The organism is Pseudomonas putida NBRC 14164 (assembly GCF_000412675.1).
GTDB classification, from domain to species: domain Bacteria; phylum Pseudomonadota; class Gammaproteobacteria; order Pseudomonadales; family Pseudomonadaceae; genus Aquipseudomonas; species Aquipseudomonas putida.
Genome location: NC_021505.1, coordinates 6,103,731 through 6,156,701, shown reverse-complemented (window position 1 = coordinate 6,156,701; position 52,971 = coordinate 6,103,731). Strand labels below are relative to the sequence as shown.

Here is a 52,971-nt window from a genome sequence, read left to right as displayed (position 1 = left end):
TTTATATGTCTCTTCTTTTTTTTCATGTTGTCCCCGATTCGTGTGTCCGATCAAGCATCCCCTCGAGGATGGACGAGCAAGCACCGTCCATCACACGCCCTATAGGGAAAGGCTGGTTGGAAATTGACCTATGGGCTTGCTTTCTCTAGAATCGCCGGTCTCTTAAAAAGGGGGCCATCCCGGCCCGTCGTCGACAAACCAGGTAACACGCCATGAAACGTACTTTCCAACCAAGCACCATCAAGCGCGCCCGCACCCACGGTTTCCGTGCCCGTATGGCTACCAAAAACGGCCGCGCCGTTCTGTCGCGTCGTCGTGCCAAAGGCCGTAAGCGTCTGGCCATTTGATTTTTCGGCACAGGTGGTGAGTCAGGACTTCAGTCGGGAAAAGCGACTGCTTACACCCCGACACTTCAAAGCGGTCTTCGACTCCCCAACCGGCAAGGTTCCAGGGAAAAACCTGCTGATCCTTGCTCGCGAGAACGGTCTCGATCACCCTCGTCTCGGCCTGGTGATCGGCAAGAAGAGCGTCAAGCTCGCCGTTCAACGCAACCGCCTCAAGCGCTTGATGCGCGATTCCTTTCGCCTGAACCAGCAGTTGCTTGCCGGGTTGGACATCGTGATCGTCGCGCGCAAGGGATTGGGTGAGATAGAAAACCCGGAATTGCACCAACACTTTGGCAAACTCTGGAAACGTCTGGCGCGCAGCCGGCCAACTCCAGCAGTCACCGCCAATTCCGCAGGGGTAGACAGTCAAGATGCGTAAACTGGCACTCGTTCCGATCCAGTTTTACCGTTACGCCATTAGTCCTCTGATGGCCAACCACTGTCGTTTTTTCCCCAGTTGCTCCTGTTACGCTTATGAAGCCATCGAAAACCATGGCGTCTGGCGTGGTGGGTGGCTGGCCGTTCGTCGCCTGGGGCGTTGTCATCCGTGGAATGACGGCGGTTTCGACCCCGTTCCACCCGCTCCTTCCTCCCGAACTTCTTCGATAGCCGAGTAATCATGGATATTAAACGCACGATCCTGATCGCCGCGCTGGCAGTCGTGTCCTACGTCATGGTCCTGAAGTGGAACGATGACTACGGCCAGGCTGCCCTGCCGACTCAGAATACTGCTGCCAGCACTGTTGCGCCGGGCTTGCCCGATGGCGTGCCGGCCGGTAACAACGGCGCCAGCGCCGATGTACCGAGCGCCAACGCCGAATCGAGCCCTGCCGAACTGGCACCGGTCGCACTCAGCAAGGACCTGATCCGAGTCAAGACCGACGTTCTGGAACTGGCTATCGATCCGGTCGGTGGTGACATCGTCCAGTTGAACCTGCCGAAGTACCCACGCCGTCAGGACCACCCGAACATTCCGTTCCAGTTGTTCGACAACGGTGGTGAGCGTGTTTACCTGGCACAAAGCGGTCTGACCGGTGCCAACGGCCCGGATGCCCGCGCCAGCGGCCGCCCGCTGTATGCCGCCGAGCAGAAGAGCTACCAGCTGGCCGACGGCCAGGAACAACTGGTGGTCGACCTGAAGTTCAGCGACAACGGTGTCAACTACATCAAGCGCTTCAGCTTCAAGCGCGGTGAGTACGACCTGAATGTCAGCTACCTGATCGACAACCAGAGCGACCAGGCCTGGAGCGGCAACATGTTTGCCCAGCTCAAGCGTGACGCCAGCGGCGATCCGTCCTCGAGCACTGCCACTGGCACCGCCACCTACCTGGGCGCAGCCCTGTGGACAGCTTCCGAGCCTTACAAAAAGGTCTCGATGAAGGACATCGACAAAGGTAGTTTGAAAGAAAATGTGTCCGGCGGCTGGGTTGCATGGCTGCAGCACTACTTCGTGACCGCCTGGATTCCGGCCAAGTCGGACAACAACGTTGTCCAGACCCGCAAGGACAGCCAAGGCAACTACATCATCGGCTACACCGGCCCGGCCCTCAGCGTCCCTGCTGGTGGCAAGGTCGAAACCAGCGCCATGCTGTACGCCGGCCCGAAGATCCAGTCCAAGCTGAAAGAGTTGTCCCCAGGCCTGGAACTGACCGTCGACTACGGCTTCCTGTGGTTCATTGCCCAGCCGATCTTCTGGCTGCTGCAACATATCCACAGCCTGCTGGGTAACTGGGGCTGGTCGATCATCGTGCTGACCATGCTGATCAAAGGCCTGTTCTTCCCGCTGTCGGCTGCCAGCTACCGCTCCATGGCACGTATGCGTGCTGTTGCGCCCAAGCTCGCCGCGCTGAAGGAACGCTTCGGTGACGATCGCCAGAAGATGTCCCAGGCGATGATGGAGCTGTACAAGAAAGAGAAGATCAACCCGCTGGGCGGCTGCCTGCCGATCCTGGTGCAGATGCCGGTATTCCTGGCCCTGTACTGGGTACTGCTGGAAAGCGTAGAAATGCGCCAGGCTCCATGGATGCTGTGGATTACCGACCTGTCGATCAAGGATCCGTTCTTCATCCTGCCGATCATCATGGGCGCAACCATGTTCATCCAGCAGCGCCTGAACCCTACGCCGCCGGATCCGATGCAGGCCAAGGTGATGAAAATGATGCCGATCATCTTCACCTTCTTCTTCCTGTGGTTCCCGGCTGGTCTGGTTCTGTACTGGGTTGTGAACAACTGCCTGTCGATTTCGCAGCAGTGGTACATCACTCGCCGTATCGAAGCAGCCACCAAAAAAGCTGCTGCTTGACGGGCTAGTACGCTAGCCTGTGAATAAAAAACGCCCCCTAGTGGGGCGTTTTTGCTATCTGTCGTTTTTGTCGTAGAGGCTTTCGAGCATGAACACTGTGCGTGAAACCATCGCCGCCATCGCTACCGCCCAAGGCCGCGGTGGTGTGGGTATTGTCAGGTTGTCCGGCCCTTTGGCCAGCAAGGCCGGGCAGTTGATCACCGGTCGTACGCTGACCCCTCGCCATGCCCATTACGGCCCGTTCCGCGACGATGAAGGGCTGGTGCTTGACGAGGGGATTGCGTTGTTCTTCCCTGGGCCGAACTCGTTCACCGGCGAAGATGTGCTCGAACTCCAGGGCCACGGTGGCCCAGTGGTCCTGGACATGCTGCTGCAGCGCTGTGTACAAGTTGGCTGTCGCCTGGCCCGCCCGGGTGAATTCAGCGAACGCGCGTTCCTCAACGACAAGCTCGACCTGGCCCAGGCCGAAGCCATTGCCGACCTGATCGAGGCCAGCTCCAGCCAGGCGGCACGTAACGCCCTGCGCTCGCTGCAGGGGGAGTTCTCCAAGCGTGTGCACAGCCTGACCGAGGCGCTGATCGCCCTGCGCATCTACGTCGAGGCAGCAATCGACTTCCCCGAAGAGGAGATCGACTTCCTCGCCGATGGCCACGTACTGTCGATGCTCGATGCAGTGCGCGGCGAGTTATCCACCGTGCAACGTGAGGCCGGGCAGGGTGCCTTGCTGCGTGACGGCATGACGGTGGTAATCGCCGGGCGGCCGAACGCCGGCAAGTCGAGCCTGCTAAATCAACTGGCTGGTCGGGAAGCCGCCATTGTCACCGATATCGCCGGCACCACCCGGGACATCCTGCGCGAACATATCCACATCGACGGTATGCCGCTGCATGTGGTCGATACCGCCGGTTTGCGTGATACCGATGACCATGTGGAAAAGATCGGCGTGGAACGCGCCCTGAAGGCCATTGGCGAGGCCGATCGTGTGTTGCTGGTGGTCGACTCCACAGCGCCCGAGGCCAGCGATCCGTTCGCTTTATGGCCCGAGTTTCTCGATCAGCGGCCCGACCCTGCCAAGGTCACGCTGATTCGCAACAAGGCCGACCTGAGTGGCGAGCGGGTGGCGCTGGAACAGTGCGATGACGGCCATGTGACCATCACCCTCAGTGCCAAGGGCGACGACTCTGGGCTGCAACTGCTGCGCGACCATCTGAAGGCCTGCATGGGTTACGAACAGACGGCGGAGAGTGGTTTCAGTGCCCGCCGGCGGCACCTGGATGCCTTGCGCCAAGCCAGCGAGCACCTGGAGCACGGCCGTGCACAGTTGACCTTGGCGGGCGCAGGAGAGCTGCTGGCAGAGGACTTGCGCCAGGCACAGCATGCCTTGGGGGAAATTACCGGGGCGTTCAGCTCGGATGACCTGCTGGGGCGCATTTTCTCCAGCTTCTGCATCGGCAAGTAATCCACAGCCAGGCAAGGCCAAGCGCCGCTCCTTAGGGAGCGGCTTTTTTTTGCCTCAAATTCGTTGCAGGAGATGACCACAGCGAGGTCAACAGCGCACCTGTGGGCGCGGGCAAGCCCGCGAAGACGCCAGTACAACCGCTAGATCTCTATGGCTGGGCCGACGCTTTTGCGGAAAACCGGCTGTCGCCTTGTCCGCGTCGCTCGCGATCTTGAGTATTTTTTCATCCACAAGCTGAAAACTGCGCTCAGGAGCCCTGTGGAAAACCCATCTTCAGCTCAGTTGATAAGCAGGCTTTTTTCCTGAGGAGAAATCCGCCTGTGGGTAAATAGGCATTTCATCCACAGGCTAAATGACGTTATCCATAGCCCTCATGGCACTCCAGACACAGGGTTTAATTTCTCTCTACACATCGCAATTCATGGCCTACAGAGCTTTATCCACAGATATCGTTGTGCATAAGAATAAACATAAAAACAAAGCTTTTATAAATTTCTTCTTGTTGATTTCTGTTGTCTGCCACTCATCCACAGACTGGTCAAAATTTGCGCAGACGGTTTCTTTAAAGGGGGTGAAGTCCCTATACTTGTCGGCTTACCTTCTCTATTCGCAAAAACAGGCACGAGGTGCGTGGTGGATTTCCCTTCCCGTTTTGAAGTGATCGTCATCGGCGGCGGCCATGCCGGTACCGAGGCTGCGCTTGCGTCTGCACGCATGGGTGTGAAAACCCTGCTGCTGACCCATAACGTGGAAACCCTCGGTCACATGAGCTGCAACCCCGCCATCGGCGGTATTGGCAAAAGCCATCTGGTCAAAGAGATCGATGCCCTCGGCGGCGCCATGGCGCTGGCCACCGACAAGAGCGGCATCCAGTTCCGCGTTCTGAACAACCGCAAGGGCCCGGCGGTACGCGCCACCCGTGCGCAGGCCGACCGCGCCATCTACAAGGCGGTGGTGCGTGAAATCCTGGAAAACCAGCCGAACCTGTGGATATTCCAGCAGTCCTGCGACGACCTGATCGTCGAGCAGGACCAGGTCAAGGGCGTAGTTACCCAGATGGGTTTGCGTTTCTTCGCCGAATCGGTGGTACTGACCACTGGTACTTTCCTCGGCGGGCTTATCCACATTGGTCTGCAAAACCATTCCGGTGGCCGTGCCGGTGATCCACCCTCGATCGCCCTGGCCCACCGCATGCGTGAACTGCCACTGCGCGTCGGCCGCTTGAAAACCGGGACTCCGCCACGCATCGATGGGCGCTCTGTGGATTTCTCGGTGATGACCGAGCAGCCAGGTGATACGCCGATCCCGGTCATGTCCTTCATGGGCAATGCCGAAATGCACCCACGGCAGGTGAGCTGCTGGATTACCCATACCAATGCGCGTACCCACGAGATCATCGCCTCGAACCTCGATCGTTCGCCGATGTACTCGGGTGTGATCGAAGGCGTCGGTCCGCGCTACTGCCCATCGATCGAAGACAAGATTCACCGGTTCGCCGACAAGGAAAGCCACCAGGTGTTCATCGAGCCGGAAGGCCTGAACACCCATGAGCTGTACCCCAACGGTATTTCCACATCGCTGCCGTTCGACGTGCAGCTGGAGCTGGTGCGTTCGATCCGCGGCATGGAAAACGCCCACATCGTCCGCCCGGGCTACGCCATCGAGTACGACTACTTCGACCCGCGTGACCTCAAGTACAGCCTCGAGACCAAAGTCATCGGTGGCCTGTTCTTCGCCGGGCAGATCAACGGCACCACCGGTTACGAAGAAGCCGGTGCCCAGGGCCTGCTGGCCGGGACCAACGCCGCATTGCGCGCACAGGGCCGCGAAAGCTGGTGCCCGCGCCGCGACGAAGCCTACATCGGCGTACTGGTCGACGACCTGATCACCCTGGGTACCCAGGAGCCGTACCGCATGTTCACCTCACGTGCCGAGTACCGCCTGATCCTGCGCGAAGACAACGCCGACCTGCGCCTGACCGAGAAAGGCCGTGAACTGGGCCTTATCGACGATCAGCGCTGGGCCGCCTTCTGCGCCAAGCGTGACGGCATCGAGCGTGAGGAACAGCGCCTGAAGTCGACCTGGGTTCGGCCGAACACCGAACAAGGCCAAGCCATTGTGGATAAGTTCGGCACGCCGCTCAGCCACGAGTACAGCCTGCTGAACCTGTTGGCGCGCCCGGAAATCGACTACGCCGGGCTGATCGAGGCGACCGGCGGTGACGCAATCGATCCACAGGTCGCCGAGCAGGTCGAGATCCGCACCAAGTACGCGGGCTACATCGACCGCCAGCAGGATGAAATCGCTCGCCTGCGCGCCAGCGAAGACACCCGCCTGCCTGTGGATATCGACTACACGACGATTTCCGGCCTTTCCAAGGAGATTCAGGGCAAGCTTGGCCAGACCCGCCCGGAAACCCTGGGCCAGGCTTCGCGCATCCCGGGCGTGACCCCGGCGGCGATTTCCCTGTTGCTGATTTACTTGAAAAAACGCGGCGCTGGCCGCGAATTGGAGCAAAGCGCTTGAGTTCCCTGGTCACCCCGCAACACGCTGAAGAGTTGTCCACAGGCGCGCGCCAGCTCGGTGTCGAGCTGAGCGCCGAGCAGCACGAGAAACTGCTTGGCTACCTGGCCCTGTTGATCAAATGGAACAAAGCCTACAACCTCACGGCCGTGCGCGACCCGGACGAGATGGTGTCGCGCCATCTGCTCGACAGCCTGAGCGTCATGGCGTTTATCCACAGCGAGCGTGACAACTGGCTGGATGTCGGCAGCGGCGGTGGCATGCCGGGTATTCCGTTGGCTATCCTGCATCCGCACAAGCGCGTGACGGTGCTGGACTCCAACGGCAAGAAGACCCGCTTCCTGACCCAGGTGAAAATGGAGCTCAAACTGGACAACCTCACGGTTATCCACAGCCGGGTCGAAGCCTTCCAGCCGGCGCAGCCGTTCGACGGAATCATCTCCCGCGCTTTCAGCAGCATGGAGAACTTCACCAACTGGACCCGCCATCTGGGCGACACCGGGACGCAATGGCTTGCAATGAAGGGGCTGCATCCTGCCGATGAACTGGTAGCATTGCCCGCAGACTTCACAGTGGAAAGCGAACAGGCCCTGACCGTTCCAGGTTGCCAGGGCCAGCGCCATCTGCTGATACTGCGCCGCAAGGCATGACTGGGAACACGCGCATCAATGGCTAAGGTATTCGCAATCGCGAACCAGAAAGGTGGTGTAGGCAAGACCACCACCTGTATCAATCTCGCCGCCTCGCTGGCCGCGACCAAGCGTCGTGTGCTGCTGATCGACCTCGATCCGCAGGGCAACGCCACCATGGGCAGCGGTGTGGACAAGCACGAGCTCGAGCACTCGGTCTACGACCTGCTGATCGGGGAATGCGACCTGGCCCAGGCCATGCATTACTCCGAGCATGGTGGGTTCCAGTTGCTGCCGGCCAACCGCGACCTGACGGCCGCCGAGGTGGTGCTGCTGGAAATGCAGGTCAAGGAGAGCCGTCTGCGCAACGCACTGGCGCCTATCCGTGAGAACTACGACTACATCCTCATCGACTGCCCGCCGTCGCTGTCGATGCTCACGCTCAACGCCCTGGTCGCTTCCGATGGCGTGATCATCCCCATGCAGTGCGAGTACTACGCACTGGAAGGCCTCAGCGACCTTGTGGATAACATCAAGCGCATCGCCGCCCGGTTGAATCCGGAGCTGAAGATCGAGGGCTTGCTGCGGACCATGTACGATCCTCGCCTGAGCCTGAACAACGATGTTTCGGCGCAGCTGAAGGAACACTTTGGCCCGCAGCTGTACGACACGGTCATTCCGCGCAATATTCGCCTGGCCGAGGCCCCCAGCTTCGGCATGCCGGCCCTGGCCTACGACAAGCAATCGCGCGGCGCGCTGGCTTATCTGGCTCTGGCCGGGGAACTGGTTCGCCGCCAGCGCCGTCCATCACGCACTGCACAAACAACTTAAGGAATCCGTATGGCCGTCAAGAAACGGGGTCTCGGACGTGGGTTGGATGCACTGCTCAGTGGTCCTTCCGTCAGCGCGCTCGAAGAGCAGGCTGTGAAGATCGACCAGAAAGAACTGCAACACCTGCCGGTCGAGCTGATCCAGCGTGGCAAGTACCAGCCGCGTCGGGACATGGACCCGGAGGCGCTGGAAGAGCTCGCGCATTCGATTCGCAGCCATGGCGTCATGCAACCGATCGTGGTCCGCCCGATTGGCGACAACCGCTTCGAGATCATCGCCGGTGAGCGCCGCTGGCGCGCGACCCAGCAGGCCGGCCTGGACACGATCCCGGCCATGGTCCGCGAAGTGCCCGATGAAGCCGCCATTGCCATGGCGCTGATCGAGAACATCCAGCGCGAAGATCTCAACCCGCTGGAAGAGGCCATGGCCCTGCAGCGTCTGCAGCAGGAATTCGAGCTCACCCAGCAACAGGTGGCCGACGCCGTGGGCAAGTCGCGGGTCACCGTGGCCAACCTGCTGCGCCTGATCACCTTGCCGGAGGCGATCAAGACCATGCTCGCCCACGGTGACCTGGAGATGGGCCATGCACGCGCATTGCTCGGCCTGGACGAAAACCGTCAGGAGGAGGGGGCGCGTCATGTTGTCGCACGTGGTCTCACCGTGCGCCAAACCGAGGCACTGGTTCGTCAGTGGCTCAGTGACAAGCCTGATCCGGTCGAACCGAGCAAACCTGATCCGGATATCGCACGCCTTGAACAGCGGCTCGCAGAGCGCCTGGGGTCGGCCGTCCAGATCCGTCATGGGAACAAGGGCAAGGGCCAGTTGGTTATTCGTTACAACTCGCTTGACGAGTTGCAAGGCGTGCTTGCTCACATCCGCTGAAACAATTCCTGTTGTAGCGCGCAGTCGGAAATCACTACGAAGAGTTGAATAGGGGTTAATCCACCCCTATACTCTGCGCGCATTTTGTCGGCACAAATTATGCCAAGTCATAGCTGACTTGTTGGTCGACTTCCGAGGAGCAGTTGTGATGGAAATCCGCACGCCAAACCGCCTGCCTTTCCATCGCTGGGCGGTTTTTCCGGTACTGCTGGCTCAATTCGTCGTACTGCTGCTGGCAACCCTGGTGTTGTGGCAGTGGAAAGGGGCGGTCAGTGGATATTCAGGCCTTTGCGGAGGTTTGATTGCGTGGCTGCCCAATGTGTATTTCGCCTGGAAGGCTTTTCGCTTCAGCGGAGCTCGGGCAGCACAAGCCATCGTCAAGTCGTTCTACGCTGGCGAGGCAGGCAAGATGATTTTGACGGCAGTGCTTTTTGCACTGACCTTCGCAGGAGTGAAGCCACTGGCGCCGTTAGCAGTATTCGGCGTCTTCGTGTTGACCCTTTTGGTCAGCTGGTTCGCGCCCCTGCTGATGAATAAAAGACTTTCGAGACCTTAGGGCGTTTGAGGCAACCATGGCAGCAGAAACCGCTTCGGGCTATATCCAGCACCACTTGCAGAACCTGACCTACGGTCAACTACCAGACGGCAGCTGGGGCTTTGCCCATTCGGCTGCAGAAGCCAAGGCAATGGGCTTCTGGGCGTTCCACCTGGACACCCTGGGTTGGTCCGTCGCGCTGGGTCTGATCTTCCTGTTCATTTTCCGCATGGCGGCAAAGAAGGCGACTTCCGGCCAGCCTGGCGGTCTGCAGAACTTCGTGGAAGTGATGGTCGATTTCGTCAACGGCAGCGTGAAGGACTCCTTCCACGGCCGTAGCCCGGTAATCGCACCGCTGGCACTGACCATCTTCGTCTGGGTATTCCTGATGAACGCCGTCGACCTGGTACCGGTCGACTGGATTCCTCAGCTGGCCATCCTGATTTCCGGTGATCCGCACATTCCGTTCCGCGCCGTTTCGACCACCGACCCGAACGCGACCCTGGCCATGGCCTTCAGCGTGTTCGCCCTGATCATCTTCTACAGCATCAAGGTCAAGGGCCTGGGCGGCTTCATCGGTGAGCTGACCCTGCACCCGTTCGGCAGCAAGAACATCTTCGTGCAGATCCTGCTGATTCCGGTCAACTTCCTGCTCGAATTCGTCACCCTGATCGCCAAACCGATCTCGCTGGCACTGCGTCTGTTCGGCAACATGTATGCCGGCGAACTGGTGTTCATCCTGATCGCGGTCATGTTCGGCTCCGGCCTGCTGTGGCTCAGCGGCCTGGGTGTGGTGCTGCAATGGGCGTGGGCTGTGTTCCACATCCTGATCATCACCCTGCAAGCTTTCATCTTCATGATGCTGACCATCGTCTACCTGTCGATGGCGCACGAAGATAACCATTAAGACCGCCTGGCGTGTCTGATAGCCTTCCTCGCCTGTTCGGGGGGAGGGCTTAAAAAGTCCGCAAGGGCAGCTGTACTCACGATTTGTTTTACCGCTTCAAACTAAAAACCTAACCAATACGACGTAAAAGTCGGGAGGAAAGATGGAAACTGTAGTTGGTCTGACCGCTATCGCTGTTGCTCTGCTGATCGGCCTGGGTGCTCTGGGTACCGCCATTGGTTTCGGCCTGCTGGGCGGCAAATTCCTGGAAGGCGCTGCTCGTCAGCCAGAAATGGTTCCGATGCTGCAGGTCAAAATGTTCATCGTTGCCGGTCTGCTCGACGCCGTAACCATGATCGGTGTTGGTATCGCTCTGTTCTTCACCTTCGCGAATCCGTTCGTTGGTCAGATCGCCGGCTAATCACTCGTCACCACGAGTTGATGGCTGTATGAATTAAGACCGAGCGAGGTGTTGGCGTGAACATTAATGCAACCCTGATTGGCCAATCCGTTGCTTTCCTGATTTTTGTACTCTTCTGCATGAAGTATGTATGGCCTCCGGTCATCACTGCTCTGCAAGAGCGCCAAAAGAAGATTGCCGACGGTTTGGACGCTGCCAACCGCGCAGCTCGCGACCTGGAGCTGGCCCAAGAGAAAGCGGGTCAGCAACTGCGTGAAGCTAAAGCACAGGCAGCCGAAATCATTGAGCAAAGCAAGAAACGCGCTGCTCAGCTTGTCGAGGAAGCCCGTGAACAGGCCCGCGTCGAAGCTGACCGTGTGAAGGCTCAGGCTCTGGCCGAGATCGAACAGGAACTGAACAGCGCTAAAGACGCCCTGCGTGCCCAAGTGGGTGCTCTGGCCGTTGGCGGTGCTGAAAAGATCCTTGGCGCCACAATCGATCAAAACGCGCATGCGGAGCTGGTTAACAAACTGGCCGCTGAAATTTAAGCGAGGGCGATCATGGCAGAACTGACCACGTTGGCCCGACCTTACGCTAAGGCTGCCTTTGAGCATGCCCAGGCCCATCAGCAACTGGCCAATTGGTCAGCCATGCTCGGCCTGGCTGCTGCGGTGTCGCAAGACGACACCATGCAGCGCCTGCTCAAGGCCCCGCGACTGACGAGCGCAGAAAAGGCCGCCACGTTCATTGACGTGTGCGGTGACAAGTTCAATGCACAGGCACAGAATTTCATTCATGTTGCCGCGGAAAACGACCGTCTCCTGCTTCTGCCGGAGATTGCCGCTCTGTTTGACCTGTACAAGGCCGAGCAAGAGAAATCCGTGGACGTGGAAGTCACCAGTGCCTTCGCGTTGAACCAAGAACAGCAAGACAAACTCGCCAAGGTTCTCAGTGCACGGTTAGGCCAGGAAGTGCGCCTGCACGCGTCGGAGGATGCCAGCCTGATTGGCGGCGTCGTCATCCGCGCTGGTGACCTGGTAATCGATGGCTCTGTTCGCGGCAAAATCGCGAAACTGGCCGAAGCATTGAAATCTTGAGTTTGAAGGGGCAGCAGAGCAATGCAGCAACTCAATCCTTCCGAAATTAGTGAAATCATCAAGGGCCGCATCGACAACCTCGATGTGAGCTCCCAAGCCCGTAACGAAGGTACCGTTGTTTCGGTTTCCGACGGTATCGTGCGGATCCACGGTCTGGCCGACGTCATGTACGGCGAAATGATCGAGTTCCCGGGCGGCGTCTACGGCATGGCCCTGAACCTGGAGCAAGACTCCGTAGGTGCAGTGATCCTGGGTGCCTACGACACCCTCGCCGAAGGCATGAGCGCCAAGTGCACCGGCCGCATCCTGGAAGTTCCGGTTGGTAAGGAACTGCTGGGTCGCGTCGTCGACGCACTGGGCAACCCGATCGACGGCAAAGGTCCTCTGGGCAACACCCAGACCGACGCGGTCGAGAAAGTAGCTCCAGGCGTGATCTGGCGTAAGTCGGTAGACCAGCCTGTACAGACTGGCTACAAATCCGTCGACGCCATGATCCCTGTCGGCCGTGGCCAGCGTGAGCTGATCATTGGCGACCGTCAGATCGGCAAGACCGCCATGGCCATCGACGCCATCATCAACCAGAAAGACTCCGGTATTTTCTGTGTTTATGTAGCTGTCGGCCAGAAGCGTTCCACCGTTGCCAACATCGTTCGCAAGCTGGAAGAAAACGGCGCCCTGGCCAACACCATCGTGGTTGTTGCCAGTGCTTCGGAATCCGCCGCACTGCAATTCCTGGCGCCATACGCCGGTTGCACCATGGGCGAGTTCTTCCGTGACCGCGGTGAAGACGCTCTGATCGTTTACGATGACCTGTCCAAGCAGGCCGTTGCCTACCGTCAGATCTCCCTGCTGCTGCGCCGTCCACCAGGACGTGAAGCGTACCCAGGCGACGTGTTCTATCTCCACTCCCGTCTGCTGGAGCGTGCATCGCGCGTTTCGGAAGAGTACGTCGAGAAGTTCACCAACGGTGCTGTCACTGGCAAAACCGGTTCCCTGACCGCTCTGCCGATCATCGAAACCCAGGCTGGCGACGTTTCCGCGTTCGTTCCGACCAACGTGATTTCCATCACCGACGGTCAGATCTTCCTGGAATCGGCCATGTTCAACTCGGGCATCCGCCCTGCAGTGAACGCCGGTGTTTCGGTATCCCGCGTAGGTGGTGCCGCTCAGACCAAGATCATCAAGAAGCTGTCCGGTGGTATTCGTACCGCGCTGGCTCAGTACCGTGAACTGGCTGCATTCGCCCAGTTCGCGTCCGATCTGGACGAAGCGACCCGCAAGCAGCTGGAGCATGGTCAGCGCGTTACCGAGCTGATGAAGCAGAAACAGTACGCGCCAATGTCCATCGCGGACATGGCACTGTCGCTGTACGCCGCTGAGCGTGGCTTCCTGACCGACGTAGAAGTCTCCAAGATCGGCAGCTTCGAGCAAGCACTGATCGCCTTCTTCAACCGTGATCACGCTGAACTGATGGCGAAGATCAACGTGAAGGGTGACTTCAACGACGAAATCGACGCAGGCCTGAAAGCCGGTATCGAGAAGTTCAAGGCCACCCAGACCTGGTAAGCCGCAGCGGGGGCCCTGGCCCCCGCTTGCTAACCTGATAGGTGATACATGGCAGGCGCAAAAGAGATTCGCAGTAAGATTGCGAGCATCAAAAGCACGCAAAAAATTACCAGCGCCATGGAGAAAGTGGCGGTCAGCAAGATGCGCAGGGCACAAATGCGCATGGCTGCTAGCCGTCCTTACGCGGAGCGTATCCGCCAGGTGATCGGTCATCTGGCCAACGCCAACCCGGAATACCGCCACCCGTTCATGATCGAGCGCCCTGTAAAGCGCGCCGGTTATATCGTGGTGAGCAGTGACCGTGGTCTGTGCGGTGGCTTGAATACCAACCTGTTCAAGGCCTTGGTCAAGGACATGAGCGCAAACCGCGAACAGGGCGTTGAAATCGACCTGTGCGTGATCGGCAGCAAGGGTGCGACTTTCTTCCGCATCTTTGGCGGCAACGTCGTAGCAGCGATCAGCCACTTGGGCGAAGAGCCATCGATCAACGATCTGATCGGCTCCGTCAAAGTGATGCTGGACGCCTACCTGGACGGCCGTATCGATCGCCTCTCCGTGGTTTCGAACAAGTTCATCAACACCATGACCCAGAAGCCAACGGTCGAGCAATTGGTACCGTTGGTGGCAACCCCGGATCAGGATCTCAAGCATCACTGGGATTACCTGTACGAACCCGACGCAAAAGAGCTGCTGGACGGCTTGATGGTGCGTTACGTGGAGTCGCAGGTATACCAGGCGGTGGTCGAGAACAACGCTGCTGAACAAGCGGCCCGGATGATCGCCATGAAGAACGCCACAGACAACGCCGGTGATTTGATCAAAGAGCTTCAGTTGATCTACAACAAGGCGCGTCAGGCTGCGATCACCCAGGAGATCTCGGAAATCGTCGGCGGCGCTGCCGCGGTTTAACGGTTCAAAAATTCAGAGGATCCAGCTATGAGTAGCGGACGTATCGTTCAAATCATCGGCGCCGTCATCGACGTGGAATTCCCACGTGATGTCGTGCCGAGTGTATACAACGCGCTGAAAGTACAAGGCGCGGAAACCACCCTGGAAGTTCAGCAGCAGCTGGGCGACGGCGTGGTTCGTACCATTGCGATGGGCTCCACCGAAGGCCTGAAGCGCGGTCTGGAAGTCGTTGACTCCGGCGCTGCCATTTCCGTTCCTGTTGGTAAGGCCACCCTGGGCCGTATCATGGACGTACTGGGCAACCCGATCGACGAAGCCGGCCCGATCGGTGAAGAAGAGCGTCGCGGTATCCACCAGCCAGCGCCTTCGTTCGCTGACCAGGCAGGCGGCAACGACCTGCTGGAAACCGGCATCAAGGTTATCGACCTGGTTTGCCCGTTCGCCAAGGGTGGTAAAGTTGGTCTGTTCGGTGGTGCCGGTGTCGGCAAGACCGTAAACATGATGGAACTGATCCGTAACATCGCCATGGAACACAGCGGTTACTCCGTGTTCGCTGGTGTGGGTGAGCGTACTCGTGAGGGTAACGACTTCTACCACGAGATGAAGGACTCCAACGTTCTCGACAAAGTAGCACTGGTCTACGGTCAGATGAACGAGCCACCAGGAAACCGTCTGCGCGTAGCGCTGACCGGCCTGACCATGGCTGAGAAGTTCCGTGACGAAGGTAACGACGTTCTGCTGTTCGTCGACAACATCTATCGTTACACCCTGGCCGGTACCGAAGTATCCGCACTGCTGGGCCGTATGCCTTCGGCAGTAGGTTACCAGCCGACCCTGGCTGAAGAGATGGGCGTTCTGCAAGAGCGCATCACCTCCACCAAGGAAGGTTCGATCACCTCCGTTCAGGCCGTATACGTACCTGCGGACGACTTGACCGACCCGTCGCCAGCGACCACCTTCGCCCACTTGGACGCCACCGTCGTTCTGTCCCGTGACATCGCCTCCCTGGGTATCTACCCAGCGGTCGATCCACTGGACTCGACTTCGCGCCAGCTGGACCCGAACGTGATCGGCAACGAGCACTACGACACCGCTCGTGGCGTTCAGTATGTTCTGCAGCGCTACAAAGAGCTGAAGGACATCATTGCGATCCTGGGTATGGACGAACTGTCCGAGACCGACAAGCAACTGGTAGCCCGCGCTCGTAAGATCCAGCGCTTCCTGTCGCAGCCGTTCTTCGTGGCCGAAGTCTTCACCGGTTCGCCAGGCAAGTACGTTTCCCTGAAAGACACCATCGCTGGCTTCAGCGGCATCCTCAAAGGTGACTACGACCACCTGCCAGAACAAGCGTTCTACATGGTCGGCAGCATCGACGAAGCGATCGAGAAAGCCAAGAAACTGTAATTCCTGCGCCCCGCAAGGGGCGCTATCAGGTTGAGGCAAGCAGATGGCTATGACAGTCCATTGCGATATCGTCAGCGCGGAAGGAGAAATTTTCTCCGGTCTGGTCGAGATGGTGGTTGCGCACGGTAACCTGGGTGATCTTGGTATCGCTCCAGGCCACGCGCCGCTGATCACCAATCTGAAGCCAGGTCCGATTACGCTGACCAAGCAGGGTGGCGCCCAAGAGGTGTTCTACATCTCTGGTGGTTTCCTCGAGGTTCAGCCGAACATGGTCAAGGTGCTTGCCGATACCGTGCAACGTGCTGCAGACCTGGATGAAGCGCAAGCTCAGGAAGCCCTCAAGGCTGCCGAGAACGCCCTGAATCTGAAAGGCGCGGACTTCGACTACAGTGCCGCCGCCGCACGTCTGGCCGAGGCCGCAGCCCAGCTGCGTACCGTCCAGCAAATGCGCAAAGGCAAGTAATCGGCCTCGGCTGATAACTTCTGTTGCGATTGAGTAAAAGGGTAGCCTCGGCTACCCTTTTTCTTTTTCTGATTTTTCTCCCCCCGGTCTTTCACTGACCGCCCAGGATTGGTAGCCAGTAATGTCACTCGATATCGTTATTCTCGCCGCCGGCCAAGGCACCCGCATGCGCTCGGCTATGCCCAAGGTGCTGCACCCGGTAGCCGGCAACTCCATGCTCGGCCATGTTATCCACAGCGCGCGCCAGCTGCAGCCGCAAGGTATCCACGTGGTTATTGGTCATGGTGCCGAGCTGGTTCGCGAGCGCCTGGCCGCTGACGACCTGAACTTCGTCATGCAGGAAAAACAGTTGGGTACCGGCCATGCGGTAGCCCAGGCATTGCCGGCCGTGACCGCCGACACCGTGCTGGTGCTGTACGGCGATGTACCGTTGATCGAAGTGGAGACCCTGCAACGCCTGTTGGCCAAGGCCAATGAACAGCAGCTGGGCCTGCTTACGGTATCGCTCGACGACCCGACCGGCTACGGTCGCATCGTGCGTGACGAGCAAGGCCGGGTGACTGCCATCGTTGAGCACAAGGACGCCAACGACGCGCAGAAAGCGATCAAGGAAGGCAACACCGGTATTCTGGCGCTGCCAGCCGCGCGCCTGGCCGACTGGATGGGCCGCCTCTCGAACAACAACGCCCAAGGCGAGTACTACCTGACCGACGTCATCGCCATGGCAGTGGCCGACGGCCTGGTGGTGGCCACTGAACAGCCACACGACCCGATGGAAGTGCAGGGCGCCAACGATCGTCGTCAGCTGTCCGAGCTGGAGCGTCATTACCAGCTGCGTGAAGGCCGCCGCCTGATGGCCCAGGGTGTGACCCTGCGGGACCCGGCGCGCTTCGATGTACGGGGTGAAGTGACCGTTGGTCGTGATGTGCTGATCGACATCAACGTGATTCTCGAAGGCAAAGTGGTCATCGAGGACGATGTGCAAATCGGCCCTAACTGCGTCATCAAGAACACCACCCTGCGCAAAGGCGCGGTGGTCAAGGCCAACAGCCACCTTGAAGGCGCCGTGATGGGCGAGGGCAGCGATGCCGGCCCGTTCGCCCGCTTGCGCCCTGGCAGCGTGCTGGACGCCAAGGCCCATGTGGGTAACTTCGTCGAACTGAAAAACGCCCACCTGGGTGAAGGCGCCAAGGCCGGTCACCTGACTTACCTGGGCGATGCTGAAATCGGTGCACGCACCAATATTGGCGCTGGCACCATCACCTGCAACTACGATGGCGCCAACAAGTTCAAGACAGTGATGGGCGAGGACGTGTTCATCGGCTCGAACAACTCGCTGGTGGCGCCTGTGGAAATCAAGGCCGGCGCGACCACCGCAGCCGGTTCGACTATCACCCAGACCGTGGAAGCCGCCGACCTGGCTGTGGGTCGTGCGCGCCAGCGCAATATCTCGGGCTGGAAGCGGCCGGAGAAAATCAAGAAGAGCTGAGTTATTCACAGCTGTTCAATCGAAAGCCGACTTATGTGAATAAGTCGGCTTTTTTATTGGCCGATCGGCAATCCGGTGTGGGAGCGCAAAATCTGACGAAACTATCCACAGGGCAGCAACTGCTTGACGAAACGAGCGTCTTAGGTTTTGATTGCAACCATTATCTTTCGAAACGAAACTTAAGCGCGAATGTCGAAACGAAATACGCCCCAGCGGCGGCACAATATCCTGGCTTTGCTCAGCGAGCAGGGTGAAGTGAGCGTGGACGCCTTGGCCAAGCGTTTCGAAACGTCGGAAGTGACCATTCGCAAAGACCTCGCTGCCCTCGAAACCAACGGCCTGTTGCTGCGGCGCTATGGCGGTGCGGTACCGGTGCCGCAAGAACTGCTCGGTGAGCCGGCCCAGCCTGTGTCTTCCTACAAGAAGGCCATTGCGCGTGCCGCCGTCGGGCGTATCCGCGAACATGCGCGCATCATCATCGACAGCGGCAGCACCACGGCAGCCATGATCCCCGAACTGGGGCGCCAGCCCGGCCTGGTGGTGATGACCAATTCGCTGAACGTGGCCCGAGCCATTTGCGACCTCGAACACGAGCCGGTGCTGCTGATGACCGGTGGCACCTGGGACCCCCATTCCGAGTCGTTCCAGGGCCAGGTGGCCGAGCAGGTATTACGCTCTTACGATTTTGATCAGCTGTTCATCGGCGCCGACGGCATCGACCTGGGCCGGGGTACCACCACCTTCAACGAGCTGCTCGGGCTTAGCCGCGTCATGGCCGAAGTCGCCCGTGAAGTGATCGTGATGGTCGAGTCGGACAAGGTGGGGCGCAAGATCCCCAACCTTGAGCTGCCCTGGGGCAGCGTGCACACCCTTATTACAGACGAACGCCTGCCCGCAGCGGCACGCGAACAAATTCAAGCCCGCGGCATCAACCTGATCTGCGCCGCGATCAGCCAGGAGCAATAAAACATGTGTGGAATCGTTGGTGCCGTCGCCGAGCGCAATATCACAGCCATTCTGATCGAAGGTCTCAAGCGTCTTGAGTACCGCGGGTACGACAGCGCCGGTCTTGCCGTGCTCACCCAGAGCGGTGAACTGCAGCGCCGCCGCCGCATCGGCAAGGTCAGCGAGCTTGACGCTGCTGTAGCAGCCGACCCACTGGCCGGCCAGCTGGGCATCGCCCACACCCGTTGGGCTACCCACGGTGCGCCAACCGAAGGCAACGCCCACCCGCACTTCTCGGGCGATGAAGTGGCTGTGGTGCACAACGGCATCATCGAAAACCACGAAGAGCTTCGTGAAGAGCTGAAAGGCCTGGGCTACGTCTTCAATTCGCAGACCGACACCGAAGTCATCGTCCACCTGATCCACCACACCCTGAAGAGCACCCCGGACCTGGCCGATGCCCTGAAAGCCGCTGTGAAGCGCCTGCATGGCGCCTACGGCCTGGCACTGATCAGTGCCAAGCAGCCTGACCGCCTGTTGGCTGCACGCAGCGGCAGCCCGCTGGTCATCGGCCTGGGTCTGGGTGAAAACTTCCTGGCGTCCGACCAGTTGGCCCTGCGCCAGGTCACCGACCGCTTCATGTACCTGGAAGAAGGCGACATCGCTGAAATCCGCCGTGACCAGGTCACCATCTGGGATCAGCAAGGCAATAAGGTCCAGCGCGAAACCGTGCAGTACCATGAAGGTGCCGAAGCTGCCGACAAGGGCAACTATCGCCACTTCATGCTCAAGGAAATCCACGAGCAGCCAAGCGTTGTTCAGCGCACCCTGGAAGGCCGCCTTGGCAAGGATAACGTGCTGGTCCAGGCTTTCGGCCCGAAGGCTGCCGACCTGTTCGCCAAAGTGCGCAACGTGCAAATCGTTGCCTGTGGTACCAGCTACCACGCCGGTATGGTCGCCCGTTACTGGCTCGAAAGCCTGGCTGGCATCCCGTGCCAGGTGGAAGTGGCTAGTGAATTCCGTTACCGCAAGGTGGTGGTGCAGCCGGATACCCTGTTCGTCTCCATCTCGCAGTCTGGCGAAACCGCCGACACCCTGGCCGCGCTGCGTAACGCCAAGGAGCTGGGCTTCCTCGGCAGCCTGGCAATCTGCAACGTGGGCATCAGCTCGCTTGTGCGTGAATCTGACCTGACCCTGCTGACCTTGGCCGGCCCGGAAATCGGTGTGGCCTCGACCAAAGCCTTCACCACTCAGTTGGTGTCGCTGATGCTGCTGACCCTGGCTCTGGGCCAGGTTCGCGGTACCCTGGAAGAGGGCGTCGAAGCCGAGCTGGTTGAAGAGCTGCGTCGCCTGCCGACCCGCCTGGGTGAAGCCCTGGCCATGGACGCTACTGTCGAGAAAATCGCCGAGCTGTTCGCCGACAAGCACCACACCCTGTTCCTCGGCCGTGGTGCACAGTACCCGGTGGCGATGGAAGGCGCGCTCAAGCTCAAGGAAATCTCCTACATCCACGCCGAAGCCTACCCAGCCGGCGAGCTGAAGCACGGCCCGCTGGCACTGGTGGATAACGACATGCCGGTGGTTACCGTTGCCCCGAACAACGAGCTGCTGGAGAAGCTGAAATCCAACCTGCAGGAAGTGCGTGCCCGTGGTGGCGAGTTGGTAGTGTTCGCCGACGAGCACGCTGGCATGACCAATGGTGAAGGCACTCACGTGATCAAGGTTCCGCACATCGCCGATGCGCTGGCGCCGATCCTGTACACCATTCCACTGCAGCTGCTGTCGTACTATGTGGCCGTGCTCAAAGGCACCGACGTGGACCAGCCGCGTAACCTGGCCAAGTCGGTTACTGTCGAATAACCAACGCTGATTGTCCGATTCGAAAAAGCCCTCCACAAGGAGGGCTTTTTGCTTTCTGATGCCTACTAAACAGCGCACCCAGACATGTGATTCGGCTGCATCAACCTGGCGGCTCCGCTCAGATCTGCATCGCCATGCCGTCCACATTCATCGCTGCCTGGCGCAAGGCCTCGGAGCGGGTCGGGTGGGGGTGGCAGGTCAGGGCGATGTCTTCTGCCGAGGCCGAGAACTCCATGGCCACGCAGAACTCACCGATCATCTCGCTGACGCTTGGGCCCACCAGGTGCACACCCAGCACTTCATCGGTTTGGGCATCGGCGATGACTTTGGCGAAGCCTTCGGTCTCGTGGTTGATCTTGGCGCGGCTGTTGGCGGTGAAGGGGAACTTGCCTACTTTATAAGCACGCCCTTCGGCTTTGAGCTGCTCTTCGGTCTTGCCCACGGTGGCCAGCTCCGGGCGGGTGTAGATCACGCCAGGGATGAGGTTGTAGTTGACCTCGTGGGGCTTGCCGGCAATGCGCTCGATGCAGGCGACCGCTTCGTCTTCGGCCTTGTGCGCCAGCATCGGGCCGGAAGTGACGTCACCAATCACCCACACACCGGGCACTGAGGTGCGGTGGTGGTCGTTGCCGAGCATGCCGCGCTTGTCGGTTTCCAGGCCCACGCTTTCAAGGTTCAGCCCCTTGGTATAAGGGCGGCGGCCGATAGCCACCAGCACGTAATCGGCCTGCAGCGATTCTGCGGTGCCGCCGGCAGCGGGCTCCAGCGTCAGGCTCACGCCATCGGCACTTGCAGTGGCTTGGGTCACTTTGCTACCCAGCTTGAACACCATGCCTTGCTTGGCGAGTGCCTTTTGCAGGGTCTTGGCAGTTTCCGTGTCGGTACCTGGGCAGATGCGATCGAGGTATTCGATAACGGTGACCTGGCTGCCCAGGCGGCGCCAGACGGAACCCAGCTCAAGGCCGATCACGCCGGCACCGATGACGACCAGGTGCTTGGGCACTTGCGGCAGCGACAGCGCGCCGGTCGAGTCGATGATGCGCTGGTTGTCGATGGTCACACCCGGCAGAGGGGTAGGCTCGGAGCCGGTGGCGATGACCACGTCCTTGGCTTGCAGCGCCGTTTCGCTGCCATCTTCAGCCTTGACCACAACCTTGCCGACGCCGTCCAGGCGCCCCCAACCCTTGATCCAGTCGACCTTGTTCTTGCGGAACAGGTATTCGATTCCCTTGGTCAGGCCGGTCACGCTCTCGTCCTTCTGTTTCATCATCTGGGCGAGGTTGAGGGTGGGCTTGACTTCGATACCGAGGTGGGCGAACTCTTCACCGCTGGCGGCCTCGTACAGCTCGGACGCATGCAACAGTGCCTTGGAGGGCATGCAGCCCACGTTCAAACAAGTGCCGCCCAAGGTTGAGCGGCCTTCCACGCAGGCAACGCTCAGGCCCAGTTGGCCAGCGCGGATGGCTGCGTTGTAGCCGCCAGGGCCACCGCCGATGATCACCACGTCATAGGATTTCATGGGTTCAACTCCAGGATGTAGAAGCGCGAGAGGGGCACAAGGTTAAGCTGAGATGCGAGAATTGTATACAATCTGCTGTGTGGATAAGATCAGTTGGTTCTAGACCTTGGTCTCGTTTAGAGGAAACCTTCCACCAATGAACTACTCTGATCCGGCGACGTTCGAAATATCAGGCGTCGTGGTCAAACACGGATAGGAGGGTTGTTCATGCTCGCGCAACTTCCACCTGCACTGCAGAGCCTGCATCTGCCGCTGCGGCTGAAATTGTGGGACGGTAACCAGTTCGATCTGGGGCCTAGCCCGCAGGTCACCATCCTGGTCAAAGAGCCACAGTTGATCAGCCAGTTGACGCACCCAAGCCTGGAGCAGTTGGGCACCGCGTTCGTCGAAGGCAAGCTGGAGCTCGAAGGCGATATCGGTGAAGCCATCCGGGTATGCGATGAGCTGAGCGAGGCGCTGTTACCTGATTTCGAAGAGGCTTCGCCGGCGCGGCTTGCCCATGACAAAAGCACTGACGCCGAAGCCATCTCCTACCACTATGATGTTTCCAACGCGTTCTACCGGCTGTGGCTGGACCAGGACATGGCCTATTCGTGCGCTTACTTCCGCGAGCCTGATAACACGCTCGATCAGGCGCAGCAGGACAAGTTCGATCACCTGTGTCGCAAGTTGCGCCTGAATGCCGGCGACTACCTGCTGGACGTTGGCTGTGGTTGGGGTGGCCTTGCGCGCTTCGCTGCACGGGAATATGACGCCAAGGTATTCGGCATCACCTTGAGCAAGGAGCAGCTCAAGCTTGGCCGGCAGAGGGTCAAGGCCGAAGGCTTGGCCGACAAGGTCGACCTGCAGATTCTCGACTACCGTGACCTGCCTCAGGATGGCCGCTTCGACAAGGTTGTCAGCGTTGGCATGTTCGAGCATGTCGGGCATGCCAACCTGGCGCTGTATTGCCAGAAACTGTTCGGCGCCGTGAGGGAAGGGGGGCTGGTGATGAACCACGGTATCACCGCCAAGCACATCGATGGACGCCCGGTCGGGCGTGGTGCAGGTGAGTTCATCGACCGCTACGTGTTCCCCCATGGGGAGCTACCTCACCTGTCGATGATCAGCGCCAACATCTGTGAAGCGGGGCTGGAGGTGGTAGACGTGGAAAGCCTGCGCCTGCACTACGCCAAGACCTTGCATCACTGGAGCGCCAACCTTGAGAACCAGTTGCACAAGGCCGCAGCGCTGGTGCCGGAAAAGACCCTGCGTATCTGGCGCCTGTATCTCGCAGGGTGCGCGTATGCCTTTGAGAAGGGCTGGATCAACCTGCACCAGATCTTGGCAGTGAAGCCATACGCCGACGGGCACCATGACCTGCCCTGGACGCGCGAAGACCTGTATCGCTAAGCATGTAGATGCGGATTTTGTGGGAGCGGCCTTGTGTCGCGAAAGGGCCGCTCCCACACTCAGACTGCTTAGCTTAAAGGATTGGCGAAATCAGCCGTGCGATCCTCATGCCCAATTGCTGCAGTCGATGCGTGTCTAGGCTGTCCTCCGCAGTAATTTCCCGCGATTGTTCAAAGTCGTTGATCAGCATGTGCTCGACCTGGTCTGCGAAGCTGCGGTCGACTGTCAGCAGGGTAATCTCGAAATTCAGACGGAAAGAGCGGTTGTCCAGGTTGGCGCTACCGATCGCGCTGACATCATCATCCACCAGCACCACCTTCTGATGTAGGAAGCCCGGCTGATAGCGGAACATGCGTACACCTGCGCGCACCGCTTCGAAGGCGAACAGGCTGGAGGCGGCATAGACCACCCGGTGGTCTGGCCGCGACGGGATCAGCACTCGCACATCGACCCCACGCAGGACTGCCAGGCGCAAGGCGGCGAACACTGCCTCGTCAGGGATGAAGTAAGGGCTGGTGATCCACACCCGTCGGGTAGCTGAATGAATTGCTTCGAGGAAGAACAGCGAGCAGGTTTCCTGCGGGTCGGCCGGGCCGCTGGCCAAGGCCTGGCATAGCACCCCGTTATCTGGGTAGGTATCTGGCAGGATCAGCGGCGGCAGCTGGCGCGTGGCCCAGTACCAATCCTCGGCGAACGACTCCTGCAGGCAGGCCAGCACCGGCCCGCCGATCTGTACATGGGTGTCGCGCCAGGGGGAAAGTTTCGGGTGCTCACCGAGGTATTCGTCACCTACGTTGTGCCCACCAATGAAACCCAGCAGGCCGTCCACTACCACGATCTTGCGATGGTTGCGGAAGTTCACCTGGAAGCGGTTGAACCATCCGCGGCGAGTGGCGAAGGCATGAATCTGTACACCACCGTCGCGCAGCTGCTGGCTGTATCTGGCTGGCAAGGCATGGCTGCCAACGCGGTCATACAGCACGAACACCTGCACTCCTTCGGCAGCCTTGCGTAGCAGCAGCTGCTGTAATGCCTTGCCGAGGGTGTCGTCATGGATGATGAAGAACTGCACCAGCACCACGTCGCGGGCTTTGTCGATGGCGGCGAAGATGGCATCGAACGTGGCTTTGCCATCGATCAGCAACTTCACCTGGTTGTTCGCCAGGCAGGGCATGCGCCCCAGTTTTGGCATTGCGCGCAGGGCTGCATAGCTTTCTGATTCACGGGCGGTCAGGGCTTCTTCCACCCAGGGCCGCCAGTTGAGATTGGCCATGGCCACGTGCATTTCCTGGTTGGCCTGGCGCCTGGCCTTGATGTAGGCATAGAACGAGCGGGCGCCGAAGACCAGGTAGGGGATCAAGGTAAGGTAGGGGATGAAGAACAAGGGCATGGCCCAGGCGATTGCACCTTGGGCGGTACGCACGGTGAAGATTGCGTGCAGTGCGGCGACGATACCCAGTAGGTGAATCAGTCCGAGTAGGTAACCAAAAAAGTAGGGGCTGTGGTAGTCCATATGCATCCTGCTTGCCGAGTACACTTGAGCTAACAGAACACGTTCCCGGTCCGCCTTGCAACCTGAAGGTGGATTTGGCGTCCAAGGTTCAGCCCGGCCCGATTGGCCGGTTTTTTCAGGAGCGATCGTCCATGAAGATTCGTCTGCCACTGTTGGCGTTGGCCCTGGCTGCGAGCAGCCCGCTGGTGCATGCGCAGGTGCTGCAACCAGGTTTGTGGGAGCTGACCACCAGCAACATGCAGGTCGATGGCAAGCCGCTACCCGACATGCAGTTCATGCTCGGTCAGTTGAAAAACCTGCCGCCAGAGCAGCGCGCGATGATGGAAGGGGTGTTGGCCAAACAAGGGGTGACGGTTGGTGGCAACGGCGTGCGTTCGTGCCTGACGCCAGAGCAGGTGGCAACCAACGACATCCCACTGCAGGACCCGAAGTCGGGCTGCACGCAGAAGATCACCGACCGTACCGGCAATGTGTGGAAGTTCCAGTTCAGCTGCCCCAAGGCACAGGGCACTGGCCAGGCCACCTTCCTCAGTGACCGGGAATTCACCACGCAGGTCAGTGGTACCTTCAACGCTTCGGGTGTGCAGCAGCAAGGCAGCATGAACACCCGTGCGGTGTGGCTGGGCAATGACTGTGGCACGGTCAAACCGCGCAGCTGACGTCCCATTGCCATTGGCTGGTGGCGACGGCGTCGTGGGCATGCAGGCTTTCTGCATGCTCCACGCGCAGCTTGAAGGCCGTGCTCCATTGCAATTGCCGTAGCGCCTTGTGCAGGCGTCGTGCGGCGTCTTCACAGAACATCAGGTTCTGCCCGTTGGCCAAGGCGAAGGCTTGCTCGTCCGCACGCTTCACCGCGGTTTGCACAGCGGTCCCCAAGCTTGCCTCAATGCAATCGATCAATTCGGTGATGGGTAATACGTGCTCATTGCTGCGCAGCCTTACTTGAATGTGGGCGGTACTTCGTTGGCTGTGCGGCGTCGCCACAATACCTTCGGCGCTGCCAAGCCACTGCATTACTGCGGACTTTTCGACTTGGTCTTCGCTGAAGTCGTCCAGGAACTGCTGTTGGATCAGCTGGCGTGCAAGCGCAGCTGAGCATGGACAGGTAGAGGAATAGGGTACGGAAACAGATAGTTCCACGTGGAACACTTCGTTTTCTATCCGTGCATCGACCGAAACGGCGTAGCTTTTCCAGCCTGCCAAGGGGCTGATCAAGGCCGGCCTTTTCAGCAGATGCTCAAACCGCAGCCGCAGGTAGGCTGCCGAAGAAAGGCCTTCATGGCTGCTCAGGAAACCGGCCAGTAGCTGTCTGATTGCGAGTGGAGTGAGGGGCTGGTGCTCCAGTGTCTCAAGGGCAAGGTAAAGTCGCGACATATGGATACCGCGTGAACTGCCGTCTACCAGGCTTACCCCTGCATCGATTTTGGCGGCTGCGGTGCGCCCTTCGAATTGCACAGGCAAGGCAATCCCGCACATGCCCACCCAGTCCAAAGGCAAGGTGTACTCCAGGGTTTGTGCTGCGATGTCGGGGAGCTTGAGCTGGGTCATCTGGCTTTCCAAACAAAAAGAGGCATCAGTGGCAACCGCCGATCAGGCTGCAATGCAGCTTGAAGCGCTGCCCACAGGAGCTGGATACGCGGTTCAGGGTCGTCCAGCCAACGCGACGGCTATAACCCACCCAGGCTTCGCCATCGCTGGCCAGGCCGGTAAAAAAGGTCAACGTGCCATAGCGGCTGTTGGTTTGTGCCCACAGGCGCCGGCTGCTGAAGTCGTAGCCGCGCAGGTAGAAGGTATTGCCTTCGCTGCGCACGCTGTAATAGCTGCCTTTGCCGTCCTGGCAGGCAAGCAGTGTCGCGCTGCGTGTACACATCGCCAACGGGCTGTTCTTTGGCATGGCGGTCAGTGAAGTAGGCATGGCGAGCAACAGCAACACCATGGCGCGCAGCAGAATCATTTTCATCCCCGGTGAATACTCGTCCGTCGAGAACGGCTTGGCGAAATTGTATTGTTACTTTATAACATTGTGCAATGCATCGTTTCGAATGCGCTCGCCTGAAGAGGTTTCGCCATGTCCAATCGTCTCCCTGTCACCGTGCTGTCTGGCTTCCTTGGTGCCGGCAAGAGCACACTGCTCAACCATGTGCTGCGTAACCGCGACAACCTGCGGGTCGCGGTCATCGTCAACGACATGAGTGAAATCAACATCGACGCCAGCGAGGTGCAGCGCAACGTCAGCCTCAACCGCGCTGAAGAGAAACTGGTCGAGATGAGCAACGGCTGCATCTGCTGCACACTGCGGGAAGACCTGCTCGAAGAGGTTGCACGGCTGGCCGAAGAAGGCCGCTTCGATTATTTGCTCATCGAGTCCACGGGTATCTCGGAGCCGCTGCCGGTTGCCGAGACGTTCACGTTTCGCGACGAGCAGGGCCGCAGCCTTTCCGACATGGCCCGGTTGGACACCATGGTCACTGTGGTCGATGGCCTGAATTTTTTACGCGATTACCAGGCAGCAGAAAGCCTGGCCAGCCGTGGTGAAACTTTGGGCGAAGAGGACGAGCGGTCGATCAGTGATCTGCTGATTGAGCAGGTGGAGTTCGCCGATGTGCTGTTGTTGAGCAAGATCGACCTGATCGGCCAGCACGAGCGTGAAGAACTCATGGCCATCTTGCGTAGCCTCAACGCCCGGGCACAGATCGTGCCCATGGTCATGGGCCAGGTGCCGCTGGCGCGCATCCTGGACACTGGCCTGTTCGACTTCGACCAGGCTGCTCAAGCGCCTGGCTGGTTGCAAGAATTGCGCGGCGAGCATGTGCCAGAGACTGAAGAGTACGGCATCGCGGCCAAGACCTGGCAGGGGCGGCGGCCACTTCATCCACAACGCTTTTTCGATTTTATCCACAAGCCTTGGAGCAATGGTCGGCTGCTGCGTTCTAAGGGTTTTTTCTGGTTGGCCAGCAAGTACCAGGAAGCCGGTAGCTGGTCCCAGGCAGGTGGCATGATGCGTCATGGCCTGGCGGGCCGTTGGTGGCGTTTCGTGCCGCGCGAGCAGTGGCCCCAGGATGTGGATAACACTGCCGATATCTTGAAACACTGGCACGCCGAAACCGGTGACTGCCGGCAGGAATTGGTGTTCATTGGTCAGAATATCGACTTCAAAAAGTTATCCACAGAGCTTGAGGCCTGCTTGTTGACGGATGAAGAAATGGAGTTGGGGCCTATGGGCTGGTTGCGTCTGCCCGATCCATTTGGCCCTTGGCACGAGGAGGCGGCAGCATGAACCAGGCGCTCAAGCCTGTGGGTATCTTTCAGGTGTCTGGCGAAACGCCGCTGGTGCTGACCGACGTGCTGCAGGACGGCGTGAACCTGGCGGTATGGCGCCGGCGCTTGCCGCCACAGCTGGAGGATTTCGCCGAGCTGGTAGTCAGCCTTGGGCAACCCCTGGCAGAACAGTGGGTAATCGATGTGGACGAACAGCAGATGCCGGTTTTGTCGGATTTGCTACGCGAAGCGGCGGACTACCACGGCTACGAAGCATTCGTGGCCGATGTAGCCTGGCTGGTGGAGGCATATACCTGCCTGGTTGGCGCGCGGCGGGTCGGTTTGCGCCTGCGGGTGCTGACCGGGCCCATGTGCCCGCGCTTTCATGTGGATAACGTGCCGTTGCGATTGCTGACCACCTATGCGGGCCCGGGTAGCGAGTGGTTGCGAGAGCAGGAGAGCCGGCGCGGGGAGTTACACACAGCTCAAGTGCCTGTGGATAACATTCAGAAACTGCACGTCGGTGAAGTGGCTGTACTCAAGGGCGAGAGGTGGCAGGGCAACGAAGGTGCAGGGCTTGTGCACCGCTCGCCCTCGGGCCAGCAAGGGCGCCTGCTGCTCAGCCTTGACTGGCTAGCCTGACGGCGCATAGTGAGCCATCACCCCGCCTGAAGCCATCCCATGCTGCAGAACATTCCCACCCATGTGATTGCTGGCCCACTGGGGGCCGGCAAGACCACCCTGATCCGCCATCTGCTTGCCCAGCGCCCGGGCAACGAACGCTGGGCGGTATTGATCAACGAATTCGGCCTGGTTGGCCTGGATGCGGCCTTGCTCAGCCGTGACGAAGATGGCATCGCCATCGGCGAGGTTGCAGGCGGCTGCCTGTGTTGCGTCAACGGCATGCCGTTTCAGGTGGGCCTGGGCCGGTTGTTGCGCAAATCCCGGCCTGACCGGCTGTTTATCGAGCCGTCAGGGCTGGGCCACCCCCTGCAGCTGCTTGCTCAGCTGAAACAGGCTCCGTGGGCTGGAGTGCTGACAATTCAGCCGTTGTTGATGGTTGTCGATGCGCAATCCATGGTCCGAAACGAGCCGCTTCCAGACGCCCAACAGCAGGCTTTCAACGCGTCTGAAAACGTGGTTTTCAACAAGTCAGAGGCTGTGGATGAAAATTCTAAGTTGTTGATAACTAATAAATTTAAAGACAAGAATGTGGTGTGGTCGGTACAGGGCCAGGTGCCGCTATCAAGCCTTCTTGGCGCGCTGGTAGAGATTGTCGACAGCCCATTTGAGGAAAACCAGATTGTCGACAATCTTGGGGGGCCCCCAACAATATTGTGGACAGACCCCAGCCAGCCGATCTGTCTTGCCCAGGAGGGGGAGGGAGGTTGGAGCATTGGCTGGCGCTGGCATCCCGCACAGCAGTTTTATCCACAGCGGCTACTGGCGTTCTTGCGGACCTTGCCATGGCGGCGTGCGAAAGGGGTTATCCACAGCGTGGAAGGTTGGCAGTCATTCAATGGGCTCAAGGGTGACATGCCGATGTGGCAGCCCAGTGAATGGCGAAGGGATAGCCGTATCGAGCTGATTTTTGATCAGCCGCAATCGCAACCCATGCTGCAAGCTGGGTTGAGCGAATGCCGCGTCAGCTGATCAATTGCGCCAGCGATTGTGCTCTTGGCGCCACTGCTGCATCTCGATGACATTGTCGGTGCGTGGCGGGGTCTTGATTTCGAACGGGTAGGGCGCCAGCTCGATCTGCACGCTGTGCGCGCCAAACTGGGTCACGGTACCGGGGTGGCGTTGCTCGCCGGTAACGGTGAATTCGAAGGCATAGACGCGTGCCAGGCGCTTGCGGCCATTGGCATCACAGACAAAGGCGATGCGCTTGAGTGCGACGGCATCGTCTAGCAGCTCGAGATCGAGCTTGGCGCAGTGCTGTTTGACCCGTTCAAGGGCTTTTTCGCGCAACCCATGGTTGTGCCACAACCAGCCGCCTGCCGTGGCTAACAGCATCAGGACGAAGACATTCTCCAGGGTCAACATTTGCATATGCTCCAAACAGGTAGATCCAGCTTAACTGCGTCCCTGGCCTGTCGTACAGGTGGCAATCGAGTTCATACTGCGCTGCGCACAATCCTTGAAACAGCTTTGGAAACCCCCGCATGAAACGTACCCCGCACCTGCTCGCCATCCAGTCCCATGTGGTGTTCGGCCACGCCGGCAACAGCGCCGCGGTGTTTCCCATGCAGCGTATCGGGGTCAATGTCTGGCCACTCAATACCGTGCAGTTCTCCAATCACACACAGTATGGCCAGTGGGCGGGTGAAGTGCTTGCCCCGGCGCAAATTCCTGCATTGGTGGAAGGTATTTCCAACATTGGCGAACTGGGTCACTGCGATGCGGTGCTTTCTGGCTACCTTGGCAGTGCCGAGCAGGGGCGGGCTATTCTGGCGGGTGTCGAGCGGATCAGGGCGGTAAACCCCAAGGCTTTGTACTTGTGTGACCCGGTCATGGGGCACCCGGAGAAGGGCTGCATCGTGCCACAGGAAGTCAGCGAGTTCCTGCTCGACGAGGCGGCGGCGCGGGCCGACATCCTGTGCCCCAACCAGCTGGAGCTGGACAGCTTCTGTGGGCGCCGCGCGCAGTCTCTGGAGGATTGCGTGGGCATGGCGCGCAGCCTGTTGCAGCGGGGGCCGCAGGTGGTACTGGTCAAACACCTGGTTTACCCCGGGCGGGCCGAAGACCAGTTCGAAATGCTGCTGGTGACCGCCGAACACAGCTGGCACCTGCGCCGCCCGCTGCTGGCGTTCCCGCGTCAGCCGGTGGGGGTGGGTGACCTGACCTCAGGCTTGTTCCTGGCCCGTGTGCTGCTCGGCGACAGCTGGGTGCAGGCGTTCGAATTCACCGCTGCAGCCGTGCATGAGGTGTTGCTGGAAACCCAGGCCTGCGCCAGCTACGAACTGCAGCTGGTACGGGCCCAGGACCGCATCGCCCACCCGCGGGTGCGCTTTGAGGCGCAGTTGCTGGCGTTTTAGATCGCGTCGGTTTTCAGGTCCTGGTAGCGCTTCTCCAGCTCTTGGCGGATCTGGCGGCGCTGCTGGCCTTGCAGGAAGCGGCGTTTTTCTTCGCTGCTGTGCGGCTGGCGCGGCGGCACCGGCACCGGGCGGCGGTTGTCATCGACTGCGACCATGGTAAAGAAGCAGCTATTGGAATGGCGCACCGAGCGCTCGCGAATGTTCTCGGTCACCACTTTGATGCCGACTTCCATCGAGGTATTGCCGGTGTAGTTGACCGACGCAAGGAAGGTCACCAGTTCACCCACGTGCACGGGCTCGCGGAAGATCACCTGGTCGACCGACAGGGTCACCACATAGCTGCCGGCATAGCGGCTGGCGCACGCGTAGGCCACTTCGTCGAGGTACTTGAGCAGGGTGCCGCCATGTACGTTGCCAGAAAAGTTGGCCATGTCCGGGGTCATCAGGACGGTCATGCTCAGCTGGGCGTTTCCAGGTTCCATAGTGTGCTCACGGTGAGGTTGCGCTGAATCGGGCGAATGGAGGGCGTTATCTGCTGACACTTCTGTTCCCCTCTTTTGAATTTGCCGTACGAATACGGGACGTTGCCTGACGCGCCATCGTCACGCTGATCATGCCATCAGCGGCGCTTTTCCAGCCGATCTGTTTCTGCATATTGCACCGGCTATGTGCGGCGAGGCGCGATGTTAACCTGAGTACGCCCAGCACCATGGGCTTTCCTGCACTCAATACAGTATGTACTTGCTGCTCGCTCAGGTTTGCCTTGGCAGAGGAGCGGTCTGCCCAGGCATCCATAAAAAGACGAGAAAAGGAGTATCACGCCATGCATGCCATCAGCTTCATCCAGGACCTGGCAGTCATCATGATGGTCGCTGGCGTGGTCACCATAGTTTTTCACCGCCTCAAGCAGCCGGTGGTGCTGGGCTACATTGTCGCCGGCTTCATCATCGGCCCGCACACCCCGCCATTCGGCCTGATCCATGACGAAGAGACCATCAAGATCCTTGCCGAACTGGGGGTGATCTTCCTGATGTTCTGCCTGGGGCTCGAATTCAGCCTGCGCAAGCTGTTCAAGGTGGGCGCCACGGCATTCATCGCGGCGTTCCTGGAAATCGTGCTGATGATCTGGATCGGTTTCGAGATCGGCCGCTGGTTCGGCTGGAGCACCATGGATTCACTGTTCCTCGGCGCGATCCTGGCCATTTCCTCGACCACCATCATCGTCAAGGCACTGAACGACCTGAAGATGAAGAACGAGCGCTTCGCCCAGCTGATCTTCGGCGTACTGATCGTGGAGGACATCCTCGGCATCGGCATTATCGCCCTGCTGTCCGGCATCGCTGTCAGCGGCTCGGTCAGCTCGGGGGAAGTGTTCTCCACCGTAGGAAAATTGTCGCTGTTCATGATCGTTGCCTTGGTCATCGGCATTCTGCTGGTGCCGCGGCTGCTGGCCTATGTGGCCAAGTTCGAAAGCAACGAAATGCTGCTGATTACCGTGCTTGGCCTGTGCTTCGGCTTCTGCCTGTTGGTGGTCAAGCTGGAGTACAGCATGGTGCTGGGCGCCTTCCTGATTGGCGCGATCATGGCCGAATCGCGTCAGTTGCTGAAGATCGAACGCCTGATCGAGCCGGTACGTGACCTGTTCAGCGCCATCTTCTTCGTCGCCATCGGCCTGATGATCGACCCTCAGGTACTCGTCGATTACGCCTGGCCGATCGTGGTCATTACCTTGGCGGTGGTACTGGGCAAGATGCTCTCCTGTGGCATGGGGGCGTTCATTGCCGGTAATGACGGGCGCACGTCGCTGAGGGTGGGCATGGGCCTTTCGCAGATTGGCGAGTTTTCCTTCATCATCGCGGCGCTGGGCATGACGCTGCAGGTGACCAGCGACTTCCTATACCCGGTGGCGGTCGCAGTATCGGCCATCACCACGCTGTTGACGCCTTACCTGATCCGTGCGGCCGACCCGCTGTCGCAAAAGCTTGGCAATGTGGTGCCCAGCCGCCTGGCGCGGGTGCTTTCGTTGTATGGCGAGTGGTTGCGCAACATCCAGCCGCAGGGCGAGAGCGCCATGCTGGCCGCAATGATCCGGCGCATCCTGTTGCAGGTGGGAGTGAACCTGGCGCTGGTGATCGCCATCTTCTTCAGTGGTGGTTACTTTGCGGGGCGTATCGGCAACTGGCTCAGTGAGTGGGTCAGCGATGTCAGCCAGCAGAAGGCGATGATCTGGGGGGCGGCGTTGTTGCTGTCGCTGCCATTCCTGATCGCTGCCTATCGCAAGCTCAAGGCGCTGTCGATGCTGCTGGCAGAAATGGGCGTGAAGCCGGAAATGGCCGGGCGGCATACCCAGCGTGTACGCCGCGTGATCGCCGAAGTTATTCCGCTGTTGTCACTGCTGGTGATTTTCCTGCTGCTGTCGGCATTGTCGGCGAGCATTCTGCCCACCAGCGAGTTGTTGTTGGTCATTGCCGTGGTGGCCGCAGTGGTGGTGGCCTTGTTGTGGCGCTGGTTCATCCGCGTGCACACGCGCATGCAGATTGCCTTGCTGGAGACGCTGGAAAACAGTCGCGAGAATACGCACTGAAGGGAGCAATGGTCCCTGCGCAAGATTTCATCGTCGTCCGAGGGGATGGAGCGGTAGCAATGTCGCCAGGCGCAGAAAGCCTGGCGATTCTAGCTACATTGATGGCACTGGGCCATAAATTTTCCTGTGCCTGTACCGGCCTCTTCGCGGGCTTGCCCGCTCCCACAGGTATCGCACAGGCGCTGCAGAGATTGAGATCAGCTCTCCAGCCACACATCCCGCGCCCAGTGCCACACCGACTCCCAGCTCTCTTCACCGGCGATTTCCTCTTCCGCATCCCACAGCACCACGGTGCCGTCTTCTTCGACGCAGTAGTAGTTGTCGCCGTCCTGGCACAGCGGAATCAGGTCGCGCGGCACGCCGGCATCCCAGGCGTTGGCGGCGACGTCGGGCAGGTAGGTGTGCGATTGTGGGTCGGTGACAGTCACCGGCTCCAGCGAGCCATACACCACGTCGCTGACGGTCAGTAGAAACTCTTTGAACACGAACGGTATGTTGATGAACAGCTCTTCTTCGATTTCGACCAACTGGTCCTCGTCGGGAAGCTCCAGGGGCACCGGCACTGGCTGATTGGCTTCACGGAGTTGTTCGATCACTTCTTCCACGGTTCACTTCCTCTGACCTAGATGACAACGCTGCGCGTTATACCCTAGTAGGCCACTCTGGCAAAAGCAAAAACCCCGGGACAGGCCCGGGGTTTTTTGTACAGCACGCTGCGGTTAGCCGTTTTGACGGATACCGGCGACCAGCCAAGGCTGGTTCTCGCCTGGGGCGCGAACCATGTGCCAGCTTTCGCTGAACACTTCGCCCTGGTCGAAGCGCGAGTTCTTCGACACGCCACGGAAGGTCAGGGTGGCGTCGGTACGGTCGGCTCGGTCGTCGATACCGTCCAGCTGTACTTCGAGGTTGTCGATGTAGGTGGACTGGAAGCCGTCACCCAGTTCAGCACGCTCACGCTTGAGGAACTCGAGCATTTGCGGGGTGACGAACTCGGTGATCTTGTCCATTTCGTTGGCATCCCAGTGCTGCTGCAGCGACTGGAAGTGGTTACGGGCAGCAGCCAGGAAGCTTTGCTCGTTGAACCAGGCCGGGGCGTTGATCACCGGGGCAGCGGCGGCAGGTGCAGCCGAACCACCAAACACCGATTGCTGTGCCGGCTGGTTGTGAGCTTCACGCTGCATCGGCGCATGGCCTGGCATGGCCATTTGCGGCTGCTGCTGGCGGCGGCGTGCGGCAATGAAGCGGAACACCAGGAAGGCGATGAGCGCCACGATCAGGAAGTCCATGATCTGGAAGCCCTCGAAACCGTCGCCCATGAACATGGACGCCAGCAGGCCACCGGCGGCCAGGCCGGCCAGTGGGCCCAGCCAGCGCGAAGCACCGCTGGCGGCCGGAGCTGCACGACCAGGTGCGGCAGCCGGTGCGGCGGCAGGCGTGGTTGGCGTAGCCTGGCGGGTCTGGTGGATAGGCGCGGAGCCCGAGCTCTTGCCGCCGCCGAAACGCTTGGCGTTGGCGTCCAGGCTCAGCGTCAGGCCGACGCAGAGCGCCAGTGCGATGCTAAGAAAACGTTGCATAAGTGGGATATCCCCTGTTGTGGTTTGCACGCGCGTCATGGTGCACAGGTTCCCGGGCACATGACCAGCGACATAGTGTTTCGAGCTTTTGCCTGAATGTTACAAGGCGCCCCGGCAGGGCGGCCTTGGTCTTCAGATGGCTTCGAGCTTGGCGTACCCCAGCATCAGCCACTTGCTGCCTTCGGCAAAGTTCACCTGCACCCGTGCCTGGGCGCCCGAACCCTCGAAGTTGAGGATCACGCCTTCGCCAAACACCGCATGTTGCACACGCTGACCGAGGTTGAACGCTGTCTGCGGAATATTGGCATTGGCGAACAGGTTGCTGTTGGTGGCCGTCTTGGCCCCACTGAACGGGCGGCTGACGCTGTTGGACAGGCGCACTTCCTGAATCAGGCCGGCCGGAATTTCACGTACGAAACGCGACACCTTGTTGTAGGTCTCGCTGCCATACAGGCGACGTGTTTCGGCGTAGGTCATGACCAGTTGGCGCATGGCGCGGGTAATCCCGACATAGGCCAGGCGGCGTTCCTCTTCCAGGCGGCCGGGCTCTTCCAGGCTCATCTTGTGCGGGAACAGGCCTTCTTCCATGCCCACCAGGAACACATACGGGAACTCCAGGCCCTTGGCGCTGTGCAAGGTCATCAGCTGGACGCTGTCCTCATGCTCGTCGGCCTGGGTATCGCCGGCTTCGAGCGAGGCATGGCCGAGGAAGGCCGAGAGCGGCGAGAGATCGGCGTCTTCGTCGGTGGACTCGAAGTTGCGCGCCGCGCTCACCAGTTCCTCAAGGTTTTCTACCCGTGCCTGGCCCTTTTCACCCTTTTCTTCCTGGTGATAGGTGATCAGCCCGGACTGTTCGATGGTGGTCTGGGTCATGGTATGCAGGGGCATGTCCGTGACCTTGGCAGCCAACCCCTCGATCAGCTCGATGAAGGCGCCCAGGGCGCTGGCGGCGCGGCCCTTCATGGCCTTGGCCGCCAGCAGCTGGCACATGGCTTCCCACATCGACAGCTGGCTGTGGCGGGCATGCTCACGGATGGCTTCGACGGTCTTCTCGCCAATGCCGCGTGGCGGCACGTTGATCACCCGCTCCAGGGCCGCGTCGTTGCCACGCCCTTCGATCAGCCGCAGGTAAGCCATGGCGTTCTTGATTTCGGCGCGTTCGAAGAAGCGCTGGCCACCATAGATGCGGTAGGGGATACGCTCGCGCAGCAGGGCCTCTTCCAGCACCCGCGACTGGGCGTTGGAACGGTACAGGATGGCGATTTCGTTACGCGCATTGCCCTGCTTGACCAGGCTTTCGATGGTTTCAACCACGTAGCGCGCTTCGTCGTGCTCGTTGTAGGCCGCGTACAGGGTCAGCGGTTCGCCTTCGCCCATGTCGGTCCACAGTTCTTTGCCCAGGCGCCCGGTGTTGTTGACGATCAGCGCGTTGGCGGCCTTGAGGATGCCGCCGGTGGAGCGGTAGTTCTGCTCCAGGCGGATCATTTCGGCGTCGGGGAAGTCGGCCGTGTACTGGTGGATGTTCTCGATCTTGGCACCGCGCCAGCCGTAGATCGACTGGTCGTCGTCGCCCACCGCCATCAGGCTGGCACCACCGCGTGCCAGCAGGCGCAGCCAGGCGTACTGCACGGCGTTGGTATCCTGGAATTCGTCTACCAGCACATGCTGGAAGCGCCGCTGGTAGTGCTCAAGCAGGCCCGGGTGGTCGCGCCACAGGTCCAGGGCGCGCAGCAACAGTTCGGAGAAGTCGATGACCCCGGCGCGCTCACAGGCCTGTTCGTAGGCGGTATACACCTCGCGCATGGTCGCCAGGAACAGGTCGCCCCCAGCCTGTATATGCTGCGGGCGCAGGCCTTCGTCCTTCTGCCCGTTGATGAACCACTGGGCCTGGCGTGCCGGCCACTTCTGCTCGTCCAGGCCCAGCTCGCGCATGACCCGCTTGATCAGGCGCTGCTGGTCATCGCTGTCGAGGATCTGGAAGTTCTGCACCAGCCGCGCTTCCTGCCAGTGGGCCCGCAGCAGGCGATGGGCGAGGCCGTGGAAGGTGCCGACCCACATGCCTGCCGGGTTGATCCCCAGCAGTTGCTCGATCCGGTGGCGCATTTCTGCCGCCGCCTTGTTGGTGAAGGTCACCGACAGGATCGAATGCGGCGATGCCTGCTCCACCTGGATCAGCCAGGCGATGCGGTGCACCAGCACGCGGGTTTTACCGGAGCCGGCGCCAGCAAGCACCAGTTGACGCCCGAGCTTGGCCGCGACGGCCTGGCGTTGAGCATCGTTGAGGGAGTTCAGCAGGAGGGAGAGGTCATCTGTGTGCATCGGGCCATTCTAGGGCGCAGCAGGGGAAGGGTAAATGGCACTGTATAAATATTCACCCTGGCAAACATACAAAGCGGCCACTACAGGCGATGCGCTTGCAGCGGCCGCCGCGTCTACATCAATGGGTTTCCACGATGTCGGTGATGCAGGCGATCAGTTTACCGTCGTGGATAATGTCCACCTTCGGGATCTGGCCGTGCTCGTCTTGCGTTTCGAACGTCACTTGCTTGTCGCAGACAACCTGCATGAAGTTACCGTCCTGTTGCTGCAGTTCAAGCTCCAGGGCCAGTGCAAAGGACCTGTCCTGCTTTCTGCGCTTGACCAGTACCGGGACTATGCCTGCATGACTCACGGTGATTGTGCCCTGCACCCGCAGGCGAGTGCCTGGTGGCATCTTGTCGTGATGGGCTTTCCAGTCTTTGCATTCGATGATCATTTCCATACTCCTGTCTTGGGAAGAGCGGTATGACCTTCCCAGGACAGAGTGCTTGCAGCACCTGCCCGCACAGCAGAGCGAAGCGCTTCAGCTGTACCAATGCCTGCCATGCCTGGCCAGCAGGCTACCGGCCTGTTCCGGGCCATTGCTCCCGGCGGCATAGTGGCGTGGCGCCTGAAAGTGTTCCTGCCAACCCTTCATTAACGGATCAATCCAGTGCCAGGCCGCCTCCACCTCATCGCGGCGCATGAACAGTGTCGAATCACCCTCCACGATGTCCAGCAGCAGGCGTTCGTAAGCTTCCCAGCGGCGGGTCTGGCTGAATACCTGAGCCAGGTTCAGGTCCAGCTCGACTGGCTCCAGCCGCATGCCCTTGCCTGGGCTCTTGGTCATCATGCGCAGGCTGATGCGCTCATCCGGTTGCAGCTGGATCAACAGCTGGTTGACCTGGCCACCGCTGAACAGCTCGTGGGGTACCGGCTTGAACTGGATGACGATCTGCGACGAGCGGCGCGCCATGCGCTTGCCGGTGCGCAAGTAGAAAGGCACACCTGCCCAGCGCCAGTTGTCGATGTGCGCTTCGATGGCCACGAAGGTTTCGGTATCGCTGTCGTTGTCGACGTCCTTTTCGAAGTAATAGGCCGGCACCTCCTGGCCGCCGATGTGCCCGGCACCGTACTGACCGCGCACGGTCTTGTCCTGCACGTCCTGGCCGGTGATGGGTTTGAGGGCCCGCAGGATCTTCACCTTTTCGTCGCGCACCGCTTCAGCCTCGAACTGCGCAGGTGGCTCCATGGCCACCAGGCACAGCAGCTGCAACAGGTGGTTTTGCAGCATGTCGCGGGTTGCCCCGGCGCGGTCGTAGTAGGCGCCGCGGTTCTCTACCCCCAGGGTTTCGCAAACGCTGATCTGTACGTGGTCGACCTGATTGTTGCGCCACACCGGCTCCAACAGGGCGTTGGCGAAGCGCAGGGCCATGAGGTTCTGCACGGTTTCCTTGCCCAGGTAGTGGTCGATGCGAAATACCTGGTTTTCGTCGAACACTGCGCCAATCGCTTCGTTGATGGCGGTGGCCGAGGCTAGCGAGTGACCAATCGGCTTCTCCAGCACGATGCGCGCTTCGGGGTCGGCCAGGCCTGCGTTACGCAGGTGATTGGCAATCGGCACGAACAGGTTGGGAGCGGTGGCCAGGTAGAAAATGCGCGTCAGCCCGCCAGGTTCGCCCAGGTAGCGCGCCAGGCGGCCGAAGTCGGCGCTTTGCGAAGCATCCATGGGAAAGTAGTCGAGGCGCGCGGCAAACCGTTGCCATATGTCTTCGTCGAAGTCATTGCGGGCAATCTGCGCTCGGCAATGGCGTTCTGCGAGCTTGAGGTATTCGTTACGGCTTATGTTGCGGCGGGCGAGGGCGATGATGCGTACCGCGTTGTTCAGACGCGCCTCGCGATACAAGTGATAGAGCGCCGGGAGGAGTTTGTGCAGGGCCAGATCGCCGGTGCCACCGAACACCAGAATGTCGCAAGGAATAGTCAAACCGCCACTCTCCACGTTCGTTTAACTGGGCGGGTTGGCGTCCATGTAGTATAACTACAAGAAAGCTACAACCCGGCCAGTCGATCATAACCGAGTCCAGCCCGTGAATCTGTTGCAACATATCGCCCAATCGCGCCACCTGCTGCGCAAATCGGAACTCAAAGTGGCCGACCACGTGCTGCTCGACCCGGCTGCGGTCATGCACAGCTCGATGGCCGACCTGGCGCACAGCGTGGGTATCAGTGAACCGACGATCGTGCGTTTCTGCCGGGCGATCGGTTGCTCGGGCTTCCAGGACCTGAAATTGAAACTGGCGCAGAGCCTGGCCGCCGGGGCCAGTTTTGGCCAGTTCGCCATTCATGAAGACGACTCGGTTGCCGACTACAGCCTGAAGATTTTCGACACCACCCTGCACACGTTGATGGAAGTGCGCGAGCACCTCGACCCGCATGCGCTGCAACAGGCCGTGAGCGCCATGGCCCAGGCGCAGCGTGTGGAGTTCTATGGCTTTGGTGCATCCGGCGCGGTTGCGGCGGACGCCCAGCACAAGTTCTTCCGCCTGCTGCTCAGTGCGGCCGCGTATTCCGACCCGCACATGCAGGCGATGTCGGCAGTAACCTTGAGGCCTGGCGATGTGGCGGTGTGCATTTCCCAGTCGGGCCGTTCCAAGGACCTGCTGATCACCGCCAACCTGGTGCGTGAGAGCGGTGCCAACCTGATTACCCTGTGCCCAAGCCAGACGCCGCTGGCCGAGCTGTCGACCGTGAACCTGGCGATAGACGTGCATGAAGACACCGAAATCTACACCCCGCTGACCTCGCGTATCGCTCACCTGGTGGTAATCGACGTGTTGGCCATGGGCGTGGCCATGGCGCGCGGCCCGAGCCTGGTCAACCACCTGAAAAGCGTGAAGCGCAGCTTGCGCAGCCTGCGTTTGTCGCCCAAGTCGATCAAGGCTACAGATGACTGAATTCAACCTGTAGCGGCCTCTTCGCGGGCTTGCCCGCTTCCAGAGCAATTGCACCGAATCAAAAAGGTGCACAGTACCTGTGGGAGCGGGCAAGCCCGCGAAGAGGCCGCTACAGGCAGTAAAAATTCACGATTCTGTCACCATCCCACAGCCAAACCGTAAACCTTCAAGGCCAGTCTGAAACTCCCGCATCCTATCTGGGAGACAGGCAATGGCACGTGACCACGACGGTATCTACCAACCCAACGCCAAAGCTCGCAAGCAGCAGGAAAAAGATCAGCGCCGCATGGAATACCGCCGCGCGATCGAGGTGTATTGCGACCAACGTCAACTGCTGCGCGACCTGGTGGATTATCCCGAGTTGCAAGCACTCACAGTGCGGCAGTCTTCAGCGGCAACTTCCCCGAAAAACGCTCAACCAGCGCGCTGATCAGCGCACGTTCGCTGCGGATGAACGCCAGAAACGCCAAGGCCACCGGCGACTGCCGCTTGGCCTTGGACTGCACCACGCACCAGCTGCGGTACAGCGGCAGCTCTTCCACCGGTAGCTCCTTCAGCGCACCGGTGGCCAGTTCCAGGTTGACCGCATGGCGGGTCAGCAGGGCAATCCCCAGGCCGGCGATGACGCACTCGCGCTGGGCATCGGCCGAGGCCACCTCCAGGGTCTGGGTGAAATGCACGCGCTTGTCCTTGAAATACTCCTCGCAGGCCTTGCGCGTACCTGAGCCTTGTTCGCGTACCAGCAGGGTATGAGGCTCCAGGTCCTGAAGGCGCAGCTGGTCCAGCTTGCACAGCGGGTGCTCGGGCGGTGCCACCGCGATGATCGGGTTGTTGAGGAACGGCAGAAATTCCAGGCCCATGTCCTGCGGCACCATCGACATGATGATGATGTCGTCGCGGTTATCCGAAAGGCGGCGGATGGCCTGGGCGCGATTGACCACCGTAAGGGTCAGGTTGACCTCCGGGTGACGCTGCTTGAAGGCGGCGAACAGGTGTGGCACGAAGTACTTGGCGCTGGACTCGATCGCCAGTTTGAGCTGCCCCTGCAATGAGCCCTGCATGTCCGACAGCTGCATGTCCAGGCTCTCGAGGCGCCCGAAGATGTCGCGGCTGGCGCGTTGCAGGGCTTCGGCCGCTTCGGTCAGGTAGAGCTTCTTGCCCACGTACTCGAACAGCGGCTGGCCGATCAGCTCTTCGAGCTGGCGGATCTGTAGACTAACGGCGGGTTGCGTCAGCGACATCTCCTCCGCCGCACGGCTGTACGAGCGCAAATCGCACACCTCATTGAAGATCTGCAATTGACGCAAAGTCATACGCATCAATGACTTACGCATTTTTACCCGCCCTTCGGCAACACCTTGTAACTGCACTATAAGCTTTTACTAATGTTGCCTCTAACAAATATTGATTTTTGTTTATCGAACCACAGCGCTAGGGTGAATACGCGACTGGCCAGCAACGCCTGGCCACGCGCCGACCGGTAGAACCGGCTCGACTGTTCCTACGGCTTTGGGAAGACTCCAGTGATAAAAAAAATCCTGATCGCCAACCGAGGTGAAATCGCAGTTCGGATCGTGCGTGCCTGCGCCGAGATGGGCATACGCTCGGTAGCGATCTATTCCGACGCCGATCGGCACGCATTGCACGTCAAGCGCGCCGACGAAGCCCACAGCATTGGTGCCGAGCCGCTGGCCGGTTACCTGAACCCGCGCAAGCTGGTGAACCTGGCTGTGGAAACCGGCTGTGATGCCCTGCACCCGGGCTACGGCTTCCTGTCGGAAAACGCTGAACTGGCAGAGATCTGCGCCGAGCGCGGGATCAAGTTTATCGGCCCCGCCGCAAACGTCATTCGCGGCATGGGCGACAAGACCGAAGCGCGCCGCACCATGATTGCCGCCGGTGTGCCGGTAACCCCGGGCACCGAAGGCAACGTTGCCGATATTCATGAAGCCCTGAGCGAAGGTGAGCGCATCGGTTACCCGGTGATGCTCAAGGCCACCTCCGGTGGCGGCGGCCGCGGTATTCGCCGTTGCAACAGCCGCGAAGAGCTGGAACAGAACTTCCCACGGGTGATTTCCGAGGCCACCAAGGCCTTTGGTTCGGCCGAAGTGTTCCTGGAAAAGTGCATCGTCAACCCCAAGCATATCGAGGCACAGATCCTCGGTGACAGCTTCGGCAACGTGGTGCACCTGTTCGAGCGCGATTGCTCGATCCAGCGCCGTAACCAGAAGCTCATCGAAATTGCTCCAAGCCCCCAGCTCACGCCCGAGCAGCGCGCCTACATCGGCGACCTGGCGGTACGTGCGGCCAAGGCGGTGAACTACGAGAACGCCGGCACCGTGGAGTTCCTGCTCGCCGATGGCGAGGTGTACTTCATGGAAATGAACACCCGGGTGCAGGTGGAGCACACCATCACCGAGGAAATCACCGGTATCGACATTGTCCGTGAGCAGATTCGCATCGCCTCGGGCCTGCCGCTGTCGGTGAAGCAGGAAGACATCCAGCACCGCGGCTACGCGTTGCAGTTCCGCATCAACGCGGAAGACCCGAAGAACAACTTCCTGCCCAGCTTCGGCAAGATCACCCGTTACTACGCCCCCGGCGGCCCGGGTGTTCGTACCGATACAGCGATCTATACCGGCTACACCATTCCGCCGTTCTACGACTCCATGTGCCTGAAACTGGTGGTGTGGGCGTTGACCTGGGAAGAGGCCATGGACCGCGGCCTGCGAGCCCTGGATGACATGCGCGTGCAAGGGGTGAAGACCACCGCCGCGTACTACCAGGAAATCCTGCGCAACCCGGAATTCCGTAGCGGGCAGTTCAATACCAGCTTCGTCGAAAGCCACCCTGAGCTGACCAACTACTCGATCAAGCGCAAACCCGAAGAGCTGGCCCTGGCCATCGCCGCCGCCATCGCCGCCCACGCAGGCCTGTGAGGAAACCTATAATGTCCAAGAAAATTCACGTAACCGACACGATCCTGCGCGACGCCCACCAGTCCCTGCTGGCCACCCGCATGCGTACCGAAGACATGCTGCCGATCTGCGACAAGCTCGACAAAGTCGGCTACTGGTCGCTGGAAGTCTGGGGCGGCGCCACCTTCGACGCCTGCGTGCGCTTCCTCAAGGAAGACCCATGGGAGCGCCTGCGCAAGCTGCGTGCAGCCTTGCCCAACACCCGCCTGCAAATGCTGCTGCGCGGTCAGAACCTGCTGGGCTACCGCCACTACAGCGACGACGTGGTCAAGGCCTTTGTCGCCAAGGCTGCGGTAAACGGCATCGATGTGTTCCGCATCTTCGACGCCATGAACGACGTGCGTAACCTGCGCGTGGCCATCGAAGCGGTCAAGGCCGCCGGCAAGCACGCCCAGGGCACCATCGCCTACACGGTCAGCCCTGTGCACACCATCGATGCCTTTGTTGCCCAGGCCAAGCAGATGGAAGCCATGGGTTGCGACTCGGTGGCAATCAAGGACATGGCCGGCCTGCTGACCCCATTCGCCGCTGGTGAACTGGTCAAGGCGCTGAAGGCCGAGCAGTCGCTGCCGGTGTTCATCCACTCCCACGACACTGCCGGCCTGGCCGCCATGTGCCAGCTGAAAGCGGTGGAAAACGGCGCCGACCACATCGACACCGCAATCTCCAGCTTCGCTTGGGGCACCAGCCACCCGGGTACCGAGTCGATGGTTGCTGCGCTCAAGGGCAGCGAGTTCGACACCGGCCTGGACCTGGAGCTGCTGCAGGAAATCGGCTTGTACTTCTACGCCGTGCGCAAGAAGTACCACCAGTTCGAAAGCGAGTTCACGGCCGTGGACACCCGCGTGCAGGTCAACCAGGTGCCGGGCGGCATGATTTCCAACCTGGCCAACCAGCTGAAAGAGCAGGGCGCGCTCAACCGCATGAACGAAGTGCTGGCAGAGATCCCGCGTGTGCGTGAAGACCTCGGCTTCCCGCCGCTGGTGACGCCGACCTCGCAGATCGTCGGTACCCAGGCGTTCTTCAACGTGCTGGCCGGCGAGCGCTACAAGACCATCACCAACGAAGTGAAGCTGTACCTGCAAGGCGGTTACGGCAAGGCCCCGGGTGTGGTCAACGAGCAGCTGCGCCGCCAGGCCATCGGCAGCGAAGAAGTGATCGACGTGCGCCCGGCCGACCTGCTGAAGCCGGAGATGACCAAGCTGCGTGCCGACATCGGTGCCTTGGCCCGTTGCGAAGAAGACGTGCTGACGTTCGCCATGTTCCCGGACATTGGCCGCAAGTTCCTCGAAGAGCGCGAAGCCGGCACCCTTACCCCGGAAGCGTTGTTGCCAATTCCAGAGGCTGGCGCCGTTTCTGCGCCAGGCGGTGAAGGCGTCCCGACCGAGTTTGTCATCGACGTGCACGGCGAAACCTACCGTGTCGACATCACTGGCGTTGGCGTGAAGGCCGAAGGCAAGCGCCACTTCTACCTGTCGATCGACGGCATGCCGGAAGAAGTGGTGTTCGAGCCACTCAACGAGTTCGTCGGCGGGGGCAGCAAGCGCAAGCAAGCCACAGACCCAGGCCACGTCAGCACCAACATGCCAGGCAACATCGTCGATGTACTGGTCAAGGAAGGTGACGTGGTCAAGGCTGGCCAGGCCGTGCTGATCACCGAGGCCATGAAGATGGAAACCGAAGTGCAGGCGGCCATCGCCGGCAAGGTCGTGGCCATCCATGTGGCCAAGGGCGATCGCGTGACGCCGGGTGAGATCCTGATCGAGATCGAAGGCTGAGATAAGCCTTCATCTACAAGCGGTTAACCTCTGGGGAGCGGATGCTCCCCTTTTTTTGTGCTGGATTTGCCGGCCTCTTCGCGGGTAAACCCGCTCCCACAGGATTTCCACAAGCCTTGAGGTCAGTGGTGAACCTGTGGGAGCGGGTTTACCCGCGAAGAGGCCAGCTGATCAGCCACATTTGTCAGCTTTTACGGCATGCCTCAAGCGTTTCTACCTGGCCTCCCGGCTGCTGGTTTTCCGCGCTCAACCACCGTTCGAACCCCGCAGCCACTGCTGGCCATTCATCATCGGTGATCGAATACCACGCCGTATCGCGGTTGTGGTCCTTCACCACCAGGTGCTTGCGGAACACCCCTTCGTAGACGAAGCCGAACCGTTGCGCCGCGCGCTTGGAGCGCGCGTTGGCGTTGTTGCACTTCCACTCCAGCCGGCGGTTGCCCAGTTCGAAGCCCAGCTTGCCCAGCAGGTACACCGCCTCGGTGCCCTTGGGTGTGCGCTGCATGGCGGCGCCGAAGGCTATGTGGCCGATTTCGATGCGGCCGTGGTCGGGCACGATCGACATCAGGCTGAGAATGCCCTGGGCCTGGCCGCTGGGGCGGTCGATGACGGTGTAGAACAGCGGGTCGCGCCCCGCGGCGTTGCTCTCCAGCCAACGGTCGAAGGCAGCACGTTCGGCGAACGGGCCATAGGGCAGGTAGTCCCACAGCGCCGGGTCGGCGGTTGGGCCTTGCAGCACTTCCCAGAGGTCGTCGCCATGGCGCGCCGTGTCGAGCTTTTCCAGGCGGATGAAGCGGCCGTCAATAGGCTCGGCCTCGGGCGTTGCAGCGGGTTTCCAGTTCAATACGTCTGTCATGTTCGGCCTACAAGCCTTTGCGGAATTGAATGAAGCCCGAGCGCTCGGCAACCTGCTGATACAGGCTGATGGCGGTGGCATTGGTTTCGTGGGTCAGCCAGTGCACCTTGATGCAGTTGTCGGCCTTGGCTGTGGTGTAGACGTGCTCGATCAGCTGGCGACCAATGCCCAGGCCACGTTGCGAGCTGTCCACGTACAGGTCCTGAAGGTAGCAGGAGTTTTCGATGCTCCAGTTGGAACGATGGTAGATGAAGTTGACCATCCCCACCGCCTTGCCATCGACCCAGGCCAGTGCCGAATGGGTCGGCTCACGTGGGTCGAGCAGGCGCTGCCAGGTGCTGAGGCTGACTTCATCGGCCAACTCGGTTTCATAGAAGTGCAGGTAGGCCTGCCACAGGGCGAGCCAGGCGGCATGGTCTTGGGCGTTGACGGGGCGCAGGGTAACGCTGGGCATGGGCTATTCCTTCACAGTTGGCGCATGTGCGCCGCGAGTTGGTTGTCCAGTTGATCAGGGCTGGCGCTCAGGCCTTCACGCACGCCGGAGATGTCTTGCTCGGAGCGGTTCTGGCTGAGCTTGCGCGCACCTTGCAGGCGGGCGATGGGCAGACGGATACCGACGATGGCGCGGAGCATGCCGTCGATGTAATCAGCCGGGGCATCGGCGACGCTCCATGGTTCGTTGCGGCCTTGTTCGTGGCGCTCGGTCAGGCGGCTGACGATAGTCAGTAACGTTGCTGCGTCGTGGATCACCTCCGCCGGGCCATAGGCGTGTACGGCCAGGTAGTTCCAGGTCGGCACGACCTTGGGGTTATCGGCTTTGCTTGGGTAGTAGCCGGGGCTGACATAGGCATCGGCGCCGGGGAAGACCAGCAGGGCTTCGCCACCTTGTGCCAGGTCCTGCCATTGGCGGTTGGCCCGTGCCAGGTGCGCATAGACGGTGCCAAACTCGCCTTCGCCCGTGTCGAGCAGTACCGGCAGGTGTGTGGCCAACAGGCCTTGCTCCCCTTGGCTGACCAGCACGGCCAGGCGGGTGTCGAGCATGTGCTGGTGCAGGCGGCCGAGGTCGTGCTCCTGGTGGGGTTTGCTGTTGTACATGCTCGGTTTCCTTGTGCAATGGTGCCATCCTATGCAGGCTATTGGTTCTGGGTAAGAGCCATTACCGCCTGTTTTGATAGGTCCAATGCCATGCGCGATAACCCCCTCGTCTTGCCTTTCGACCCTTCCGGAATCGCCTTGGATCGCCGCCGCGGGCTCAGCCAGCAGCTGTACCAGGCGCTGCGCGCGCGAGTGCTGGACGGCCGTTTGAGCAGCGGTACCCGGCTGCCGGCCACCCGCGAGTTGGCCACCATGCTGCTGCTGTCACGCAACAGCGTGGTGCGGGCCTATGACCAGTTGTACGCCGAGGGCTACATCGAAAGCCGGGTAGGCGATGGCACCTATGTAAGCCGGCTACCAAAACTATCCACACAAGTATCCACAGGGTTATCCCATGGGTTATCAACAGACTTATCCACATTTCCAGTAAAAGACACTGAGGATTTATCCAGCAACCGACGTTCCAGCGGGGCTTTTCAGCGGCTGAAAACCAACCATTTGCCGCCGCCAAGAAGCGGCCAGCCGCGTGCTTTTCGCGTCGGTATTCCCGCATTCGACCTGTTCCCGTTTGACGTCTGGGCCAAGCTGCAGGCGGGTTTCTGGCGTAATCCCAGCCCCGCACAACTGGGTTATGGCGACCCTGCGGGCGAGCCGATGCTGCGCGAACTGATCGCTGCCTACTTGCGTCGCTCGCGTGGGCTGAGTTGCATGGCTGAACAAATTGTGATCACCAGTGGTGCACAGCAGGCCATCAGCCTTTGTGCACAGTTGCTGTTGCAACCTGGCGACGGTGTGGCTGTGGAAAACCCGGGGTATCGGGCGGCTGGCCATGCTTTCGCACTGGCGGGTGGCCGAGTGCTTGGCGTACCGGTGGATGAAGAGGGGATGGACTGCGGCCGGCTCGGTCAGTTGGAGGATTGCCGGCTGGCCTACGTGACGCCTGCTCACCAATACCCGACCGGGGTAACCATGAGCCTGGCGCGTCGCCTGGAACTGCTGGCCTGGGCTGACCGCAACGATGGCTGGATCATCGAGGACGACTACGACGGCGAGTACCGGTACAGCGGCGCGCCTTTGGCTCCGTTGGCGGCACTCGACCGGCACGGGCGGGTACTGTACGTCGGCACCTTCGGCAAGATTGCCTTCCCGGCGCTGCGCCTGGGCTATCTGGTACTCCCACCGCAGTTGGCGCAGGCGTTCAGCCAGGGCAAGGCGCTTGCGGTACGACATTCTGAGGTCAGCAACCAATGCGTGATGGCTGAGTTCATCGCCCGCGGGCACTTTCAGCGGCATATCCGGCGCATGCGCAAGGCAGCGTTGAGCCGACGCAATGTGCTCAAGGCAGGCTGGCCTGTGGATATTCCAGGTTTGGGCGCCATGCCGGCAGTGGCGGCCGGGCTGCACGTGAAGGTTGATGTGGATAACTTTGCGCGGGAGCAGGCACTGGTGGCCAAGGCTGAAGCGGTGGGTGTGGAGGTTACGCCGCTGAGTAATTTCTGGTTGGCGGACAGCGAGGTGCCTGTGGATAAGCGGGCAGGGCTGGTGCTGGGCTTTGCAGCGGTTCCGGAGGTGGAGATTGCCGAGGCGCTGATGAAACTGCGCAAGGCCTGGAGAAGGTGAATGGGGCCGCTGTGCGGCCCTTCGCGGGCGCGCCCGCTCCCACAGAGTCCGCGTGGCATGCGAGCAATGTGGGAGCGGGCATGCCCGCGAAGCAGGCGACTCAGGTGCCGGACTTGATCCGCGTCCAGGCCCGGGTCCTGGCCCGCTCGGCATCCCGCGCAAGGGGCTTGAGGGTATACAGCTTGGCCATCGCCTCCGCCGTCGGGTACAGGTTGGGGTTGTTGCGAATCGCCGGGTTCACCTTGTCGGTCGCATCCTTGTTCGGGTTGGGGTACCCGACAAAGTCGCTGATCGGCGCAATCACCTCTGGCCGCAGCAGGTAGTTGATGAACGTATGGGCATCTTCCGGGTTGGCCGCATTCTTCGGAATTGCCAGCATGTCGAACCAGATCGGCGCGCCTTCCTTGGGCAGGCGCATGTCCACTACCACGTCGTTCTTGGCTTCGCGGGCGCGGTTGGCGGCCTGTGAGAAGCTGCCGCTGTAGCCCACCGCCACGCAGATATCGCCATTGGCGATGTCTGCCATGTACTTCGAGGAGTGGAAGTAGGTGATGTACGGGCGAATCTTCAGCATCAGTGCCTCAGCCTTCTTGTAGTCGGCCGGTTTGTCACTGTTCGGTGGCAAGCCCAGGTACTGCAGGGCCAGCGGCAGAATTTCCGAAGGCGAGTCGAGCAGGGCCACGCCGCACTGCTTGAGCTTGGCGATGTTCTCTTCCTTGAAGATCAGGTCCCAGCTGTCTACCGGCGCATTGTCGCCGAGCGCCGCCTTGACCTTGGCCGGGTTGAAGCCGATCAGCACGGTGCCGTACATGTACGGCACGGCAAACTTGTTGCCCGGGTCGTTGGCCTCGATCAGCTTCATCAGTGCCGGGTCCAGGTGTTGCCAGTTCGGCAGCTTGCTGCGGTCCAGCGGCTGGAATACCCCGGCCTCGATCTGCTTGGCGAGGAACACGTTGGACGGCACCACCACGTCATAGCCGGAGTTGCCGGTAAGCAGCTTGGCCTCCAGCGCTTCGTTGGTGTCGAAGATGTCGTAGATCAGTTTGACGCCGCTGTCCTTCTGGAAGTCGGTCAAGGTCTGCGGGGTGATGTAATCGAACCAGTTATACACACGCAAGGTGCGCTGCTCGGCCTGGGCTTGCAGGGCACCGGTGAACAGGGTGGCAGCGATGAACGGGGCGAGCAGACGCTTGAGTCGGACCATTACCGGGCTCCTGGCTGGGCGCGCTGGAAGCCTTCCAGCACATTGACCGCGTTGATACCGATTTCTTCCACAGCGTAGCCGCCTTCCATCACGAACAGGGTCGGCTTGCCGAGCTGGGCGATGCGCTTGCCCATTTTCAGGTAATCGGGGCTGTCGAGCTTGAACTGGGAGATGGGGTCGTCCTTGAAGGTGTCCACGCCCAGCGAAATGACCAGTACATCGGCGTCATAGCGGGCGATGCGCTGGCAGGCGTCTTCCAGGGCGGCGTTCCAGGCGGCCCAATCGCTACCGGCCGGCAATGGGTAATTGATGTTGCAGCCCTCGCCGGCACCCTCGCCGGTTTCGTCGGCATAACCGAGGAAGAACGGAAATTCATCCTGTGGGTCACCGTGGATCGAGGCGAAGAACACGTCGTCGCGGCTGTAGAAGATGTCCTGGGTGCCGTTGCCGTGGTGGTAGTCGACGTCGAGGATGGCGACTTGGCGCTTGCCCTGGTCGAGGAACGCCTGAGCGGCGATGGCAGCGTTGTTCAGGTAGCAGTAGCCGCCCATCACTTCACCTGCGGCGTGGTGCCCTGGCGGACGGCACAGCGCGAACGCCGAATGGGCGCCTTCCTGGATTGCTGCCTGGGCGGTAAGGGCGACCTGGGCAGCGCTGTAGGCCGCTTGCCAGGTGCCAGCGGTGATCGGCGCACCGGCATCGAAGCTGTAATAGCCCAGCTCACCGTGCAGGCCAGTGGGTTTTACCTGGCGCAGGGTGCGAGCAGGCCAGGTGAACGGCAGCAGGTCGCCTTCCTGGCCCAGTGCAGCCCAGCGGGCCCAGGCGCCTTCGAAGAAGTTCAGGTAGTCGGCGCTGTGGATGCGCAGCAACGGCGCACGGCCGAAGTCGGTCGGGCCCTGGACGTCGCCGAGGTTGCGCTTTTTCACCTGGTCGAGCACATGGTCGGCGCGCGAAGGCATTTCGAAGCAGGGCATCAGCTTGCCGTCGATCAGCTCGCAGCGGCCATGGTGCAGGCGGTGGTCATCGGAATAGATCGTCAGCATTGTTGTTCTCCGGTGGGTACTGGCGTGGGTCCATTGTCATGGGCGGGTCAGTAGCGGAGAACGACGCAAATGGCCAAAAGGGGATCGATGTGGCCAAGGTTGATTGGCCTGTGCCGGCCCTATCGCCGGCAAGCCAGCTCCCACTAGTACCGCACAGGCCTTGAATGCAGCGCAGTACCTGTGGGAGCCGGCTTGCCGGCGATAGGGCCGGAACAGGTCAACCGCGGAAGTGGCTGGGTGCCACACCACTCCAGCGCTGGAAGGCATGGCGGAAACTGGCCGTCTCGCTGAACCCCAACGTTTCGGCAATACGGTAGATGGGCATCTGCTCATCGGCCAGCAACTGCTTGGCGCGCTCGAACCTGAGCTCGTCCAGCAGCTGTTGATAACTGCTGCCCAGCGCCTGCAAATGCCGGCGCAAGGTGCGCGAGGAGCAGTTCATCTGCCGTGCCAGGCCTTCCAGCCCAGGCGCGGCATCCAGTTGCTGTGCCAGCAGCTGGCGAATCCGCCCCAGCCAGGCCTGACGGCCGGTGAACTCAAGGTTCAGGCGCCGGCAGCGCTCGCTCATGGCTTGGTGGGTAATCGGGTCGGCCAGCGGCAGCGGCGTATCCAGCCAGCGCCGCTCGAAGGCAAAGGCATTGTCCTCGGCGGCGAAACCGACGGGGCACTGGAATGCACCGGCATAGCGCGCGTGATAGCCGGGCCGTGGGTGCTCGAAGCGGGCGGCCAGCAATGGTAGCGTGCGGCCAAGCAGGTCGTCGCAAATGACTTTCAGCGACACCATGCAGAATTCTGCGTTGAAAGCGCTCAGCGCCGGGCTGTCGTGGTAATCGCTGGCGCTGAACCAGACCCGCTGGCCATCGTCGATCAACCGCAGCTTGAAGACTGTTCCCAGCAGTGCCGGATATTGCAGCGCCAGGCGCAAGGCGTCACCCAAAGTGGCACTGGAGAGCAGGGCGTAACCCAGCATGCCGTAGCACGACACGTGCATGCGGCGGCCCAGTTCCAGGCCGATGTCCTCGCGCCGGGCTACGGCGTTGGCGCACACCTGCAGTTCCTGCTGGGTGGTGATGCGCGCATCGGCGTGCCCCAGGTCTGCCGGGCCAATGCCGCTGCCGGCCAGCAGCGCCGAAGCCTCGCAACCGTCTGCCTGGAAGACGTTGAGGATCAGCGAAACTGCGTTGAGGGTGGTCAGGTGACTGTGCAGCATGCTGGGTAATCCCGGGGGGCTGGGACGCATTATGGAGCAAGTTGTGTGCCGATATCCCGGTGCCGCTTGCGACCCCACCTTCTCTCAGGCAAAAAAAAGGCCCGAAGCAATCGCTCGGGCCTTGAAAGGTTGAGAGGTGTCTAGTCCCTTAACCTGGTGAGACTGTTTGCAGCGGCCGGGTTACGCCTTCAGCGGAACCAGACGTGGAGCGATCATGTTTTCCGGACGCAGGATGTCGTTGAGCATCTCTTCGTCCAGCAGCTTCTCTTCGCGCACCAGTTCCAGTACGCCGCGGCCGGTTTCCAGGGCAACGCGGGCGATACGGGTGGCGTTTTCGTAGCCGATGTACGGGTTCAGGGCGGTGACCAGGCCGATCGAGTGTTCGACCAGTTCACGGCAGCGCTGTTCGTTGGCAGTGATGCCGACGATGCAGTGCTCGCGCAGCATGTCCATGGCGCGTTGCAGCAGGCGGATCGAGTCGAAGATCT

52 protein-coding genes (1 of these 52 cut by a window edge) are annotated in these 52,971 nt (G+C 60.5%); 33 read left to right on the top strand and 19 right to left on the bottom strand.

Annotated elements, in window-relative coordinates:
* Window positions 1-212 precede the first annotated feature (212 nt).
* The 21 genes from rpmH to glmS all read left to right on the top strand — a co-directional run bounded on the left by rpmH (window position 213) and on the right by glmS (window position 20,566).
* Window positions 213-347: a 50S ribosomal protein L34 gene (gene rpmH / locus PP4_RS28430; protein WP_003253163.1), complete on the top strand. Its 135-nt coding sequence runs from the start codon at window positions 213-215 to the stop codon at window positions 345-347.
* 13 nt (window positions 348-360) lie between these two features.
* The gene (gene rnpA, locus PP4_RS28425) at window positions 361-765 is read left to right on the top strand and encodes a ribonuclease P protein component (RefSeq protein ID WP_003253166.1); all 405 of its coding nucleotides are present in this window, start codon (window positions 361-363) and stop codon (window positions 763-765) included.
* A complete protein-coding gene (gene yidD, locus PP4_RS28420) occupies window positions 758-1,003 on the top strand; it encodes a membrane protein insertion efficiency factor YidD (protein WP_080642832.1) in 246 nt (81 codons plus the stop codon). Before rnpA ends, yidD begins: the two co-directional genes overlap by 8 nt.
* Before the next feature lie 2 nt (window positions 1,004-1,005).
* The gene (gene yidC, locus PP4_RS27435; RefSeq protein ID WP_016502301.1) at window positions 1,006-2,688 is read left to right on the top strand and encodes a membrane protein insertase YidC; all 1,683 of its coding nucleotides are present in this window, start codon (window positions 1,006-1,008) and stop codon (window positions 2,686-2,688) included.
* 88 nt (window positions 2,689-2,776) lie between these two features.
* Complete coding sequence (gene mnmE, locus PP4_RS27430; RefSeq protein ID WP_016502300.1) at window positions 2,777-4,147, top strand: tRNA uridine-5-carboxymethylaminomethyl(34) synthesis GTPase MnmE; 1,371 nt, start codon at window positions 2,777-2,779, stop codon at window positions 4,145-4,147.
* A gap of 633 nt (window positions 4,148-4,780) precedes the next feature.
* Window positions 4,781-6,673, top strand: a complete 1,893-nt coding sequence (gene mnmG / locus PP4_RS27425) for a tRNA uridine-5-carboxymethylaminomethyl(34) synthesis enzyme MnmG (protein WP_041168155.1) — start codon at window positions 4,781-4,783, stop codon at window positions 6,671-6,673.
* The gene (gene rsmG / locus PP4_RS27420; protein WP_016502298.1) at window positions 6,670-7,320 is read left to right on the top strand and encodes a 16S rRNA (guanine(527)-N(7))-methyltransferase RsmG; all 651 of its coding nucleotides are present in this window, start codon (window positions 6,670-6,672) and stop codon (window positions 7,318-7,320) included. The genes mnmG and rsmG overlap by 4 nt, the downstream gene beginning before the upstream one ends.
* 18 nt (window positions 7,321-7,338) lie before the next feature.
* The gene (locus PP4_RS27415; protein WP_016502297.1) at window positions 7,339-8,130 is read left to right on the top strand and encodes a ParA family protein; all 792 of its coding nucleotides are present in this window, start codon (window positions 7,339-7,341) and stop codon (window positions 8,128-8,130) included.
* Window positions 8,131-8,139: 9 nt separating this feature from the next.
* Window positions 8,140-9,012 (top strand): ParB/RepB/Spo0J family partition protein, encoded by an 873-nt coding sequence (locus PP4_RS27410; protein WP_016502296.1) that lies wholly within the window; start codon window positions 8,140-8,142, stop codon window positions 9,010-9,012.
* Window positions 9,013-9,160: 148 nt separating this feature from the next.
* A complete protein-coding gene (locus tag PP4_RS27405; protein WP_008092225.1) occupies window positions 9,161-9,568 on the top strand; it encodes a F0F1 ATP synthase subunit I in 408 nt (135 codons plus the stop codon).
* A 16-nt stretch (window positions 9,569-9,584) separates the two neighbouring features.
* On the top strand, window positions 9,585-10,454 hold the full coding sequence (gene atpB, locus PP4_RS27400) for a F0F1 ATP synthase subunit A (protein ID WP_016489912.1): 870 nt from the start codon (window positions 9,585-9,587) through the stop codon (window positions 10,452-10,454).
* A 142-nt stretch (window positions 10,455-10,596) separates the two neighbouring features.
* On the top strand, window positions 10,597-10,854 hold the full coding sequence (atpE, locus tag PP4_RS27395) for a F0F1 ATP synthase subunit C (protein ID WP_003097235.1): 258 nt from the start codon (window positions 10,597-10,599) through the stop codon (window positions 10,852-10,854).
* 56 nt (window positions 10,855-10,910) lie between these two features.
* Complete coding sequence (locus PP4_RS27390; RefSeq protein WP_003253189.1) at window positions 10,911-11,381, top strand: F0F1 ATP synthase subunit B; 471 nt, start codon at window positions 10,911-10,913, stop codon at window positions 11,379-11,381.
* A gap of 12 nt (window positions 11,382-11,393) precedes the next feature.
* On the top strand, window positions 11,394-11,930 hold the full coding sequence (locus PP4_RS27385) for a F0F1 ATP synthase subunit delta (protein ID WP_003253191.1): 537 nt from the start codon (window positions 11,394-11,396) through the stop codon (window positions 11,928-11,930).
* Between the two features lie 21 nt (window positions 11,931-11,951).
* A complete protein-coding gene (gene atpA, locus PP4_RS27380) occupies window positions 11,952-13,496 on the top strand; it encodes a F0F1 ATP synthase subunit alpha (RefSeq protein ID WP_012274911.1) in 1,545 nt (514 codons plus the stop codon).
* Window positions 13,497-13,544: 48 nt separating this feature from the next.
* Window positions 13,545-14,405: a F0F1 ATP synthase subunit gamma gene (gene atpG / locus PP4_RS27375; protein ID WP_016502295.1), complete on the top strand. Its 861-nt coding sequence runs from the start codon at window positions 13,545-13,547 to the stop codon at window positions 14,403-14,405.
* Between the two features lie 27 nt (window positions 14,406-14,432).
* On the top strand, window positions 14,433-15,809 hold the full coding sequence (gene atpD / locus PP4_RS27370) for a F0F1 ATP synthase subunit beta (RefSeq protein WP_016502294.1): 1,377 nt from the start codon (window positions 14,433-14,435) through the stop codon (window positions 15,807-15,809).
* Between the two features lie 43 nt (window positions 15,810-15,852).
* The gene (locus PP4_RS27365; RefSeq protein WP_041167946.1) at window positions 15,853-16,272 is read left to right on the top strand and encodes a F0F1 ATP synthase subunit epsilon; all 420 of its coding nucleotides are present in this window, start codon (window positions 15,853-15,855) and stop codon (window positions 16,270-16,272) included.
* A gap of 121 nt (window positions 16,273-16,393) precedes the next feature.
* Window positions 16,394-17,761 (top strand): bifunctional UDP-N-acetylglucosamine diphosphorylase/glucosamine-1-phosphate N-acetyltransferase GlmU, encoded by a 1,368-nt coding sequence (gene glmU, locus PP4_RS27360; RefSeq protein WP_016502292.1) that lies wholly within the window; start codon window positions 16,394-16,396, stop codon window positions 17,759-17,761.
* A gap of 189 nt (window positions 17,762-17,950) precedes the next feature.
* The gene (locus PP4_RS27355; RefSeq protein ID WP_012274906.1) at window positions 17,951-18,727 is read left to right on the top strand and encodes a DeoR/GlpR family DNA-binding transcription regulator; all 777 of its coding nucleotides are present in this window, start codon (window positions 17,951-17,953) and stop codon (window positions 18,725-18,727) included.
* A gap of 3 nt (window positions 18,728-18,730) precedes the next feature.
* On the top strand, window positions 18,731-20,566 hold the full coding sequence (gene glmS, locus PP4_RS27350; protein WP_016502291.1) for a glutamine--fructose-6-phosphate transaminase (isomerizing): 1,836 nt from the start codon (window positions 18,731-18,733) through the stop codon (window positions 20,564-20,566).
* 118 nt (window positions 20,567-20,684) lie between these two features.
* Here the strand turns inward: glmS and lpdA are convergent, their stop codons facing one another.
* Window positions 20,685-22,085 (bottom strand): dihydrolipoyl dehydrogenase, encoded by a 1,401-nt coding sequence (gene lpdA / locus PP4_RS27345; RefSeq protein ID WP_016502290.1) that lies wholly within the window; start codon window positions 22,083-22,085, stop codon window positions 20,685-20,687.
* A gap of 207 nt (window positions 22,086-22,292) precedes the next feature.
* On the opposite strand from lpdA, the gene cfaB reads away from it, so the two are divergent.
* Window positions 22,293-23,477, top strand: coding sequence for a C17 cyclopropane fatty acid synthase CfaB (cfaB, locus tag PP4_RS27340; RefSeq protein ID WP_016502289.1), 1,185 nt, complete (start codon window positions 22,293-22,295; stop codon window positions 23,475-23,477).
* Window positions 23,478-23,550: 73 nt separating this feature from the next.
* Here the strand turns inward: cfaB and cls are convergent, their stop codons facing one another.
* On the bottom strand, window positions 23,551-24,990 hold the full coding sequence (gene cls, locus PP4_RS27335; protein WP_016502288.1) for a cardiolipin synthase: 1,440 nt from the start codon (window positions 24,988-24,990) through the stop codon (window positions 23,551-23,553).
* A gap of 131 nt (window positions 24,991-25,121) precedes the next feature.
* On the opposite strand from cls, the gene PP4_RS27330 reads away from it, so the two are divergent.
* Entirely contained in the window at window positions 25,122-25,649 is a 528-nt protein-coding gene (locus PP4_RS27330; protein WP_016502287.1) for a DUF3617 domain-containing protein, read from the top strand.
* Here PP4_RS27330 and folE2 read toward each other — a convergent pair.
* Both folE2 and PP4_RS27320 read right to left on the bottom strand, forming a co-directional pair.
* Window positions 25,633-26,538, bottom strand: a complete 906-nt coding sequence (gene folE2, locus PP4_RS27325) for a GTP cyclohydrolase FolE2 (protein ID WP_016502286.1) — start codon at window positions 26,536-26,538, stop codon at window positions 25,633-25,635. The genes PP4_RS27330 and folE2 overlap by 17 nt on opposite strands.
* Window positions 26,539-26,563: 25 nt before the next feature.
* A complete protein-coding gene (locus tag PP4_RS27320; protein WP_041168154.1) occupies window positions 26,564-26,944 on the bottom strand; it encodes a hypothetical protein in 381 nt (126 codons plus the stop codon).
* A gap of 114 nt (window positions 26,945-27,058) precedes the next feature.
* Between PP4_RS27320 and zigA the strand changes: the two genes are divergently transcribed.
* Genes zigA through PP4_RS27305 form a run of 3 tightly spaced genes read left to right on the top strand, consistent with a single transcriptional unit; the run spans window position 27,059 to window position 29,901 of the window.
* Window positions 27,059-28,267, top strand: coding sequence for a zinc metallochaperone GTPase ZigA (zigA, locus tag PP4_RS27315; protein WP_016502284.1), 1,209 nt, complete (start codon window positions 27,059-27,061; stop codon window positions 28,265-28,267).
* Window positions 28,264-28,890: a DUF1826 domain-containing protein gene (locus PP4_RS27310; protein ID WP_016502283.1), complete on the top strand. Its 627-nt coding sequence runs from the start codon at window positions 28,264-28,266 to the stop codon at window positions 28,888-28,890. The genes zigA and PP4_RS27310 overlap by 4 nt, the downstream gene beginning before the upstream one ends.
* Before the next feature lie 39 nt (window positions 28,891-28,929).
* Window positions 28,930-29,901, top strand: a complete 972-nt coding sequence (locus PP4_RS27305) for a CobW family GTP-binding protein (protein ID WP_016502282.1) — start codon at window positions 28,930-28,932, stop codon at window positions 29,899-29,901.
* On the opposite strand, the gene PP4_RS27300 is transcribed toward PP4_RS27305, so the two are convergent.
* Window positions 29,902-30,294, bottom strand: coding sequence for a DUF3301 domain-containing protein (locus PP4_RS27300; protein ID WP_016502281.1), 393 nt, complete (start codon window positions 30,292-30,294; stop codon window positions 29,902-29,904). It abuts the gene before it with no gap.
* A 119-nt stretch (window positions 30,295-30,413) separates the two neighbouring features.
* Between PP4_RS27300 and pdxY the strand changes: the two genes are divergently transcribed.
* Window positions 30,414-31,286: a pyridoxal kinase PdxY gene (pdxY, locus tag PP4_RS27295; RefSeq protein ID WP_016502280.1), complete on the top strand. Its 873-nt coding sequence runs from the start codon at window positions 30,414-30,416 to the stop codon at window positions 31,284-31,286.
* Here pdxY and PP4_RS27290 read toward each other — a convergent pair.
* Window positions 31,283-31,768, bottom strand: a complete 486-nt coding sequence (locus tag PP4_RS27290) for an acyl-CoA thioesterase (protein ID WP_003253263.1) — start codon at window positions 31,766-31,768, stop codon at window positions 31,283-31,285. The two genes, pdxY and PP4_RS27290, sit on opposite strands and share 4 nt — an antisense overlap.
* Before the next feature lie 341 nt (window positions 31,769-32,109).
* Here PP4_RS27290 and PP4_RS27280 point away from each other — a divergent pair, with 341 nt between their 5' ends.
* A complete protein-coding gene (locus PP4_RS27280) occupies window positions 32,110-33,870 on the top strand; it encodes a cation:proton antiporter (RefSeq protein ID WP_016502278.1) in 1,761 nt (586 codons plus the stop codon).
* Between the two features lie 197 nt (window positions 33,871-34,067).
* Here the strand turns inward: PP4_RS27280 and PP4_RS27275 are convergent, their stop codons facing one another.
* The 5 genes from PP4_RS27275 to zwf form a co-directional block, all read right to left on the bottom strand.
* The gene (locus PP4_RS27275; protein WP_016502277.1) at window positions 34,068-34,475 is read right to left on the bottom strand and encodes an SMI1/KNR4 family protein; all 408 of its coding nucleotides are present in this window, start codon (window positions 34,473-34,475) and stop codon (window positions 34,068-34,070) included.
* 114 nt (window positions 34,476-34,589) lie between these two features.
* On the bottom strand, window positions 34,590-35,444 hold the full coding sequence (locus tag PP4_RS27270) for a Tim44 domain-containing protein (protein ID WP_016502276.1): 855 nt from the start codon (window positions 35,442-35,444) through the stop codon (window positions 34,590-34,592).
* A 132-nt stretch (window positions 35,445-35,576) separates the two neighbouring features.
* Window positions 35,577-37,763: a DNA helicase II gene (gene uvrD, locus PP4_RS27265; protein WP_016502275.1), complete on the bottom strand. Its 2,187-nt coding sequence runs from the start codon at window positions 37,761-37,763 to the stop codon at window positions 35,577-35,579.
* A 118-nt stretch (window positions 37,764-37,881) separates the two neighbouring features.
* Window positions 37,882-38,199, bottom strand: a complete 318-nt coding sequence (locus PP4_RS27260; protein WP_016502274.1) for a hypothetical protein — start codon at window positions 38,197-38,199, stop codon at window positions 37,882-37,884.
* Between the two features lie 87 nt (window positions 38,200-38,286).
* The gene (gene zwf / locus PP4_RS27255; protein ID WP_041167943.1) at window positions 38,287-39,729 is read right to left on the bottom strand and encodes a glucose-6-phosphate dehydrogenase; all 1,443 of its coding nucleotides are present in this window, start codon (window positions 39,727-39,729) and stop codon (window positions 38,287-38,289) included.
* 103 nt (window positions 39,730-39,832) lie between these two features.
* Here zwf and hexR point away from each other — a divergent pair, with 103 nt between their 5' ends.
* Both hexR and PP4_RS28415 read left to right on the top strand, forming a co-directional pair.
* Window positions 39,833-40,699: a transcriptional regulator HexR gene (gene hexR / locus PP4_RS27250; protein ID WP_016489869.1), complete on the top strand. Its 867-nt coding sequence runs from the start codon at window positions 39,833-39,835 to the stop codon at window positions 40,697-40,699.
* A gap of 211 nt (window positions 40,700-40,910) precedes the next feature.
* Window positions 40,911-41,129 (top strand): PA3496 family putative envelope integrity protein, encoded by a 219-nt coding sequence (locus PP4_RS28415; protein ID WP_016502272.1) that lies wholly within the window; start codon window positions 40,911-40,913, stop codon window positions 41,127-41,129.
* Here PP4_RS28415 and PP4_RS27245 read toward each other — a convergent pair.
* Window positions 41,071-42,033, bottom strand: coding sequence for a LysR family transcriptional regulator (locus PP4_RS27245; RefSeq protein ID WP_041167942.1), 963 nt, complete (start codon window positions 42,031-42,033; stop codon window positions 41,071-41,073). The genes PP4_RS28415 and PP4_RS27245 overlap by 59 nt on opposite strands.
* A gap of 189 nt (window positions 42,034-42,222) precedes the next feature.
* Here PP4_RS27245 and PP4_RS27240 point away from each other — a divergent pair, with 189 nt between their 5' ends.
* A complete protein-coding gene (locus PP4_RS27240) occupies window positions 42,223-43,638 on the top strand; it encodes an acetyl-CoA carboxylase biotin carboxylase subunit (protein ID WP_016502270.1) in 1,416 nt (471 codons plus the stop codon).
* Between the two features lie 11 nt (window positions 43,639-43,649).
* Window positions 43,650-45,455: a sodium-extruding oxaloacetate decarboxylase subunit alpha gene (oadA, locus tag PP4_RS27235; protein WP_016502269.1), complete on the top strand. Its 1,806-nt coding sequence runs from the start codon at window positions 43,650-43,652 to the stop codon at window positions 45,453-45,455.
* A gap of 184 nt (window positions 45,456-45,639) precedes the next feature.
* On the opposite strand, the gene PP4_RS27230 is transcribed toward oadA, so the two are convergent.
* The 3 genes from PP4_RS27230 to PP4_RS27220 are packed head-to-tail and all read right to left on the bottom strand — an operon-like array spanning window position 45,640 to window position 47,406.
* Window positions 45,640-46,311, bottom strand: coding sequence for a GNAT family N-acetyltransferase (locus PP4_RS27230; RefSeq protein ID WP_016502268.1), 672 nt, complete (start codon window positions 46,309-46,311; stop codon window positions 45,640-45,642).
* A gap of 7 nt (window positions 46,312-46,318) precedes the next feature.
* Complete coding sequence (locus tag PP4_RS27225; RefSeq protein WP_016502267.1) at window positions 46,319-46,765, bottom strand: GNAT family N-acetyltransferase; 447 nt, start codon at window positions 46,763-46,765, stop codon at window positions 46,319-46,321.
* An 11-nt stretch (window positions 46,766-46,776) separates the two neighbouring features.
* Complete coding sequence (locus PP4_RS27220; protein ID WP_016502266.1) at window positions 46,777-47,406, bottom strand: FMN-binding negative transcriptional regulator; 630 nt, start codon at window positions 47,404-47,406, stop codon at window positions 46,777-46,779.
* 90 nt (window positions 47,407-47,496) lie between these two features.
* Here PP4_RS27220 and pdxR point away from each other — a divergent pair, with 90 nt between their 5' ends.
* A complete protein-coding gene (gene pdxR, locus PP4_RS27215) occupies window positions 47,497-49,026 on the top strand; it encodes a MocR-like pyridoxine biosynthesis transcription factor PdxR (protein ID WP_016502265.1) in 1,530 nt (509 codons plus the stop codon).
* 100 nt (window positions 49,027-49,126) lie between these two features.
* On the opposite strand, the gene PP4_RS27210 is transcribed toward pdxR, so the two are convergent.
* The 4 genes from PP4_RS27210 to aspA all read right to left on the bottom strand — a co-directional run.
* Window positions 49,127-50,230 carry a polyamine ABC transporter substrate-binding protein gene (locus PP4_RS27210; RefSeq protein WP_016502264.1) on the bottom strand — a complete coding sequence of 368 codons (1,104 nt, stop codon included), beginning with the start codon at window positions 50,228-50,230 and terminating at the stop codon, window positions 49,127-49,129.
* Window positions 50,230-51,273: a histone deacetylase family protein gene (locus PP4_RS27205; protein WP_016502263.1), complete on the bottom strand. Its 1,044-nt coding sequence runs from the start codon at window positions 51,271-51,273 to the stop codon at window positions 50,230-50,232. Before PP4_RS27205 ends, PP4_RS27210 begins: the two co-directional genes overlap by 1 nt.
* Before the next feature lie 217 nt (window positions 51,274-51,490).
* Window positions 51,491-52,483, bottom strand: a complete 993-nt coding sequence (locus tag PP4_RS27200; RefSeq protein WP_016502262.1) for an AraC family transcriptional regulator — start codon at window positions 52,481-52,483, stop codon at window positions 51,491-51,493.
* A 180-nt stretch (window positions 52,484-52,663) separates the two neighbouring features.
* On the bottom strand, window positions 52,664-52,971 hold the end of the coding sequence (gene aspA / locus PP4_RS27195) for an aspartate ammonia-lyase (protein WP_041168153.1). Its footprint extends 1,117 nt past the window's final position; only the last 308 of its 1,425 coding nucleotides appear in the window; the start codon falls outside the window, past its right edge — the gene reads right to left on this strand; its stop codon occupies window positions 52,664-52,666.

Excerpts from the sequence above, each read along its gene's own strand:
- rpmH (WP_003253163.1), top strand. The coding sequence starts at position 213 with ATGAAACGTACTTTCCAACCAAGCACCATCAAGCGCGCCCGCACCCAC.
- yidD (WP_080642832.1), top strand. The coding sequence starts at position 758 with ATGCGTAAACTGGCACTCGTTCCGATCCAGTTTTACCGTTACGCCATT.
- yidC (WP_016502301.1), top strand. The coding sequence starts at position 1,006 with ATGGATATTAAACGCACGATCCTGATCGCCGCGCTGGCAGTCGTGTCC.
- mnmE (WP_016502300.1), top strand. The coding sequence starts at position 2,777 with ATGAACACTGTGCGTGAAACCATCGCCGCCATCGCTACCGCCCAAGGC.
- PP4_RS27415 (WP_016502297.1), top strand. The coding sequence starts at position 7,339 with ATGGCTAAGGTATTCGCAATCGCGAACCAGAAAGGTGGTGTAGGCAAG.
- PP4_RS27410 (WP_016502296.1), top strand. The coding sequence starts at position 8,140 with ATGGCCGTCAAGAAACGGGGTCTCGGACGTGGGTTGGATGCACTGCTC.
- PP4_RS27405 (WP_008092225.1), top strand. The coding sequence starts at position 9,161 with ATGGAAATCCGCACGCCAAACCGCCTGCCTTTCCATCGCTGGGCGGTT.
- atpB (WP_016489912.1), top strand. The coding sequence starts at position 9,585 with ATGGCAGCAGAAACCGCTTCGGGCTATATCCAGCACCACTTGCAGAAC.
- atpE (WP_003097235.1), top strand. The coding sequence starts at position 10,597 with ATGGAAACTGTAGTTGGTCTGACCGCTATCGCTGTTGCTCTGCTGATC.
- PP4_RS27385 (WP_003253191.1), top strand. The coding sequence starts at position 11,394 with ATGGCAGAACTGACCACGTTGGCCCGACCTTACGCTAAGGCTGCCTTT.
- atpA (WP_012274911.1), top strand. The coding sequence starts at position 11,952 with ATGCAGCAACTCAATCCTTCCGAAATTAGTGAAATCATCAAGGGCCGC.
- atpG (WP_016502295.1), top strand. The coding sequence starts at position 13,545 with ATGGCAGGCGCAAAAGAGATTCGCAGTAAGATTGCGAGCATCAAAAGC.
- atpD (WP_016502294.1), top strand. The coding sequence starts at position 14,433 with ATGAGTAGCGGACGTATCGTTCAAATCATCGGCGCCGTCATCGACGTG.
- PP4_RS27365 (WP_041167946.1), top strand. The coding sequence starts at position 15,853 with ATGGCTATGACAGTCCATTGCGATATCGTCAGCGCGGAAGGAGAAATT.
- glmU (WP_016502292.1), top strand. The coding sequence starts at position 16,394 with ATGTCACTCGATATCGTTATTCTCGCCGCCGGCCAAGGCACCCGCATG.
- PP4_RS27355 (WP_012274906.1), top strand. The coding sequence starts at position 17,951 with ATGTCGAAACGAAATACGCCCCAGCGGCGGCACAATATCCTGGCTTTG.
- glmS (WP_016502291.1), top strand. The coding sequence starts at position 18,731 with ATGTGTGGAATCGTTGGTGCCGTCGCCGAGCGCAATATCACAGCCATT.
- lpdA (WP_016502290.1), bottom strand. The coding sequence starts at position 22,085 with ATGAAATCCTATGACGTGGTGATCATCGGCGGTGGCCCTGGCGGCTAC.
- cfaB (WP_016502289.1), top strand. The coding sequence starts at position 22,293 with ATGCTCGCGCAACTTCCACCTGCACTGCAGAGCCTGCATCTGCCGCTG.
- cls (WP_016502288.1), bottom strand. The coding sequence starts at position 24,990 with ATGGACTACCACAGCCCCTACTTTTTTGGTTACCTACTCGGACTGATT.
- PP4_RS27330 (WP_016502287.1), top strand. The coding sequence starts at position 25,122 with ATGAAGATTCGTCTGCCACTGTTGGCGTTGGCCCTGGCTGCGAGCAGC.
- folE2 (WP_016502286.1), bottom strand. The coding sequence starts at position 26,538 with ATGACCCAGCTCAAGCTCCCCGACATCGCAGCACAAACCCTGGAGTAC.
- PP4_RS27320 (WP_041168154.1), bottom strand. The coding sequence starts at position 26,944 with ATGATTCTGCTGCGCGCCATGGTGTTGCTGTTGCTCGCCATGCCTACT.
- zigA (WP_016502284.1), top strand. The coding sequence starts at position 27,059 with ATGTCCAATCGTCTCCCTGTCACCGTGCTGTCTGGCTTCCTTGGTGCC.
- PP4_RS27310 (WP_016502283.1), top strand. The coding sequence starts at position 28,264 with ATGAACCAGGCGCTCAAGCCTGTGGGTATCTTTCAGGTGTCTGGCGAA.
- PP4_RS27305 (WP_016502282.1), top strand. The coding sequence starts at position 28,930 with ATGCTGCAGAACATTCCCACCCATGTGATTGCTGGCCCACTGGGGGCC.
- PP4_RS27300 (WP_016502281.1), bottom strand. The coding sequence starts at position 30,294 with ATGTTGACCCTGGAGAATGTCTTCGTCCTGATGCTGTTAGCCACGGCA.
- pdxY (WP_016502280.1), top strand. The coding sequence starts at position 30,414 with ATGAAACGTACCCCGCACCTGCTCGCCATCCAGTCCCATGTGGTGTTC.
- PP4_RS27290 (WP_003253263.1), bottom strand. The coding sequence starts at position 31,768 with ATGGAACCTGGAAACGCCCAGCTGAGCATGACCGTCCTGATGACCCCG.
- PP4_RS27280 (WP_016502278.1), top strand. The coding sequence starts at position 32,110 with ATGCATGCCATCAGCTTCATCCAGGACCTGGCAGTCATCATGATGGTC.
- PP4_RS27270 (WP_016502276.1), bottom strand. The coding sequence starts at position 35,444 with ATGCAACGTTTTCTTAGCATCGCACTGGCGCTCTGCGTCGGCCTGACG.
- uvrD (WP_016502275.1), bottom strand. The coding sequence starts at position 37,763 with ATGCACACAGATGACCTCTCCCTCCTGCTGAACTCCCTCAACGATGCT.
- PP4_RS27260 (WP_016502274.1), bottom strand. The coding sequence starts at position 38,199 with ATGATCATCGAATGCAAAGACTGGAAAGCCCATCACGACAAGATGCCA.
- PP4_RS28415 (WP_016502272.1), top strand. The coding sequence starts at position 40,911 with ATGGCACGTGACCACGACGGTATCTACCAACCCAACGCCAAAGCTCGC.
- PP4_RS27245 (WP_041167942.1), bottom strand. The coding sequence starts at position 42,033 with ATGCGTAAGTCATTGATGCGTATGACTTTGCGTCAATTGCAGATCTTC.
- oadA (WP_016502269.1), top strand. The coding sequence starts at position 43,650 with ATGTCCAAGAAAATTCACGTAACCGACACGATCCTGCGCGACGCCCAC.
- PP4_RS27230 (WP_016502268.1), bottom strand. The coding sequence starts at position 46,311 with ATGACAGACGTATTGAACTGGAAACCCGCTGCAACGCCCGAGGCCGAG.
- PP4_RS27225 (WP_016502267.1), bottom strand. The coding sequence starts at position 46,765 with ATGCCCAGCGTTACCCTGCGCCCCGTCAACGCCCAAGACCATGCCGCC.
- PP4_RS27220 (WP_016502266.1), bottom strand. The coding sequence starts at position 47,406 with ATGTACAACAGCAAACCCCACCAGGAGCACGACCTCGGCCGCCTGCAC.
- pdxR (WP_016502265.1), top strand. The coding sequence starts at position 47,497 with ATGCGCGATAACCCCCTCGTCTTGCCTTTCGACCCTTCCGGAATCGCC.
- PP4_RS27210 (WP_016502264.1), bottom strand. The coding sequence starts at position 50,230 with ATGGTCCGACTCAAGCGTCTGCTCGCCCCGTTCATCGCTGCCACCCTG.
- PP4_RS27205 (WP_016502263.1), bottom strand. The coding sequence starts at position 51,273 with ATGCTGACGATCTATTCCGATGACCACCGCCTGCACCATGGCCGCTGC.
- PP4_RS27200 (WP_016502262.1), bottom strand. The coding sequence starts at position 52,483 with ATGCTGCACAGTCACCTGACCACCCTCAACGCAGTTTCGCTGATCCTC.